Source organism: Microcoleus vaginatus PCC 9802, from assembly GCA_022701275.1.
GTDB classification, from domain to species: domain Bacteria; phylum Cyanobacteriota; class Cyanobacteriia; order Cyanobacteriales; family Microcoleaceae; genus Microcoleus; species Microcoleus vaginatus_A.
The window spans coordinates 3,537,613-3,595,283 of record CP031740.1; the positions used below are offsets into that span (position 1 = coordinate 3,537,613).

General features: G+C 46.3%; 37 protein-coding genes (2 of these 37 only partly in view). 18 read left to right on the plus strand and 19 right to left on the minus strand.

What is annotated here, in order from left to right; all coding sequences use genetic code 11:
• The 3 genes from D0A34_14390 to D0A34_14400 form a co-directional block, all read left to right on the plus strand.
• A protein-coding gene (locus D0A34_14390) for an SDR family oxidoreductase (GenBank protein ID UNU19906.1) crosses the window boundary here: on the plus strand, positions 1 to 738 show its 3' portion. 21 nt of this gene lie to the left of the window's left edge; 738 of the gene's 759 nt are visible here — the last part of the coding sequence; its start codon lies beyond the left edge, outside the window; the stop codon is at positions 736 to 738.
• A 137-nt stretch (positions 739 to 875) separates the two neighbouring features.
• Positions 876 to 1,973 (plus strand): DJ-1/PfpI/YhbO family deglycase/protease, encoded by a 1,098-nt coding sequence (locus D0A34_14395; GenBank protein UNU19907.1) that lies wholly within the window; start codon positions 876 to 878, stop codon positions 1,971 to 1,973.
• A gap of 467 nt (positions 1,974 to 2,440) precedes the next feature.
• Positions 2,441 to 3,145, plus strand: a complete 705-nt coding sequence (locus tag D0A34_14400) for a rhomboid family intramembrane serine protease (GenBank protein ID UNU19908.1) — start codon at positions 2,441 to 2,443, stop codon at positions 3,143 to 3,145.
• A gap of 251 nt (positions 3,146 to 3,396) precedes the next feature.
• On the opposite strand, the gene D0A34_14405 is transcribed toward D0A34_14400, so the two are convergent.
• The 3 genes from D0A34_14405 to D0A34_14415 all read right to left on the minus strand — a co-directional run bounded on the left by D0A34_14405 (position 3,397) and on the right by D0A34_14415 (position 12,550).
• Positions 3,397 to 6,603 carry a calcium-binding protein gene (locus D0A34_14405; protein UNU19909.1) on the minus strand — a complete coding sequence of 1,069 codons (3,207 nt, stop codon included), beginning with the start codon at positions 6,601 to 6,603 and terminating at the stop codon, positions 3,397 to 3,399.
• Positions 6,604 to 6,637: 34 nt separating this feature from the next.
• Positions 6,638 to 9,958, minus strand: a complete 3,321-nt coding sequence (locus D0A34_14410) for a calcium-binding protein (protein ID UNU19910.1) — start codon at positions 9,956 to 9,958, stop codon at positions 6,638 to 6,640.
• Between the two features lie 381 nt (positions 9,959 to 10,339).
• Positions 10,340 to 12,550: a recombinase family protein gene (locus tag D0A34_14415; GenBank protein UNU19911.1), complete on the minus strand. Its 2,211-nt coding sequence runs from the start codon at positions 12,548 to 12,550 to the stop codon at positions 10,340 to 10,342.
• A gap of 52 nt (positions 12,551 to 12,602) precedes the next feature.
• Between D0A34_14415 and pxcA the strand changes: the two genes are divergently transcribed.
• On the plus strand, positions 12,603 to 13,967 hold the full coding sequence (gene pxcA, locus D0A34_14420; protein UNU19912.1) for a proton extrusion protein PcxA: 1,365 nt from the start codon (positions 12,603 to 12,605) through the stop codon (positions 13,965 to 13,967).
• A gap of 465 nt (positions 13,968 to 14,432) precedes the next feature.
• Here pxcA and rodA read toward each other — a convergent pair whose 3' ends face one another.
• The 3 genes from rodA to D0A34_14435 form a co-directional block, all read right to left on the minus strand.
• Positions 14,433 to 15,692, minus strand: coding sequence for a rod shape-determining protein RodA (gene rodA, locus D0A34_14425; protein UNU19913.1), 1,260 nt, complete (start codon positions 15,690 to 15,692; stop codon positions 14,433 to 14,435).
• 315 nt (positions 15,693 to 16,007) lie between these two features.
• Entirely contained in the window at positions 16,008 to 16,355 is a 348-nt protein-coding gene (locus D0A34_14430; GenBank protein UNU19914.1) for a VOC family protein, read from the minus strand.
• Positions 16,356 to 16,416: 61 nt separating this feature from the next.
• Positions 16,417 to 18,828, minus strand: a complete 2,412-nt coding sequence (locus D0A34_14435) for a tetratricopeptide repeat protein (GenBank protein ID UNU19915.1) — start codon at positions 18,826 to 18,828, stop codon at positions 16,417 to 16,419.
• 214 nt (positions 18,829 to 19,042) lie between these two features.
• On the opposite strand from D0A34_14435, the gene D0A34_14440 reads away from it, so the two are divergent.
• The 3 genes from D0A34_14440 (at position 19,043) to D0A34_14450 (ending at position 19,729) form a co-directional block, all read left to right on the plus strand.
• Positions 19,043 to 19,249 (plus strand): hypothetical protein, encoded by a 207-nt coding sequence (locus D0A34_14440; GenBank protein UNU19916.1) that lies wholly within the window; start codon positions 19,043 to 19,045, stop codon positions 19,247 to 19,249.
• Between the two features lie 26 nt (positions 19,250 to 19,275).
• The gene (locus D0A34_14445; GenBank protein ID UNU19917.1) at positions 19,276 to 19,467 is read left to right on the plus strand and encodes a hypothetical protein; all 192 of its coding nucleotides are present in this window, start codon (positions 19,276 to 19,278) and stop codon (positions 19,465 to 19,467) included.
• Positions 19,468 to 19,546: 79 nt separating this feature from the next.
• Positions 19,547 to 19,729, plus strand: coding sequence for a hypothetical protein (locus D0A34_14450; protein ID UNU19918.1), 183 nt, complete (start codon positions 19,547 to 19,549; stop codon positions 19,727 to 19,729).
• Between the two features lie 323 nt (positions 19,730 to 20,052).
• Here the strand turns inward: D0A34_14450 and D0A34_14455 are convergent, their stop codons facing one another.
• The 11 genes from D0A34_14455 to D0A34_14505 all read right to left on the minus strand — a co-directional run bounded on the left by D0A34_14455 (position 20,053) and on the right by D0A34_14505 (position 32,937).
• On the minus strand, positions 20,053 to 22,902 hold the full coding sequence (locus D0A34_14455) for a hypothetical protein (protein UNU19919.1): 2,850 nt from the start codon (positions 22,900 to 22,902) through the stop codon (positions 20,053 to 20,055).
• Between the two features lie 174 nt (positions 22,903 to 23,076).
• Positions 23,077 to 23,433 carry a carboxymuconolactone decarboxylase family protein gene (locus D0A34_14460; protein ID UNU19920.1) on the minus strand — a complete coding sequence of 119 codons (357 nt, stop codon included), beginning with the start codon at positions 23,431 to 23,433 and terminating at the stop codon, positions 23,077 to 23,079.
• A gap of 104 nt (positions 23,434 to 23,537) precedes the next feature.
• Positions 23,538 to 23,996 carry an antibiotic biosynthesis monooxygenase gene (locus D0A34_14465; protein ID UNU22299.1) on the minus strand — a complete coding sequence of 153 codons (459 nt, stop codon included), beginning with the start codon at positions 23,994 to 23,996 and terminating at the stop codon, positions 23,538 to 23,540.
• Positions 23,997 to 24,137: 141 nt separating this feature from the next.
• Positions 24,138 to 24,476 carry an STAS domain-containing protein gene (locus tag D0A34_14470; GenBank protein ID UNU19921.1) on the minus strand — a complete coding sequence of 113 codons (339 nt, stop codon included), beginning with the start codon at positions 24,474 to 24,476 and terminating at the stop codon, positions 24,138 to 24,140.
• A gap of 53 nt (positions 24,477 to 24,529) precedes the next feature.
• The gene (glgX, locus tag D0A34_14475) at positions 24,530 to 26,644 is read right to left on the minus strand and encodes a glycogen debranching enzyme GlgX (protein ID UNU19922.1); all 2,115 of its coding nucleotides are present in this window, start codon (positions 26,642 to 26,644) and stop codon (positions 24,530 to 24,532) included.
• Between the two features lie 79 nt (positions 26,645 to 26,723).
• The gene (locus D0A34_14480; protein ID UNU19923.1) at positions 26,724 to 27,062 is read right to left on the minus strand and encodes an anti-sigma factor antagonist; all 339 of its coding nucleotides are present in this window, start codon (positions 27,060 to 27,062) and stop codon (positions 26,724 to 26,726) included.
• Positions 27,063 to 27,219: 157 nt separating this feature from the next.
• Entirely contained in the window at positions 27,220 to 29,043 is a 1,824-nt protein-coding gene (locus D0A34_14485) for an N-acyl-D-glucosamine 2-epimerase (GenBank protein UNU19924.1), read from the minus strand.
• A 53-nt stretch (positions 29,044 to 29,096) separates the two neighbouring features.
• Positions 29,097 to 29,705: a thiamine biosynthesis protein ThiJ gene (locus D0A34_14490; GenBank protein UNU19925.1), complete on the minus strand. Its 609-nt coding sequence runs from the start codon at positions 29,703 to 29,705 to the stop codon at positions 29,097 to 29,099.
• Positions 29,706 to 29,814: 109 nt separating this feature from the next.
• Positions 29,815 to 30,411, minus strand: a complete 597-nt coding sequence (locus tag D0A34_14495; GenBank protein ID UNU19926.1) for a hypothetical protein — start codon at positions 30,409 to 30,411, stop codon at positions 29,815 to 29,817.
• A gap of 40 nt (positions 30,412 to 30,451) precedes the next feature.
• Positions 30,452 to 32,419, minus strand: coding sequence for a HAMP domain-containing protein (locus D0A34_14500; GenBank protein ID UNU19927.1), 1,968 nt, complete (start codon positions 32,417 to 32,419; stop codon positions 30,452 to 30,454).
• Between the two features lie 95 nt (positions 32,420 to 32,514).
• Positions 32,515 to 32,937 carry an anti-sigma regulatory factor gene (locus tag D0A34_14505; protein ID UNU19928.1) on the minus strand — a complete coding sequence of 141 codons (423 nt, stop codon included), beginning with the start codon at positions 32,935 to 32,937 and terminating at the stop codon, positions 32,515 to 32,517.
• Between the two features lie 1,088 nt (positions 32,938 to 34,025).
• On the opposite strand from D0A34_14505, the gene D0A34_14510 reads away from it, so the two are divergent.
• Positions 34,026 to 35,225, plus strand: a complete 1,200-nt coding sequence (locus D0A34_14510) for a response regulator (GenBank protein UNU19929.1) — start codon at positions 34,026 to 34,028, stop codon at positions 35,223 to 35,225.
• A gap of 354 nt (positions 35,226 to 35,579) precedes the next feature.
• Here D0A34_14510 and D0A34_14515 read toward each other — a convergent pair whose 3' ends face one another.
• On the minus strand, positions 35,580 to 42,440 hold the full coding sequence (locus D0A34_14515) for a PAS domain S-box protein (protein UNU19930.1): 6,861 nt from the start codon (positions 42,438 to 42,440) through the stop codon (positions 35,580 to 35,582).
• 343 nt (positions 42,441 to 42,783) lie between these two features.
• Between D0A34_14515 and D0A34_14520 the strand changes: the two genes are divergently transcribed.
• Positions 42,784 to 43,491: a polysaccharide deacetylase gene (locus D0A34_14520; GenBank protein ID UNU19931.1), complete on the plus strand. Its 708-nt coding sequence runs from the start codon at positions 42,784 to 42,786 to the stop codon at positions 43,489 to 43,491.
• A gap of 131 nt (positions 43,492 to 43,622) precedes the next feature.
• On the opposite strand, the gene D0A34_14525 is transcribed toward D0A34_14520, so the two are convergent.
• On the minus strand, positions 43,623 to 44,831 hold the full coding sequence (locus tag D0A34_14525) for a hypothetical protein (protein ID UNU19932.1): 1,209 nt from the start codon (positions 44,829 to 44,831) through the stop codon (positions 43,623 to 43,625).
• Positions 44,832 to 44,927: 96 nt separating this feature from the next.
• Here D0A34_14525 and D0A34_14530 point away from each other — a divergent pair, with 96 nt between their 5' ends.
• From D0A34_14530 to D0A34_14570, 9 genes are all read left to right on the plus strand, one after another.
• A complete protein-coding gene (locus D0A34_14530) occupies positions 44,928 to 46,097 on the plus strand; it encodes a transposase (GenBank protein UNU19933.1) in 1,170 nt (389 codons plus the stop codon).
• A 162-nt stretch (positions 46,098 to 46,259) separates the two neighbouring features.
• A complete protein-coding gene (locus tag D0A34_14535; protein ID UNU19934.1) occupies positions 46,260 to 47,423 on the plus strand; it encodes a GuaB3 family IMP dehydrogenase-related protein in 1,164 nt (387 codons plus the stop codon).
• A 487-nt stretch (positions 47,424 to 47,910) separates the two neighbouring features.
• Positions 47,911 to 48,234 (plus strand): thioredoxin, encoded by a 324-nt coding sequence (gene trxA / locus D0A34_14540; protein ID UNU19935.1) that lies wholly within the window; start codon positions 47,911 to 47,913, stop codon positions 48,232 to 48,234.
• Between the two features lie 189 nt (positions 48,235 to 48,423).
• Positions 48,424 to 49,491 (plus strand): LOG family protein, encoded by a 1,068-nt coding sequence (locus D0A34_14545; protein UNU19936.1) that lies wholly within the window; start codon positions 48,424 to 48,426, stop codon positions 49,489 to 49,491.
• Positions 49,492 to 49,676: 185 nt separating this feature from the next.
• Positions 49,677 to 50,882, plus strand: coding sequence for a sulfite exporter TauE/SafE family protein (locus D0A34_14550; GenBank protein UNU22300.1), 1,206 nt, complete (start codon positions 49,677 to 49,679; stop codon positions 50,880 to 50,882).
• Positions 50,857 to 51,330: a hypothetical protein gene (locus tag D0A34_14555; GenBank protein UNU19937.1), complete on the plus strand. Its 474-nt coding sequence runs from the start codon at positions 50,857 to 50,859 to the stop codon at positions 51,328 to 51,330. Before D0A34_14550 ends, D0A34_14555 begins: the two co-directional genes overlap by 26 nt.
• Positions 51,331 to 51,576: 246 nt before the next feature.
• On the plus strand, positions 51,577 to 53,019 hold the full coding sequence (locus tag D0A34_14560) for a cytochrome ubiquinol oxidase subunit I (GenBank protein UNU19938.1): 1,443 nt from the start codon (positions 51,577 to 51,579) through the stop codon (positions 53,017 to 53,019).
• 8 nt (positions 53,020 to 53,027) lie between these two features.
• Positions 53,028 to 54,041, plus strand: coding sequence for a cytochrome d ubiquinol oxidase subunit II (gene cydB / locus D0A34_14565; GenBank protein UNU19939.1), 1,014 nt, complete (start codon positions 53,028 to 53,030; stop codon positions 54,039 to 54,041).
• 487 nt (positions 54,042 to 54,528) lie between these two features.
• Positions 54,529 to 57,671: the 5' portion of a GAF domain-containing protein gene (locus D0A34_14570; protein ID UNU19940.1), read on the plus strand. Its footprint extends 2,716 nt past the window's final position; the window shows 3,143 of its 5,859 coding nt (coding positions 1-3,143); the start codon lies at positions 54,529 to 54,531; its stop codon lies off the right edge, out of view.

Below are 57,671 nucleotides of genomic sequence, written 5' to 3' on the forward strand. Positions count from 1 at the left end.
GTAATTTTAGTAACTGGTGGCTCGAAAGGGATTGGTGCAGTGACGGTGCGGACTCTGGTTAATGCTGGGGCCGAGGTGATTTTGCATTACTTTCGCAGTCAGAAAGAAGCTGAAGCGATCGCAGCAAGTGTTGCGCGCGATCGCTGTTATTTATTGGCAGCAGATTTGATGGTGGAAAACGCGGCCTCGACTTTGTGGCGAGATTCTTTAAAATGGCGCGGTCATATTGATATTTTAGTTAATAATGCGGGGATTATGCAGTCAGCGGGTATAGAGGACAAATTCGATATTTGGTCTTCAGCTTGGCAGCAAACTCTACAAGTTAATTTAATTGCCGTTGCCGATTTGTGCCGGGAATCTCTTCTGCATTTTCAGACTCGCAGGGTCGGTACAATTATTAATATAGCAAGTCGCGCTGCTTTTCGCGGCGATGACCCGAATTATCTGCACTACGCTGCGTCAAAAGGTGCTATTGTTGCTTTAACTCGCAGCATTGCTAGAGGGTTTGCGGCTGATAATATTTTGGCATATACAGTTGCACCGGGATTTGTCAGTACAGAAATGTCTAATGAGTTTATTCAGGAGTTCGGTGAAGCTGATATTATTCGCGATATCCCGATCGGCAAAATCGCTCCTCCTCAAGATGTTGCTAATGTTATCGCGTTTTTAGCATCCGGTTTAGCTACGCACGCTACCGGGACTACGATCGATATTAACGGAGCCTCTTATGTGCATTGAGACAATTACTGTAAAATACCTCTCAAGGCTCACGCTGACACCTTTTAAAACTAACTAATTTATCACTTTAGCAAGACGCTAAAAACGCCATCCATAACCTAGCGTTAGATAAAAAGATAGTCTGAGGCAAGTTGATTATGACAACCGATAAGGGTAGCAACACAAAACGAGTTGCCATACTCATTGAAAATGGAGTTGAAGATTCGGAATTTTTAGTTCCTTACAACGCCTTAAAACAAGCAGGATTTGAAGTAGTTGTCCTCGGTTCGCGGACAAACGAAAAGTATGCAGGGAAACAAGGAAAAGTGGCCCAGCAGGCTGACGGAACTACCACTGAAGCAGTACCCGCAGAATTCGATGCAGTGATAATTCCCGGCGGTATGGCTCCTGATATGATGCGGACTAATCCCAATACAGTACGTTTTGTACGAGAAGCATTTGAGCAAGGAAAAATCGTCGCTGCTGTTTGCCACGGCCCGCAAGTTTTGATTGAAGCCGACTTGCTGAAAGGCAAAAATGCGACTGGTTTCTTGGCAATTAAAACAGACATGATTAATGCCGGAGCTAACTACATCAACGAAGCTTTAGTAGTTGACGGCAACTTGATTACTTCCCGCCAACCGGGAGATTTAGCAATATTTACCACCGCAATTATGGCTCGCCTCGGTTACGGCGGAAAAGAAGTCGGTTTGCCAGAAGAAACTGACACAAATGCAGAATGGTGGAAATTAGCTAATGGTTGGGGAGGTTCGACACAAGGCGACATTGTTAAAGGTTTGAATACCGCCCTCGCAGGGGAACGCTATGCTTGCGAAGCGTTTCAAAATTATGCGGAAAAAACCCAAGACAACGATTTGCAATCGCTCTTGAGAGAAATGATTCAAAACAAACAGAACCACATCCTCGCTCTCGAAAAACGCCTCAACGATTTCGGTGAAAAACCCTCAATTCCTGCCCAAATTGCTGACAAATACGCTAAATTAAAAACCTCGATGCAAGGAACCGATGAAACGTTCTTGCTGCGGAGCACTCTAGGTGAGTTGCAAACCGGTGTTGTCGATGTCAACAACCTGCGGGTGAAGTTCACAGATCCGGTATCAACTGCAATTTTGACAGAGATAGAATCGGATTTGTCTAAGTGTGAGCAAGTCGTTGCTAAACTCTTCCGCGCCCGTGCAGCTTCCCAGGAAATTAAGTCGCCTAAACCTTCGACTAGCCCCGCTGTAAAAATGTAATCAGTCAGGGGATAAATAAGTTTGTAGTTTTGTTGAGAGGTGAAAACCCGCACCAATATCGCAACTACAAACTTGCTCTGCAATCCTACAATATACGCCTTTGCGGTAAAATAAAACCCCACACTAAAAAGCAGATATTCAACTAACTGCAAGGGGGAGGGTTTTATTTTTGTTTCAGCGGGACACGGCGGGTTTGAAGGAAGCTTGTGGCATCCGGGGGCGGTACAAACCCCCGGATTCATCCGTGCATAAATAAAAAATATAGTATCCGATAACCAGCCCCCGGATACATCCGTAAAGTCGCTTTCTTCAATTATTCAATTATTCAATTATTCAATTCTTTAATCTAAAATCTAAAATCTAAAATCTAAAATCGATTGGCTTGTTCCCTCTTCCTTTAGACAGGAGACACCTGGGCAATAAATGCGCTACTGTGTTGCCAATATTTTGATGAGGAAAAAAAAGCTGTGGTTCCCTTACGCGATGACAATCCCATTACTATCACTCCCTACGTCACCTACGGGCTGATTGCGGCAAACATATTAGTATTTTTGTACGAACTCAGTTTGGGCGATCGACAATTAACCCAATTCTTCTACTCTTGGGCCGTAATTCCTTGCCAGTTAAGCAATATGTGTCGGGTTGCTCTGCCAGTTTCGCCATTTCCCGAATGGACGACACTAATTAGCTCCCAATTCCTGCACGCAGGCTTTCTCCACATTGCCGGAAATATGTTATTTTTGTGGATTTTTGGGAACAACGTAGAAGACCGTTTAGGACACGTCAAATTTATAATATTTTACCTTACTTCCGGCGTTTTAGCATCACTAACTCAGTGGTTTTTTTCCTCAGCATCTGCCATTCCGTCCCTGGGTGCTAGCGGCGCGATCGCAGGCGTGATGGGAGCTTACATTCTCAGATATCCCCAAGCCAGAGTTCTGACACTGCTTCCCCTGGGAATCTTTTTTACCACCGTCAGAGTCCCCGCTTTCTTCTTTCTAGGATTTTGGTTTGCACAGCAAGCATTGAGCGGCCTGGCTTCCTTGAATGCCCCCGCAAGTGTCGGCATGGAATCCGGGGGAGTTGCCTACTGGGCCCACGCCGGCGGCTTTGTGTTCGGCGCTATTCTCGGCCCTTTGCTGGGATTGTTTTCTGAGGAAAATCAGATTTAATTTTTCACCACAGATGAACGCAAATAAACCCAGATAAACTGCCAAGAAATGGGCGTTTATCTGGGTTTATTTGCAGTTTCAAACCTCTGCTTTTTCTCAAACTTCGGTGCTATACTTGGCTCTTTTTTGGGACTTTTACTCAAAAGAATGAGATTTAATTTTCCCTCCGGTAAACACAAAGTTAACGCAGATAAAGCCAACACAATCGGCGTTTATCTGCGTTAATCTGCGGTTTCACACCTCTTATCTTTTTAGATAAACGTGAAGTCAAATCCCGAAAGAGAAGAAACCCCAGTTACACCATTTAACTTCGCCAAAATGCGAGAATCAGCACCGGCGACGTTATTGCCATTGCCGTCATAAATGATGTAAGTATTGCCGCCGGAATCGTAAGCAAACAAGAAAGCAGTTCCTCCTAGAATATTTGCAGAAACAGTTGTCTGCACATTCAGCAGAACTTGACTGCCATTGCTGAGATTGGGGAATCCTGGGGCAAAATTAAACTGATCGGCGATCGGCACACCCAGGCCGTTAAAGTCGGTAATCACATCGTATCCGCCCGCTGCGATCGCAGCATCGATCGCCGCCGAAGAAGCCGCATCAAAGACTGGCCCACCTTGTGCAGGGCTGGTATAGCGGAATTGATTGCTGCCGCCGCCCCCCGTCATGGTATCTGCGCCGAGGCCGCCTACGAGCACGTCGTTATCCAAATCGCCGTTAATCGTATCGTTGCCGCCTTGACCATCAATAGTATCGCTGCCCGCCAAACCGTTCAAATTGTCCGGCAAAGAACCCCCAACCAAATTGTTAGGCCCGCTATCAGCCGGCAAGATTTGAACGGTGATAGTACCTGTTCCAGGAATTGTCCCTAATCCGTCGCTGACGCTGTAGGTGAAAGCAGTTGTACCCGCTACGTTACCGGGGATGAATTGCACTTGAGAGACAAGATTTACAGCTATCCCCAGTTGCGGTGTGCTGACATTGATAATGTTGAGCGGCCCTTGTTGCGGGCTGGAATCGTTGGCCAGCACGTCGATGAAAGTGGGCTGCGAATTATTCGTACTCGTAAATACGATGCCGTCATTGACCGCAATCGGCGGCAGGAGAGTTGGAACAGTTACGGAGGTATCGAAAGAATTGATGTTAATTGCCACTGACGCTGCTGCCGTGCCGCCTTGGTCGTCAGCTACGCTGTAGCTGAAAGAACCGGCTGGCCCGATCACGTTTGTTCCAGGTTGAAATTTCAGCCCAAGTAAATCCTGAACGGTTAACTTTTGGTTCACGGTGAGGGGGTTTGTACCCGTAATTACCTGACCAAAAGTAGGATTGGGAAGTCCGACTACCGCGATCGACAGTGGCTGGCCCTCCGGGTCGCTGGGCGCCGAAATGCTCAGAGACAGAGGCAAATTTTGCAAACCAGTCAGCGTCTTGCCAGTTTCCACGATCGGCGGCTGGTTAGGAGTCGGAGATGTAAAACTCGGCGGAGTCGGCCCGCCGCCTAAAGGCGGAGGAGTTGGAGGCGCCGCAGTTGGAGTGGGGACGATCGAAGGACTCGGACTCGGAGTTGTCGCGCCCGCAGTCGGACTCGGACTCGTACCCGGAACCTGTATCGGCAATGGCCCCGTGGTTGGAGTTGGATTCGGACTTGTCCCCGGTGATGCTGCCGGTGATGCTGCCGGACTTGTCCCCGGTGATGCTGCCGGTGATGCTGCCGGACTTGTCCCCGGTGATGCTGCCGGTGATGCTGCCGGACTTGTCCCCGGTGATGCTGCCGGTGATGCTGCCGGACTTGTCCCCGGTGATGCTGCCGGTGATGCTGCCGGACTTGTCCCCGGTGATGCTGCCGGTGATGCTGCCGGACTTGTCCCCGGTGATGCTGCCGGTGATGCTGCCGGACTTGTCCCCGGTGATGCTGCCGGTGATGCTGCCGGACTTGTCCCCGGTGATGCTGCCGGTGATGCTGCCGGACTTGTCCCCGGTGATGCTGCCGGTGATGCTGCCGGACTTGTCCCCGGTGATGCTGCCGGTGATGCTGCCGGACTTGTCCCCGGTGATGCTGCCGGACTTGTCCCCGGTGATGCTGCCGGACTTGTCCCCGGTGATGCTGCCGGACTTGTCCCCGGTGATGCTGCCGGACTCGTTGTTGTCCCCTCAATGGTGAAGGGATTGTCGTTTACGCGCGGTATTTGAGCTGTAGTGAACCTAGATTCATCTAGCGAGTTCGATCGAACATCAATCAACACCGCCAAAAATTCCCCAGTTCGCCTGTCCCTAATAATCGTGTTGCTAGAATTCGAGCCTTGACCTTGGAAAATTTCTAATTCGGTAAAGTTCAGACCTCCAGCCAAACCGATCGAATCTCCCGCATTAAAATCTCTAATTACATCAGCATCGCCGATTTCGCGGCCCCCAGTAGTGAGAAACCCGTTGCTATCAGGCGACGTGCCCACCCTACCGAGAACAAAGATATCCGATCCGTCGCCTCCTGTCAGAGTATCAGACCCGCGATCGCCCGAAAGAATATCATCCCCAGCATCTCCAGACAAAGAATCATTGCCGTCGCCCCCGAAGAGTAGGTCATCACCCTCGCCGCCCTCACCAGTATCGTTACCAACACCGCCGGTGATGACATCCCCGCCCTCCTGGCCCAACAAAATATCATTGCCCCCAGCGCCTAGGAGGCAGTCGTTACCCGTGTCGCCAAAAACACTGTCATTGCCCTTGTCGCCAAAAATCAGGTCGTCCTCGCCACCTCCGCGCAGACAGTCATTCCCTTTACCGCCATAGAGCGAGTCGTTGCCTTCAGAACCCAAGACAAGATCGTTGCCCTGGTCGCCAAAAGCTAGGTCATCGCCTTGGTCGCCAGAAACCAAGTCATCGCCTTTGCCCCCCCGCGCCGTGTCATTGCCACGCCCACCCTCAACGATATCTTTACCAGCGCCACCGTTGAGAGAATCGTTACCGTCTTCGCCCCTAAGTAGATCGTCTCCGTCCCGACTCAAAAGCGTGTCGTCGCCGCCACCCCCGGAAATCGTGTCATTGAACAAGCTGCCGATTAAATAATTACTGCCGTCATTTGCGACAACTAAGCCATCGACAAAAAGTGGCTCTGGGGGAGGCGTGGGAACTGTCACAGGTGGCCGCGGCACCGGGGTGATCGAAATGTCCGGGCCCGTCCCCGTCATCGTTGTCGAAGTCCCCGTCATCGTTGTCGAAGTCCCCGTCGTCATCGTTGTCGAGGTCCCCGTCATCGTTGTCGAAGTCCCCGTCGTCATCGTTGTCGAGGTCCCCGTCATCGTTGTCGAAGTCCCCGTCATCATCGTTGTCGAAGTCCCCGTCATCATCGGCTCCGTTCCCGACGAGGGCGTAGGCTGCGGCGCCGTGCCGCTATCCAAACTATCCCCGTTCTCATCGGGTAGCCGCCCTTCGAGAAAAGCTACTGGTACTGCACTTGGCATTGTTCCGACTCCTTGCGACGCTACTCAAAAACTACTAAATAAACTTAAAGTCAGATGCCGTAATGACGGTGCTGAGCGCTCCCGGCACTGTAGGAATAGAATTCAAAACTCCCAAATCAAAAGCTGGGAGACTGTCATCTGCCACATTCGGGTCAAAGCCGAGAACGTACTTGTTAAAAGTATTGTTCAGGTACACGAAGAAAGCTCCCGTTTTGCTAGAACCCTTTTGATTCTTCAACACTGCATTTACTGCTTGAGCGTTATCAAATTTAGATTCAAACAAAATGACTGATTGCTTGCTGATGTCGTCGCCGCTAGACCCGATATTCCTGACGATAAAACTGGTGAAATCGAGAGTAGTTCCTGAGTTGGTTAAACCTGCGAAATTTGACGACCTGAACAAAAATCTGTCGGTCTCGCTGCCGTTAGCGTTAAAGTCAGCAATCACGTCCACGCCTTCGCTGGGAGTTTCGTAGTAGAAGAAATCATTGCCAGCATCGCCCGTGAGCAAGTCAGAACCGACACCGCCACCCAAAATGTCATTGCCCGCACCGCCGGAAAGCGAGTCGTTGTCATCGCCGCCCAACACCAAGTCATTGCCGAAGGCGCCGCTGAGACAGTCGCTGCCGGCACCGCCGTCGAGAGTGTCGTCGCCCGCTTCGCCTAACAGGGAATCGGTGCCGGCCTCGCCCAACACGTAGTCATTGCCCGAACCTCCGAGTCCCGTGTCGGTGCCTTCTCCACCCAAAATCGTGTCATCGTTGTCGGCGCCGGATATGGAATCGTTATTGATACCGCCGTCGAGCAAGTTTCTGCCCAGTCCACCGTCGAGGATGTCGTCGCCGGCACCGCCGTCGAGGGAGTCGTCGCCAATGCCACCAAGTAAGGTGTCAATCCCAGTGCCACCAAGTATCGAGTCGTCGCCGGATTCTCCCAACATCGAGTCATTGCCTGTTCCGCCATCAATGCTGTCGTTGTTGTCACCGCCCAAGAGGTTGTCATTGTCATTGCCGCCGAACATCAGGTCGTTGCCCAGTCCGCCGATCAGCGAGTCTATGCCGTCTTCGCCGTCAACGGTGTCGTTGCCCAGTCCGCCGTCAACGGTGTCGTTGCCGATCGCACCCACCACCGAGTCGTTGCCTGCTTCACCGAATTCGACGTCGTTGCCGCCACTGCCATCCATGATGTCGTTGCCGTCGCCGCCAGATAGGGTATCGTCGCCGGCCCCGCCGAGGATGAAGTCGCTGAGGTTGCTGCCTGTAAAGCTGCTGGCCGGGAGTGCGCTGCGATCGACAATATTATCTACCACCGTGATGCTGAAGGATACCGGCCCAACAGTTGCAGACCCGTCGGAGGCGGTAAACGTGAAACTGTCACTGCCACCTGTCGCCAGCAAGTTGTATTTGACGATGTTGTTGTTGATATCGTCTTGGGTGAATTTGCCGCCGACGTTGAGAAAGGTGCTGCCCCTTTGGACAAAACCTCTGGTAGCGTCGGGGGCTTTGGTAATCGTGTAAACGATTTCCGACGGCGTGTTGTCGGGATCTGTCACTAACAAATCCGCAGCGGTGATTGTCTGGGTAGGATTACTTTTGGCAACCACCACACCGTCGTTAATTACTAGCTGCGGCGGGCTGCTGACGCGGATGGTTGCTACCGCCTGACTTGTGCCACCGTTACCGTCTGAGATCGAGTAGCTGAAGCTGTCAGTACCCGAGAAGCCCGAATTCGGGGTGTATTTGAATACGCCGCCGCCCACGGGAACCAGGTTCCCTTTGCTTGCTGGAGCAAAAGTCGTGACAGTCAGAGCGCTTTGTTCCGCGTCAGTGTCGTTCAGCAGAACGTTGAGAGTGAGTTCTTGACCCGCAACCGTGGTGAAGTTGTCGTTAACTGCTTTTGGAGGTTGGTTAAGGATGGGGGTGGGACTGCCTGTCGGCGTCGGACTGCCTGTCGGCGTCGGGAAATTCGGCGTCGGACTGGCTGTCGGTGTCGGGAACGTCGGCACCGGCTGGTCTGGCGTCGGACTGGTTGTCGGCGTCGGACTGGTTGTCGGCGTCGGACTGGTTGTCGGCGTCGGACTGGTTGTCGGTGTCGGACTGGTTGTCGGCGTCGGACTGGTTGTCGGCGTCGGACTGGTTGTCGGCGTCGGACTGTCTGGCGGCGTCGGTAGGGGAAGTGGAGTTGCGCTGCCGGGAACTGTGGGGGCAATTACAAATGAGCTTCGCCCTAGGGTTCTGCTGTCGACTCCGGGCAATACTGCTAAAAAGTCGCCACTGACGCCGTTGCGAATAATCGTGCTGCCGGCTTTGGTCTCGGTGCTTTGGAAGATTACCAAATCTTCAAACTTGAGGTCGCCACTTAACCCGATTAAATCTTCGCCTTGGCGAAAGTCTGTGAAAATGTCGGCATCGGCGATGTCGGGGCCGCCTGTGGTGAGAAAGGCCGCGTTAGTGCCGTCGCTGCTGCTGCCACTGGGGGAACTGAAGGCACCGATGACGAAGACATCTCTGCCTTCGCCTCCTGCCACTACGTCTTTGCCTGCTTCGCCCCAAAGAACGTCGTTGCCCGCGCCGCCGTCCACGATGTCATCACCGTCGCCGCCGAATACGATGTCGTCGCCGTCGCCGGAAAAAAATGTATCCCCGCCGGCGTTTCCGTAGAGCCAGTCGCCTCCTTCGTTGCCAAATACCAAGTCTTCACCATCGCCGCCGAAGAGCGAGTCGTTACCTTGGTCGCCCCACACGATGTCGTCGCCTCGATCGCCCAAAAAGCTATCGTCGCCAGAGCCTCCACGCAAGCTGTCGCTGCCTTTGCCGCCGTAAGCCGTGTCTCTGCCTTCGCCTCCGATTACCGTGTCGTTGCCGTCATTGCCGTAAAGCACGTCAGGGTTATTTCCGCCGTCGAGGGAGTCGTTGTCTTTGCCTCCGTACAGGGTATCGAGTCCTGAACCGCCATCGAGAACGTCGTTGCCTGGCGCGCCGAACAGCACGTCGTCATCGTCGGCCCCGAATATTAAATCGTCGCCGTCGGCTCCTTGCAGGTTGTCGTTGCCTTGCAGGCCGGAAATCACGTCGGGCCCGGGACTGGCAACTAAGGAGTCGTTGGTTGCTGTGCCGCGGAGCACGCCGCCGATGACTGCGGGCGACGTACCTGAGCCTCCGCCCAATGTGTCGTCTATGCCCCCAAATGTGTCGTCCCCGGAGGGAGTTGGAGTTGGAGTCGGAGTTGGAGTTGGAGTCGGTTCTGGTGTTGGCGTCGGTTCTGGTGTTGGCGTCGGTTCTGGTGTTGGCGTCGGTTCTGGTGTAGGTTCTGGTGTTGGTGTTGGTATACTTACTACTGGCACTGCACTTGGCATTATTTTGGCTCCTTTAAACGACGATCCCGATTAACTTTAAGAACTGATTAGTATCAGTTTGTTGCCACAAATCTGGCTTAAAATTGATTAATAATCCCGATCATTTCTAGCATACTAAATCAAAACTGCAACGGCTATGGATATTTTTTAAGCCGGGCATCTTTTGATCTCAAAATATTAATGATTGCACGTTTTGCTGCCTATGTTGGGTATACTTTAATATCGCCCCATTTCTATAGAACCTAGAAGTCTGGCTTCGAGTCAGCCCGGTGTATTTATCCAGAAGCCGAAAAAATAAAAATTTTCGCTGTCATAATTTTTTCTTTCCTCCTGCCGAATGCCGAATACATATGTGCCTCTTGCCTTCAAAAGCCCACGTTCTTATGCTGACTTCTGACAAGAAACAGAGCTGTTAATTAGGGGCAGAAGCGGCCCGGTTTGTTCTTGTCCACTGACGGATAGTTCGCTGTGGCAAAGGTAAAGCAGGGAACAGCGACTTAACAAATCTAGCAGAATTCGCCGCAGTCGCTGTTGGTCGGCAGTCGTTTCGTCTTCGGTTTCCCAGGGGCGCCCGAGTTGCGATCGCAAAAATAAGGGAGCACCAAACAATGTCGCCGCACCACCACTCAGCCACAGGGGCGAGCCGGCATCCAGCCAAAAGTGCCATTTGTGGGCGCGGCGGCTGCTGCGGTACTGAAAGATGTTGGCGAGGGTGACGGCTCTGGCTGCTGGGCCTTCTGGACGGACTGGAAAGGGGTTGGCGGTGACGGTTCCTTGGCGCAACAACTGGATGAACCGGGCGATCGTTTCTGAGTCGCCGCCGTTTGTTGGTTCTACGCGCTGCATTCGCCCGTTGATTTCCCAGTAGTGGCTGGCGGTTTCCATTAACTCGCGCAGGGCTGCTAGCCGATCGTAGGGGAGGTATCTGTCGTTCATGAGAAATTTCTGGATTGCTCGATCGAGCAGGGCAATTGGACTCGGCAACAGCCGCTCTTGCTGTTGCGACCGCTGTTGTTCGATCCACTCCACAATCTGATCGTAGGCCCCGGCTGCTCGGTGTCCCAGTCTGTCCCACCGGGGAAAGGCTGTAATTGGCAGCAATTGAGGTCGATCGATATCGGGACAAAAACAGTGATCGGCGATTAAACCTGCTCTCACTTGGTCGATCGATTGTTGATTTTGAATTTGAGATTTTAGATTGAACGTCGAGTTGGAATCTTCTGTTTCCAATGAACGGTGTTTCTGGCTGCCCAACACTACCAGCATTTCGGCGGCGCCGTCTCGATCGACTAAACGGCCGAGTCCCGGATAAACTAAGGCTAACAAAGTGAGTAAAGCTCGAATCTCTGGGGTAGTCGAGAGGGGACGCTGATCGTTGAGAGATACGGTGGCGATACCATCTCGCGCAAGAATTTCCGTTAAACTGTAACGGGCGATCGCATCCATCCCGGGGGCAATTACGGCGATTTCCTGCGGTTCCACGGCTTGTGACTGCACCGCATCCACGATGATTTCGGCGGTTTCTCGCAGCAGTTGAGCCCGGGAAGTGGTTTGGAGCGATCGAACTGATCCGGGCAAACTCAAGCCTAAAGGATAAAAACCCTCAGAATTAACTGCTAAACTTACCGCTAAATCTCCAATCTCTGGGGCTAAACCGGCTTTTGCGTCCAAATTTTCCACGCTTTGACAGCGGTCTTCGAGTCGGGCTAGGTATTCCGTGTCAGCCCCCAAGCCCAAACGTACTCCTCCATCCCGATTGTAGGAGAACGCCCCCGCTGCACCTTGGTCGAGCATTCGATCGAACAAATGGCGACTTATCGCCGGATAATCGTCAACATCGTCTGCGATCACAGCTTGGTATCTAGAGGCCAAATGCTGCTGGTAACTACTATCCGGCAACAAATAGCGCCAGTAGAGTTCGCAAACAATCCCGTAAGTCAGGAGCCCCCGCGTCAAGCACCATTCCCGCCACCTTTCCAGCAACTCTCCCATGCTAGTCCACAGGTTGGTCGAGCCGCCTGAGATAGCAAATCCCTGTTCCAGAATGCTGGGAATCTCTTCTCTGGGCGTACCGCTGACAGCAGCAAGTTGTAATAAGTCTAGTGTTCGACGCACCATTCGGTTTGGACTTACCCCTGTTTGTTGCAAAATGCCTTCGTCTAGTTCGCGACGCCAGAGTCTCGTGGCAAGTTCCAGTTCTGTTTCAGGTTGCAGTCGCAGGGGAAATTGAGCCCTCAAATCCAGCGACTGAACTAGCAGGGGCCAAAATAGCAATACCTCCTGCTCAAAAAAACCGAAGGGCGTTGTGGAGTGAAAGGTATATTTTCCTTCGGTAGCGACGGCGATGCGATCGGCCAATTCTAGCCGGTTGTCTCCGTTAGCTGCTAAGACTAAAATTGCTGGGGCAGTTTGTCCAGCCCGCCGCCGCCCGGAACTTGATCGCCCTGAAACTTTTGTGGGCAAGGGCTTGACAGTTTTGCTCCAAATGCAGAACTGCTCGACTAAACGAGTGGTTTTGCCACTTCGGGCAGATCCGACAATCCAAACTGAATCCTCGGTGGCAGTTCTCAATTTATGTAAATTTGTTACCATACCGTGAATACTTTAATCACTAATGTCTACAGCCAACTAACCAGCTTTAGCTATGAATACTTCTCCGTGGAACAGGATTGTAAAATATCTCTACAGCGTTCACCAATGGTATCGAGAAACCCCTGAGAGGGCGCTAGAACAGGCCTACGATGCTGCGTTAGCAATTAAGGCGATCGAAGACGAGCATTTTGGCGGTCAAAGAATTTCTGAGCGATCGGGAGATTACGGACACAGCACCCTGTCTTACTTTAAATCCGAACTGCAAAAATACCTCAAGGTCATCCAAACCAGAATGGTTGAGTTTAATGCTAGCCGTTCTTTTTTGGAACTGCCGGAGCGAGTGGGGGCAAAACCGAAAACGGGGCACAGCACGGATCATCACCCGCACGGATTACATCTCAACAATAAAGATAGAGCCTCCCTTATATTTGAGAAGCTAGAGTTTATTGATGGAGTCATCGACAAGTATATTAATAATAGTAGATCAACCGCAATTGTTCCGGTTGTCAGTTCAGTAAATGTGCAGGCAAAATCTACAACAAATAGCAGCTATCCACCTGACCAAAATAAAGGTTCAGCTAATTCTGTTAAAATTCACGATGGTGAGGTTGATACTAACTATGAAGAAGTAAATTTATTACCGCGCTCACTTTTGGGAACTTTGAATCGAATCACTAAAGATTTAGACCCGGGAGCTGAAAAAGAAGTAGTCAAGAATTTTCGCAATTCCAAAGTAAAAACTATTATTTCTCTCAGATTTATTTTGCTTTTGATTTTAGTTCCGCTGTTGACGAATCAAATCTCCAAAAACTTTCTAGTCGGACCGATAGTTGACCATTTTAGAGGCCAAGAAAATGCTCCACTTTTCATAAATGTTAACCTGGAAGAAGAAGCATTTCAAGAACTGGAGAGATTTGAGCAACACCTCAAATTTGAAAGGTTAATAGGCACTGCTCCGTCGCTTTCTTTAGAGGAAACGGAAAAGAAGATTGCCGAGAAAGCAGTTGAGCTAGCGGAGGAATACCGCGCTGAAAGTGGTGGAGCTATTAAAAATATTTTTTCTGATTTGATTTCCTGCATGGCCTTTGCCGCGATTATCGTCACTAACAAGAAAGAGATTGAGATTTTAAAGTCTTTCATGGATGATGTGATTTACGGGCTCAGCGACAGTGCTAAAGCTTTCGTAATTATTTTGTTTACGGATGTGTTTGTTGGATTCCACTCGCCTCATGGTTGGGAAGTAGTTCTCGAAGGTGTATCGAGGCATTTGGGACTGCCAGAAAATAGGCAGTTCATATTTTTGTTCATTGCAACGTTTCCAGTGATATTGGATACGGTATTTAAGTATTGGATATTCCGTTATTTAAACCGGAGTTCGCCTTCGGCTGTTGCTACTTACAAGAATATGAACGAATAATCAGAGGCGAAGGAAGAAGGAAGAAGGAAGAAGGAAGAAGGAAGAAGGAAGAAGAAGGAAGGAAGAAGGAAGAAGAAAGGAAGAAGGAAGAAGAAAGGAAGAAGGAAGAAGAAAGGAAGATGTAATAATAGCAAGGGTTTCAGGCATTAATAACGTCTTCAGTAGGGCGTATACTGCACACAGAGTGCCTTACTCATAGCCCATAAAACCATTTATTGTTTGCGTCAGGAGTGGTTTAATTAAGTTGATATACTTAAGCTGTTTGGCTTCTAAATTTTATTTTTGGGCGGGTTGTCGCGCGCACCCCACAAGAATTTTATCAAACTTGACAGTCATCAAGGCTCGGCTCAGGAAGCGTAAAATTTAGATGCGCCTAGGCCGCTCAAAAAAAAATGCGATCGCCCGCAGAATCTCTCGAAAGAAATCAAAAGCGCGATCGCATTCCCAGAAGCAATTACCAATGACCTAATTCCAACGCTTCTTGCGCTGTCGCTGGCTTGCCACCGCCTCCACCAGTCCCAGGCCGAGAAAATTACTCAGCAGCGACGCATTCCCGTAACTTAGGAAAGGCAGGGGAATGCCCGTAACTGGAGCCAAGCCAATGTTCATCCCAATATTTACGAACACCTGAAAAATCAACATTGACAGTACGCCGATCGCCAGCAAAGAACCAAAATTATCGTTAGCAGTTTGAGCGATCGTCACCAACCGGAAACAAATTATCCAGAACACCAACAACACGCCAATACAGCCAATAAAACCCAATTCTTCGCCAATAGCTGAAAAGATAAAGTCCGTATGCTGTTCGGGAATAAAGTTAAGCTGAGTTTGCGTTCCCTGAAACAAACCGCGGCCCTTCAATTCCCCAGCGCCAATAGCAATCCGAGATTGAATCAAGTGATATCCGCTACCTAAAGGGTCTTTCTCGGGGTTTAAAAACCCTGTCAGGCGCATTTTTTGATAATCCTTGAGCACATTCCAAAAAATATGTCCGAGGTGTCCAGAAACAACGTTCACCAACACAGTACCGAAAGTCCCCAACCAGGGCCAAGGCAGGGTTCGCCAAGCAATAATACCCGCAACAACTACCCAGGCTATCCAAATCGGTGTAGACAAGTTATTGAAGAGAACTGAGATGAGAGGAGAGAATAGCAATATTAGCCAGCCGGGATTGACATTTCCCCAGTAAAACATCCCCATTGTGATCGCGCCGAACACTAGGGAAGTACCTAAATTTGGTTCGGCAAAGATCAATCCCCAGGGTACAGCCATAATCGCCAGCATCCTCAACATATCCCGGACTGTGGGGACACTCTTCTCGTGCAGGAGAGCTGCTAAAGTGACAATCATGCCTACTTTGGCAAATTCTGAGGGTTGCAGGTAGAAGCCGCCGATGTTGATCCACCGCTGGGCACCGAGCCCTGTAGTACCGATAAAACGCACTGCGATCAGCGACAAATTGATTAATATGTAAATCGGCCATTTCCACTCAATCAGTATTTGGTAGCGACAGCGGGAAATGATGATGGCGAGGAACAAACCGACTCCCCCAGTTACCCAGTGCCGCCACCAGTTGATGAGTCCCTGGTTAATTTCGACGCTGTGGATCATGATTCCGCCGAAGATGGTGAGGCTGATGCAAGCGGCAAACAGCCAAGGGTCTGCTTCTTCCCAGGGTTTGAAGATGAATTTCCAGCGGTTTCTGAGTTGTATTCTCTGCAACATGAGGATTTTAGATTTTAGATTTTAGATTTTAGATTATCGAGCTGATTTTCGGAAGTTGTGGATATATTTCGGATGCAGAACCTGCACCGTACTGTAGAAGCTTGAGTGTGAGTACCTCACATTATTCGGGGAGTTGTAGCGAGGTTCCGGGCCGTCAGCAACGGGCTTGGATGCCCGCGCGCCAAAATCTCCATGTAGGGTGGGTCGGGCCACGCGCCTTACCACGATTTGGAACGACGCATCAAGGTTTGAGGTGACAGCGGGCGGTTCCCGATCACACAACAGCCTGATCGAAATCGGCAAGTCGGAGAATCGTCAGGCCGGTTCGTAAAGATACTCAAAACCGTTACCATCTGGATCTCGGCCGTAAAAAGATGCTGTACCGTCGCGGTGTTCGTGAACGTGGGTGACGGAAACACCATCGGCTTTGAGTTGTTCGTAGGCGGATTCCATTTCGGCGCGATCGTCAAATACAAACCCAAAATGCGGCCCTGCTTGGTCGTAACTCGGACTCAACAGCGCCAATCCGTCCTCTCCTGCTTTCAAATAAGCCCAGTCTGCATCTTTCCAGACTAACTCCATACCCAAGTTGCGGTAGAATTCAGCAGACTTCTCTATGTCTTGCACGCAGACGGCTACGTGTCCCAATCGTTTTAGTTTCATATCTACAAAGTTTATGGTTGTTCTTTCGTTTATTGTATCTATTTTCTGATTTTTTGCTCGATTAATTAGGTATTTTTTCTGTTTTTTTTGTTGCGGCTAACTGTACTTTTTCTACTTGTTTGCTAGCGTCCATTTCGCTGAACAGTTGAATGGCGCGCTCAAAATTTTCTTGACTTTTCTCGATGTTACCAAGTTTTTGTTCTGTTAGTGCTAGTTGATAGCAAGCTTCGGCTCGGTCTAATTTAGCGCTGGCTTGATCGAGTATTGCTATTGCTTCTGCATGGTGCTGTAGGGCTTGGTCAACTTTTCCCTGTTCTCGGTACAGCGCTGCTATACCGCTGAGAGCTTTGGCTTTGATGGTGCTGTACTGGTTTTGGTCGGCTTGGGCGATCGCTTGGCGGTACAAGCTCAAAGCTTTTTCTGTCTCTCCCAGGTTTTGATAGGTGGCGGCGAGAAAAACTAACTTGTATCCCGTACCCACCAAATGACTGTTTTCCCGATCGGCATAAAGTTTTTCGGCGAGCTCTTCCGCCTCTTTTTTTGCTCCGACACAGGAGTTGAGGAAAGCTAACCCGACATTGATCGAATAGCTATTAATCCCGATTTCGTCCCGCGAATTTTTCAGCTTGACAAATATCTCCATAGCTGATTCTAATTCGCCCATTTCTATTTGACAAAAACCTATATTAATTGCAGCGTTAACCTTCCAAAATTCCAGATTTGCTTGTTTGCCGTTTTCAGGTTCGCTGCTTTTCGCTATAATTTGCAAAGATTTAGTGGCTTTTATTTCTGATATTTGATGGCATTCTATAGCTTGATTTATTTCACCTAATATTCGGTAACAAATGCCTAAAAGACTGTATAAACCGCTCAAATAATAATCAGAAGTCACATTGTTGACGATACGAGTAGTGGCTGAAATTATTGGCTGCAAGAAACCTAATTTGTAGAGTGCTCTACCCAGCTTGTAATCTTTGGCAAACTGGATATTGATTTTTTTGAGGATGACGCTCGCGGCCTGCTCGAAACAGCTAATTGCCACATAATGATAGTAAGCTTCAAAAGCTTTCAGCGCATCTTCTACAGTCTCTATATTTTCAACACTCTCGCTCCAGAACTCGGCTGCTTTGCGGTTTGCAGTCTCCCAGTCTCCGGGCGAGAGCCGATCGACCGCTTCTTCGCGAATTGCTGGATGCAGCCAGTATTCCCCCTTCTGAGACTCCACTAGCGATCGGTGCAACAGCGATTTAATGATTTGTCGCCGTCCGGCTTCCGGCACGTCCCAGAGCAAACACAAAAGTCCGTCAGTAGGGACTGTCGGCACGTCTTGATACCGATAACAGCCCAAGCGACAGAGGAGTTGATAGGCTTCGGCATCGAGTTCGAGGAGGCGGTTGAATTGACTGGTAACTAAATTTTTTAAGTCTGTTTCAACGAGCGGATGTTCGCTGTTTTCCAGCCAGTAAGCCGCCATATCTCCGTCAAAATCTTCTCGGATCGTGCCGCAAATAATGCCCATTGCTTTGGCATTGCCGCCGTAAACTTTGTGCATTTCCTTGAGGGCGACATCATCTATATTGATGTTGCGGCAGCTAAAAAATTGCTGCCAAACTTCCACCTCTAATCCCGGAAGCAAGTAGTGTTCAACGGTTACGTCTGAATCGCAAAGCCGATCGCGACTGGTAATCAGCGTTACCGACTGCACCGCCGCGTCAGCCAAAACTCGCAACAGTTCCACGTAAAGCCGGTGCGGTTCAATAAACTTACCTTGTCCGTCGAGTGCGGCTTCCAAATTGTCAATCAATACGCCGACTTTGTGAGTCTGAAGCTGCCGCTTCAGCCGCCCCAGGGTGACGCCAAAGTCTGGCCCTGGTTCTTCCTGAAAGTCTTGCTTGAGCCATTCTTCGATCGCGCTTTCCAAGGCTGTGATGTTCTCTGTCTCTTTTGCCATCAACAGTTCAATGGTTCGATCGAACCCTTGAGATTTGAGATACTGTCGGGCCAAAGTTGTTTTGCCGATACCGCCGGCACTTTGGATGACAATCACTTTTGCACCTTGGGCGACAAGAGTATTGAGATCTTCGATCGCCCCGAAGCGGCCCAAAAAGTTCGGGTTTTCGATTTCCAACTCCGCATCAAGTCCGAGAGATACTTGGGCCGGAACAGTTTGTCCCGACTGCGGTTCAAGTTTCGAGTAGCTGCGCCAAAAGCGCTCTACAACCGCCTGAAGGTTGTCTCTTTTGACTTTTTCTCCATCTCCAAACAGCGCTGAAAGTCGCTTCCACAAATTAGAGGCAGCATCCTTAACAGTCCCTACTCCATACCCTTCACTATCTGCAACCTGTTGGTACGTCCTGCCTTGCACGCCTTGCCAAGCTTCGCGAAAGATCGCGCTGTCAAGGTTGTCGAGAGTTTTCAGGTTTCGAGCCACAAGTAACGAGTTGGTAAAATCCAGTGCACGATTGGCTTCCATTTAGTCACCAGGTTTAGCGTTACCCATCTGACACAACTTTAACAGACTTTTTCCGACTCGCTTACACCCTCAAACAGTGGACTTGTATAGACTTTTACCGACTGACACGGCCGAGGTTGGCCGGGGATACTGTTGAGTGTGGAGGGGAAGTTGACAGACAAGCTTCTAACTTACACACCCATCGAGTCGAGTTTATATTCAGGAGCAAGCCGCTATGTCTATTAACGATGTTGAAACAGCGATCGTAGATGAACAAATTCGCCCTCAAGAATGCGGCCGCGTTCGTTTCCAAAACAGTTGGTGGCCGGCGAAGTGCGATCGAGACATGACTTTTGAACCCGGTGAAGTGGTTCGCGTCGTGGGAATTGAAAATATTACTTTGATCGTTGCAGCGTCGTTTGAGATCAATTCTGAAAGTTAAGGCAAATCTACAATCGGGAGTAAGCAATGATAAACTTTGACAATTCCGAAAAAGCGATCGTGGATGAAGAAATTCGACCTAATGAGTCCGGTCGCGTTCGTTTCCACAACAGTTGGTGGCCTGCGAAGTGGGATATAGAGATGACTTTTGAGCCTGGTGACGTGGTGGGCGTAGTCGGAATTGACAATATTACTTTGATAGTGGAAGCCGCGTTATAAATCAATGGGTTAGGGAGTCGAGCTATAGGTTTATAGCATCCCAACGTTCAGGCCAACCTACAATCAGGAGAAAGTAATCATGACTGTCAGCCATTTGGAAAGAGCGATCGTTGAAGAAGAAATTAAACCAAATCAGTCCGGCAGTGTGCGATTTCAAAGCAGTTGGTGGCCTGCCAAATGCGATCGAGAAATAACTTTGCAACCCGGTGAAGTTGTTCGCGTCGTGAGACTTGACAACATTACTCTGATAGTTGAAGCGTAATTGGGAAACAATCTGTAGGTGGGGAGTTATCGGAGGGCAAAAGGCACTTATGCTGAATATAGAAGGCAGAATTTAAACCTCATAGAGCGATTATTGGGATGACCAACCTCACACTTTTATCTGAAAGCAGAAGCGCGAGGGTGGGCTATATAAAAATTAAGTAAAACCCATCTTTAGCAGAAATTTATCATGTCTAAGCTGTTCGGCATTTAAAAGACGATCGTAGGGTGCGGAGCGTACAGAGGTGTTTTCCTTGTCCAGTAAGTGTTCGCGTTTGACGCACCCTACAAGCCTCGTTAGTGGTTTAAATGCGTAACAGCTTATTATACCGCAAAAGGTGGCTCGGCAAAATTAAATTTCATACTGATTGTGATGTCGTTAAAGTCACCTTTAGCAACAGCACTGGGGGAATCTTCCAGGCCAAAACGATTAGTTCCTAGGGAAATAATATGGCTTGAGCGATCGAGATTAGCTTCCTTATAAGCAAAGTAAGTCGCTGACGAGTGCTGTTGCGAATCGAAAGTTGTCATATACGGCGCGTACAACTTGCCGCTATCCAACAGATAGGTTCCAGAATTACTCAGTTGACCTTGATTTAAAGCACTCGTCTCAAGCTCAATTTTCTTTGACGTAGACAGAACAACATTCGCGTAATTAGGGTTTTCTGCCGTCACAATTTCACCCGTTAACGGATCTTTAACATCACCTTTCTTGTTGAGGACTTCGTAAAGTCCAATCCGATGTGTAAAACCTGTAGGCTGGGGGCTTTTAGTTATGTCGATGTCTGCTTTTATTTTACGATCGACAATTGTGGAAGTATCCAGAACATTGCGCCCCTTAGTCTGGCGATTGCCAATCTGATCGTCAAAGCTCTCTACAGGCCCGTTTAAGGCCATCGTCCCTCCCGAACCGTCAGAAAACTGAAAAGACAGAGCATCGCCACTGGGCTGTGCAGAAAACTGAGGGTTTTGGAATGAGAACTCGATCGCAGGATTAGCATCAAAAATTGACCCGCCACCAATTTGATAGATAGCTAATTTGTCCGTGGTTTCAACAGGAATGTTTCGGGATGTATTACCAGCACTGGCAGAATTATTAGCAGTAGTATTGAATAAAACGATCGCTCGTTGCCGCACTGCTTCTAAGTATCCGCTATCGGTTGGCAGAAGACCATTCACCCGATTATTACTATCATCGATAGCAAAGACCCCATATTCAACAGGTTGATTGCTCGGTTTTCCAGCCGCGAACAAAAGATTAATCCCTACACCGGGCGTATTGGATTTGTTATTGACAGCTACAATCCCATTACTGGCATTTAAAGAGACAGATAGCTCAGGTGTATCTTTAAACAGACCAGTGAGAGTATCTACACCGTTTTTCTGACCCTGGTATACAAGCGTTAGCGGATCGCTTGGCGACGAGGTACGCACCGAATCAATCCTCACCTGAGAAACGGTTGTATCTGAGAGTCCATTCCCTTCCAAAAGCGGCGAAAACTTCGCAAAAAAATCTTTAGTGTACTGTGCCTCTAAGTGCTCAGTTAATGCTTTTCCATCAACATACTTCTCATAGAAAAAGTATTGGTTGGGTTGCAAAGGATCTTCATAGAGCTCAAAAGCTAGATTGTTGGATGTTTCGGCTTGTTTAGTTTGTTTTGTCAGGTCGTCTACCAGAGATATTATTTGATCGCGAGTCCCTGCCTGGGCTTTAAATTTGCCAATTAAAATTTTCTCACTGTTGATTTGACTGTCCGTTTCGACTATATCGATTGTAGGAGTATTAACTTCAGCTCCTATTGACTTTAGTCCCTCTTCAAATTGCTTGTAACTATCTGATTTTTGATACTGATCCAAGTCTGAATACTTGTTCCATTTTTCAATCAAGAGCAAATTTTGAGGATTGTTCGGATCTCGGTAAAAATCGGTCGAGTAATTACCCTGCTGTTGTTCAGTATTTTTATCGTAATTACTGACTAAACTTAGCAATTGCTGAGAATTAGCGGCTCCAGTATTAATACTCCATCGCTTGATGGGTGCTGGATCGAGAGGAATATTAAAGTTAACTGACTTACTGGGAGCATTGGGGGCAGGTGGCGAAAAAGGTGGATTTGGGGGCGGAGCAGGGATGGGCTGAGTATCTTCAGGAATGGCTGGGTTCCAACTGCCTCCCTGAGCTAAGTAATCTCCAGGGTTCCTGCTGAGCGCAACATGGTAGTCCGGGAATTGGGTGAAATAATTGGTGAATCTTTGCTGGTTCTCAATAAACTCTGGTGTACCAGGATTTTTATTATACAGTGAACCAATCCCAGCAGCTTCATTGGCACTATCAGCAAAGATGCCAATACCTTGTTTGGCAAAAAATTCTTCAATACCTCCCGGTGTCGCATTTTGATCCGTTCTCGACCAAATCGTTAGAAAAGTCAGAGGTTCTTTAGTAGGGCTTGCATTTCTGTAGTTGTGGGTGTATCCGGCAGGCAAAAAGCCAATTTGCCCAGGAGTCAGGTGTACATAGTAGTAGTCTTCAATTTTAGGAATACCATTTTGCCCAGGAATTTCGCCGATTTTATAAGGAGTTTTATTAGCAACGGGTAACCAAGCATCCATTTCCCCTTGCAATAAAATGAACCATTCTTCTTCAGCCCAGTGAGTGTGAGGAATCGGACCAGCATTGTAGGGGGTGACAGTCAGACCCATAGTGTAAGGTCGAGCCTGAGTTGAAGTTGAAATAGCAGTTAAATCAACGGGCAGACCCTGTTTAGTTTCGGGATTTAATGCTTGTACAGCAGCGTTGCTGATGCTGGTAGTTAAAAATTGCTGCGCTTCACCAGCAGGAAAAGAATCCCACTGATTTGAACCAGGGCTAGTTTCCTGTTGCAATCCTGTATAAAATGATAATTTTGCCCCGTTAGGATCGCCACTAGGTTCTGTTAAAACATTCGTAGCAGAGAAGTTTTTGGGAATTGGCAATCCAATATTTTTAGGCCATTGGAATTGAGGAGCTTGATTGTAGGGTGCGTTGGGGTTATACCTGTCGTCTTTCGAGAAACTAGGCCAGCTAAATCCTGGGGGTAATTTGTCAGTAGTGGTGCTGGTATTCTGAGTATTGTCCTCAGTGTGGTCGTGACCAGCGTGGCTAGCTGTCCGAGTGTCATCTTGTTCGATTTCTAACATGATTGCTTAATTTCCAAAAAATTTTGCGTCTGTTCCAATATCGCGGTATGATGCGTCGCTTTTGTGGTAACTGCAATTCGCCAAAATTATCGCAGCGACGCACCCTACTTTATTGGGTGGAAATCCCTGTCATAAAAACAGCACTGTCAACTGTTAACTGTCAACTGTTCGCTACTAATCCGATCGCATTTGAGCGACTATCTCATTCAACACCCCAAAACAACCAGCTACTTTATTGAAGCCAGCATAGACACACATAAACAGCAGTAATTCTTCAATCTCCTCATAAGTAGCTCCCTGCTTGAGAGCCATAGAGACGTGAGCTCCAAAGGGGTTCCCAGGGCCAACTTGATCCTGATTCACTACATCTACAGCAATAGTAATCAGAGCCTTTGTTTTTTGATCGATGTGTGGCAATCCCCAGGCTTCTCCAGCCACTCTGGTCACAAAATCACCAAATTTAGGGTTAATGTTCTTCAGTCCTTCTTGCAGCGCTAAATCATCCAAAACGGCATTTTTGTAATTTTCCATGAGGCTTTACCTTGCTAACTAAACTTTACTACGCAGTCATCTCTAAGTAATCTATCCAATGCCCTAAGACTAGGGTTGAATATTCTGCAAAAGTTCCCTCCTATTTATTTAGGCAACTCATGAGCAACACTGTTAGTGGTATAAACTCTAACAAGCAGAGAACCCTTAAGAATTTCTGAAAATTTGGCCAGCAGGGGCTGAACGTAAGGCTGCTTTAAATGCTCCCTTAAAGCTGTGCGGTCTTTCCACTCTTCGTAGTAGATGAAAGAATTTTTTGCTGTTGGTTGCTCATAAAATCCGTAGCTGATACAGCCGGGTTCAGCTCGCGTAGGAGCGAGAGCAGCAGTTGCTAATTTAAGAAATTGCTCGCGCTGTTCGGGTTTGATTTCAAATCGATTGGCTACAACTAATGGCAGAGTGACATTACTATCCTGTTGCCTGTTTGATGGAACCTGGCTCAAGCCAGAAGTGCTGAATATTGTTGTGCAAACAAAAGCGGCAAAAAAGAGCAAAAGAACCTTACTGATGCCTCGGAAGCTTTTAAAAAAATATGCTTTTAGCATTTCTTGCATCTGTATTTCAGGGTGGCGGAGCTAATAACTTGAGTAGTGAGCTGGTACAACCCACCTGAGATGCCTCTGACAGAGGCTTTAGATTTTAGCAAAGCTGCTTGCTAAAATCTAAAATCTTTTCTACTAAGACGATTAAACGTTTTCGACTTCGATAGAATCGTAATCATCAACGGCAATTACACCTTGAATAAATCCGGTTTTTTCCAAGGTTTCAAGTATCATTTCCTGAGCGCCCACGACGTAAATATCGACATCAACTCCCATTTTTTGTTTGGCGAAGATCAGGACTCGCAGACCCGCACTCGCCATATAGTCTAACTCTTGGAGCATCAGCACTAAATGTTTTGGCTTGGTGACAGCCGCTTTCTCAATCTCTTCCTTGAATATCTGTGCAGAACTTGCGTCTAATTCGCCAGTCAGTGTAATTTTTGCAGCATGGCCTGATGATTCTAGAGTTGCAGTGAAAGCCATAATTTTTTGTCCTTTTGAAGATGTTTGTGAGTGGGATTAAGTTGATGATGAGATTACTTGCCGACTAAGATGACGATCGAGCGATCGCCCAGCAGAATACCGTGCTGGTTTTCTAATTTGGGTTCCGTTCCCGGTTCCCAAATATCCTCTGGAGAGGCGCAGCCAGTGTTAGTAGAAATGTGCCACCGCAACTGTTCCGGTAAGCCGGGAATTTCAAACCATTGCGCCTCCCAGTGCATATTGATTGCTACGTAAATGTAGTTATCTTCAACACTTCCGGCTTTAGCGTGTTGGCCGCAAAGCATGAAGGCTATAGTGCGACAACTAGGCGACCAATCTGCATTCCAAGCTTGGGTGCCGTGCCAAGTGATATCTGCATAGCCGCTGCCCACATAGTCCCGGTTCTGGAAGTGATATTTATTTCTCAGTACGGGGTGAGCGTTGCGGAAGGCAATGCTGTTTTTGACGAAGCGAAATAGACTGGCGTTGGTTTTTAATAAATCCCAATCCAGCCAATTGAGTTCATTGTCGTGGCAGTAGGTATTGTTGTTGCCATTTTGACTGCGGCCGACTTCATCACCCATGAGGATCATCGGCACGCCTTGGCTGACCATCAGCATCGCGATCGCATTTCGCATTTGGCGCGATCGCAAAGCATTAATCCCCGAATCGTCCGTCCATCCTTCTGCGCCGCAATTCCAACTGTCATTATCATTGCAGCCGTCGTTATTATTTTCCCCGTTAGCTTCATTATGTTTGTCGTTATAAGACACCATATCAGCTAAGGTAAAACCGTCGTGGGCCGTAATGAAATTAATTGAAGTAGCGGGGCCGCGGCCTTGATGAGCGTAGAGATTGGGTGAACCTTGCAAGCATTGTGCCGCATCTCCGACCGTGCCATCTCCTTTCAAAAACTTGCGAATATTGTCGCGGTATTTGCCATTCCACTCCGCCCAACGTCCGTAAGCAGGGAAGGAACCAACCTGATACAAACCACCCGCATCCCAAGCTTCAGCAATGAGTTTGCACTTCGCTAAAATTGGGTCAAATGCCAGTGTTTCCAGCAATGGCGGATTAGATAGCGGATAGCCCCAAGCATCGCGACCTAAAATAGCTGCTAAGTCAAATCTGAAGCCGTCAATGTGATATTCACTCGCCCAGTAGCGCAAGCAATCCAACACAATATTGCGGACGATCGGGTTATTACAATTGAGCGTATTGCCGCAACCGCTGAAGTTAAAGTAATAACCTTCCGGGGTTAACATATAGTATGTTTTATTGTCCAGCCCCCGGAATGAGATTGTCGGGCCGCGTTGGTCTCCTTCTGCTGTGTGGTTAAAGACGACATCTAAAATGACTTCAAGACCATTTTTGTGCAGTTCTTTGACGAGTGCTTTGACCTCATCCACCTGCATTCCTAGTTTGCCAGTTGCCGCATAGCCAGCCTTGGGCGCAAAGAAACCAACGGTACTGTATCCCCAATAATTTACCAGCAATTCCCCCGTGATCGGGCTGGGGCGAGAATGTTCAAATTCGTCAAACTCATAAATTGGCATGAGTTCGATCGCATTGACTCCCAACTCTTTAAAGTAGGAAATTTTTTCGCGGATAGCTGCAAAAGTTCCCGGATGTTTCACGCCGGAGGAAGGATGGCGGGTAAAACTGCGGACGTGCATTTCATAGATAACTTGATCCTCCGGCGGAATTTCCAGAGGTCGGTCATTTTCCCAATCAAAGTCGTCAAAACTAATGCGCGATCGATGTTGATAAATATCATTCCAATCCGGCGTTACGCCCCAAACATCTCGACCGCCAATAATTTTGGCATAGGGATCTAGGAGAATTTTGTTTTTGTCAAAGTAATGACCTTCTTGGGGATTGAAAGGCCCGTCCATTCGGTAGCCGTATTCGATATTTTCGTAATCGATCTCGAATACAGTCATGGTAAAGACATTGCCAATTCGGAACTCATCGGGAAATGGAATTTCCGCGATCGGTTCTTTAGCGTGTCTTTTAAATAGCACTAGCGTGCAGGATGTGGCATAGCTGGAAAATACCGAGAAATTAACTCCTCCGGGCACTAGACTTGCTCCGAAAGGCATCGGGCGACCTACACGCAGTTTAAAATCGCCGTGTTTGTGAGTGGGGTGAATGTCTATTCGTTCCATTACCTGTCCTACTAATTGAAAATCCTGAACAGCGATCGAACTTTACAAAAACCAAAGATTGACTTAATTTGATGAAGTTTTAGGCTGACTTCAGCGCCACTATTCCTGAATCTAACGTGTCGCAAGTTGTAAAAAAGCTGAGAAATCCCGTTACGTCCATTGTATCTTTAATTTCCTCAGCAACCCCCACCAATACAAGTTTGCCTTCTTTAGCCGATACCTGCCGATAAAGTGACAGCAGCATCCGTAAGCCAGCACTAGACATATAGGGGACTAGAGTCATATCTAAGAGAATTTTACTCCCCGGTTCTGCCAGCGTCAGCACCTTTTCTTGAACTCCTAGTGCGGTACTAGCATCGACATCTCCCTCCAACTTTACCACTGTTATTTCTGCTGTTTTACTAATGGCAATGTCCACGCTCAACCTCTTTGTAAATAAATTAGAATTGGGAGCTTCTTCCCAGGGATTAAGAAAACGATTATCCTGAGAGAAAGAGGAAGCAGCCTATACTTGTTAAGTATAAAACTAGCAATTCAGGCTGCATTCATTCTCACTTTAGGTAACAAACTGCTGACTATACCGGGACAATCTGCACTTTGACTTTCACCCGCTCTTTGGTATCCGGCAACTGAACGGTTAAGTTATCTGCGTCGAAGTTGGTGTAGGGTTGTCCGTCGATTTCACAAGCACCGATTTTGATACTACCGGGGGGCAAAATATCAGGTGAAACTCGCAGGATATTGTCTTTGAATCCTCCCGGCATTGGCTTGAAGTAGAAATCCATCGGCTGCTTAGTAATCAGCAGGTTGGTGTAAACCGCAGAGAGATAGCACAGTTCGGTGGAGTGATAGCCAGACATGGAGTGAGAGCCTTTGAATCGCTCATTTCCCAGCAAGTACGGCAGTCCGTTGGCTAAAGTATTGAAGTAAACAGCACCGTCGTCATGATCCAGGAAGAAAGCACTGTAGAAGGCCGCGGCTTCGCGAGCATGGCGCAAGTATTCTGGGTTTTGAGTGAGGCCGTTGAGGATTAAGTAAGCTAAAATTGCTTGTTCTTGCTGCCACCAAGCTTTGCGATCGTGCCAGACAAAGCTGTGCTGTTCTTCACCGGGTTGGCGCATCCGTTCAACTACATCGTACCAGCCGCCGCGTTGGCGATCGCTTCCCACATCGGGCATGAGATACGCAATCTTTTCAGCCAATTCTTTGTAATTATCTTTGGCTTTAAGCGATTGCATCCGCATCAAATTCCACGCAATCTTCAGGTTGTGACCGACAACAGCCCGGTCTTGCTGCCAGCCCCAGATTTTGTCATGAGTCCAATCTTCATTGAACTTTTCCTGAACAAACGGGCTGGTTTCGTACTCAGGGAAATACTTGGCGATCGTGTCAAAAGTGTCCTCTAAAAAGTCGGCGTATTTCTGGTCGCCTGTTGCCAGATACAGGTTAATTAAATATGCAGGTGCGTGGTCGCCGACTGAGTTCCAATTTTTGCGAGCGCGGTTGTGACCTAGGGACTCGGCGCGGGCATCGAGGGTAAGGGCATCTATGTGGGAGAAATAACCGCCTTGTTCTTTATCTATGAAGAACTTGTCAAACAAATCGACGGTCATTTCGGCATCTTTAAGGATGCGCGGGTCGCCAGTAATTCGGTAAGTTTGAATCGGGCCGGCAAGAGCGTAAATTTGTTCGTAAGCGGGGATGCAATCGTAGTCGTCGCTAAACTCAGAAGTGAGCAGTTTTTGTTCCCGCTGTCCTTTGACCCGTACCCCGTGATACCAGTAAATCAGGTTTTCATCGGGGTCGTAAAATCTCATGTGATCGCGCAGGTATTCAGTACCTTTTTCAGCGGCTTCTAAAAAGCGGTCTTCGCCTGTCATTAAAAAAGCTGAAGCAAACCCATAAACCAAGCGGGAAACGGTGTCAGTTTCTTGCAAGTAGTCATCTTGCTTTTTGCTCCCGGACAGATTCAGCATCGTCCGATATTCCTTATAGTCAATTGGCTGGTTGGGGTAGCCAAATTGCCATTTCAGGTAGCAGTCAGCGATCGATCGGACTTGCTTAATCCACCAGTCCGGTTCTTCGTGGCGATAGTTTTCGGGTGCTTCGCCGGCAAAAACTAAAGATTTGGCTTCAAATTTGTGTCCTTCGCCTTGAGGGTAGAAGACGCCGTAAGCGAAGACGTGCTGGCCTGGGTGCAGCAGTTCTGCAAACCGTTCGGTGGCGCTTAGGTAAGGTTCTTCTAAGTTTTGGGTAATGCGGCCGTAAGTAGTTGGTGTCAGGTACGCAGTATATTCGCGACCGTCTGATGTCTTGATGCCGAAGCTTTTGTCGCTGCGGTTGAAGTTGGTAACATATCCTCCGATCATGTCGGAGAATGAAAAATTCATCCGTTCCATTCTCTTTCCTCTGCTAATTGATTAGAATTTTTCGGTCTACTCGTCTGTGTTTTTTACTTGTTCTCGATTTCTTTGACAAAAACTTCCATGAATTGGTTGACTACTCCTGGATGCTTCCCGGTAATCAAGTTGCCATCTACTACTAAGTCAACGGTGACTTCATTTTCTTCGTCGTAGACAACTTCTGCGCCGGCATTTTCTACATCACAGATGATGTTGTGAGCGCAGGTCACTTTCCGCCCTTTCAGTAAGTCTGAGTCGGCGCAGAACAGCCACAAACTGTGACAGATTGTGCCGAGCTTTAGGCTTTCTGAGTGCATGGATTTTCTGAGAAATTCTACCGCCGGCGCTTGGTTTTTTTGACCTTTCTTGACTTTCGCCTGATATCTCAGGCGATCGGTAGCATAAGCCCCAATTGCAATGATGCCTTTGTAGGCAGACGGATTGATCTCATTGACTTCTGTGGTGACAGTCACATGATATTCAACTTTATCATTCTCTGGGTTTGATCCAAAAGTTAATTGTTGATTTCCCCACAAGTGAGAAATGTACTCGACTTCGTAACCGTGTTTCGGAAAAAACTCATTGAATTCCCGATATTCAGTAGGATCAAAATGTTCTTCAATCAGAACACCAATTTTGCCTTTACTTTCAGTTGCCATACCCTACAAAATCCTTGCGATTGTAAACTGTTTTAGGTTGATGATTGCCTTCTGAGATAGATGCCCCTGACGGAATTCCTACCTCTCGCCACCAGACAATAGGAGGTATTTAGGCCTTGATTAGCTTTAAAAGTGAATCAGGGGCAAAAACATCTCGGTAGAAAGTCAATTGTTCGGTTTTGAGGTAGCAGGCTCCTCGGTGGCCGCGCCGCACCCAAGTGACATTGCCTTTGGCGAGGGTTTCGTTAGTTTCGTCGTCCACACACTTCCATTCAAAGTAAGTGTGTTCGCCAAAAAACATCACAATCGGCCAGCACATTGTCACCCCTGGCTGTGCAATTAAAGCCCACCAGTGTTTCTCGCGTTCTTTTTGTTTGTCTAAACCGCGATAGGGGCCGTCTTGGCATAAGTAAACCAAATCTTCGCGATATTCACCTGTTAAGATGTCACCCCGGCATTGTCTTAATGCCTCGCAGTGAGTCGGCCACCATTCCTGATTTTCTTTTTCGATTTGTTCGAGAGTATAATCCGACCCCATTTCGGGCAACTTTTCTTCCTTCATTGCCACAATTTTCTCGGCTAACTCAATCATTGTTTGCTTAAGTTCGTCCGAAACCAATCCAGGTTTTGAATAGTCGGCTGTCAAGCCTTTATAGTAGTTGATTCGAGTCATTAGTAACTCCTTAGTGGTGAATAAAGAACTCATACTTTCAGTAGAACTGAAAACCCAGTTTCCTAAAATTGAATTAGGATGTGCCGGGGATTTTCCGTCGCACTGCTAGCAAGGTAATGTCATCAAACTGCGCTGCACAGTCTATATGGGTAAACACATCGGTTTTCATACGTTCTAGTAATTCGGATGCTGAGGAATAAGGCTGATTTAGGAGTGAAAGCACTCGCTTTTCTGTGAAAAATTCCTTGTTGGGGCTGCGGGCATCAGTAAGACCATCCGTGTAACCAAATAGAATATCTCCCGGTTCGAGCTGAACCTGCTGAATTTTAAACTTCATATTTGGCATCATTCCTACGGCGGGGCCTGTAGATTTGAGGGCAGTCTTGATCCCAGAAGCATTGATAATTAAAGGTGATTCATGCCCGCCGTTAATATAGGTTAATAAACCTGTTTCTGGATTGAGTACCCCGAAGAACATTGTGGCAAACATACCGGTTTCACCATGTTCTTCACTAATGTAGTTGTTGGTAATCTCAATTGCCTGGAGAGCTTGCCTTTGATATAAGTCAAATTCTAATTCCATTCCGGCTGTGCGATCCGTTGCTTCTCGATCGCAGAACTGAAAATTTGTTCCTCCAGAGAACAGCCGAATAAAGCTACGAAATAGCCCCATAAACATCGCTGCCCCAACGCCTTTGTCGCAAACATCTGCAATCACTAATCCTATACTGCCATTAGGAAGTGGAAAAACATCATAAAAGTCGCCCGCAACTTTTTTAGCTGGTTCAAAAGCCGCACATATTTCCCAATTAGGTACGGTTAAAATGGGATTGGGTAAAAAGTTTCTCTGAAGCTTTTGCCCTTTTTCAATATCTGTTTCTAATTCGTTTTTAGCCTTGTTCAGTTGATCGGTTCGTACTTCTACGAGAGATTCCAGGTTGTTAGTGTATCGACTTACCTCTGCAACCATAGCATTGAAAGCCTCAGCCAGTTGTTGAAACTCATCGTTGCTTGTGACTTCTACAGCTACATCAAAATTATGGTGGCGAATCTTTTCTGATGCCTGGTACAGCTTCCGAATCGGCTTCACTAACCAGTTGCTGAGCAGAGATGCTGCTAGCAAGGAAATGAATAAGCTACTGCCAATAATTTTCAAGCTAGTCCATTTCAGGCTATCAACTTCTATGGCTAGGCTACTAACATCGACATCTAAGTTGAGGACAGCAACAACTTTACCTGTATCATCTTTCAGGGGAACGGCGGTTGAAATGTAGGCATCTTTTTTATTATTATACTCATAATAAAACTCAGTGTCTACTTTGGGCTGACCGTCGAAAGCTGCGCGGATAGACGGAGAATTTGGGAAATAATAGTACCCAACAAAATCATTACTAATTTTTGTCGAACTACCTTCATAGCGATACCCTTTATCGCTAGCCAGCAGTCTCACAAATTTGCGGTCAGGAAACTCAGGGACTGTGCTGATTAGATAGGATGCCGTGATGTAGATGTCAGATGAATCGTCTCTCCGACTTTGATTCGTAATCTCTCCTAACTTGCGAGCCAGATTTTGATACCTTTTTGAAGCTGTAATCTTGTCATGCACCTCTTTGGATAACCCAGGAAACTCAGTATTTTCTGTTCCAGAATTTATTTGCTGCTGGGATAGCTTTAGACTCTGTGAATTAATTTGAGCTGCTAGGTTCTTAATTTCTGCTATATCTTTGCTAGAAAAAGATGATGATCCCTTGATGCCAATTTGTTTTAACTCCTTAGCCTGGTTTTTTAGCAAATTTCGCTGGATGCTTGATTGGAGCCAAAAAATACTTGTGGTAGCAACCCCAACAGACAGGACGGAAAGCGCTAAGCCTAACTTCAAACTGAAGGGAAACTTCAAAGATATTCCCAATTTTAAGGGTAACTTTGGGTTCTTGAGATGAATGTCAGCGTTGCCTACTTGGCTGGTTAAGTCTAAATTAGCTGACGGCAAAAGAGAACTCTCTAAATTGTCTGGATTAGTCTGTTTAACGTAAGAACCCACAGTTGTACTCCTGTTTTTATACGTCGCTCAATCAAAAAGCAGTATGGCTTCTCTAGTTTGAAATTAGGGAGATTTAATCCCCTGGATGCCCTCTCCTATCTATTACCTTTCCGCTCGACCGTAAATATATTGCGATTGCGATTTTCTACCCGCTCGTAAGAAAATTTATCAACGCCTTGAATAGCCAGATAAACTCCTAGCCCTCCAATACTTTTTTCGTGCAAGTTTTTATCCAAATCACTAGGTAGCGCTTGCTCGATGGGATCGTAAGTGACTGCTGTATCCTCAATAACAATTGTCAAATTTCGATCGCTGAGTTCGGTGCATAACTCCAAATTCCCCTCACTGCCCGATTCTTCATAACCGTGAATGATGATATTGGTGGCAATTTCATCGACTGCTAGGCGCAGCCCGTAAGATGCTTTTTTTTCCAGCTCAGCCTCCGCTGCTGCCGCGAGGACATACTGAGCTATCTGACTTAAAGAATCTAGTTTTCCAGGCACGATTAACGGGTTCATAAATGAAACAATTTATCCTTCTAAAGGCTATGAATTTCCACAGAAATTGAGCTGCAATTTGGGGAGTTTGTATGCTCTGCAGCGAGGAACTCAGCTTGGAAAATTAGATTTAGGTGAGCTCATTGAGCAAACCCATCGATTGGCTGGTTAAGAAAGTTCTCTCCAAGAACTGCTTACTAAGTAAGATCACTGCTAGCTGCTGCCTGTAGAGCAGATAGATAACCTGACTGGTGTTAGCCTCTACCTTTAGATAGAGCAGCTAAACTGCTCGATCGCTACTTTTATCTGTCTTTTGGTGGATGCTATTCAATAGTATGTGTCCATCATTCGGATAAAGCAAGTCGGAAAAGTCGGATCATAAAGTCGGAAAAGTCGGATCATAAAGTCGGAAAAGCCGTCGCCCTGGTTTTACTATCTATCTATAGAGCAGATCAACAGCATGACTGGTACTGTTCTATGTCTTTTGGTAGATGCTATTCAATAGTATGTTTGGGCTATCGGCATAAAGCAAGTCGGAAAAGTCGGATCATAAAGTCGGAAAAGTCGGATATTTGCCTAATTGGCATATTTCTGAGTGAGCTATACCATATCACGCGCTAAAAGGCATCGGTAATAATACTTAAAATTAATCGAATTGTCTGCGCTAATCGGCATACTTTTTTATTTGAAAATATAAAAAGTAATCAAGCCTTGTCTTTTGGATAAAGACAAGGCTTGATACTGATTTATAGGGTTGCCCCCTAGGTAGCGAACTCAGATTTATGAAAAATGAACCAGTTTTTCGGATTTTTTAAGAGCTTTATATATGTCAAAGAGTCGAGGTTGTAGGCGTTCAGGGGGTGACAAGCAACTGAAAAGCTTTGCAATTAAAGGGTTTAAGCCGATCGCCCTCAAAAAGAATTAGGCGGCCGCGATCGCCTTTTTCGGGTTTCGACAAGGTGGAATCAGGATCGGGGGCGATCGCTACCATCCCAATTGTCAATAACCTGTCATGATAGTTCTTAGAGATTTCTCCACCGACTTACTACGGTGCATAACTCAAAATTAGGGTGCAAAACTGGCAAAACCTTAGCCGATGGGATGTGTATATGACTTTTGAAGAAGCCCTAGAATTTATCGAATCAGCCTTAGAGTCCAAAACCAGTAAACCGTTAAATTTTCTTGAGCAGGAAATCTTAAAAGCAGCTTGGGAAAACGCAACTTATAGTGCTGTTGCTGACAGCTTGTACCTCAGCGTAGGACATATCAAAGATTCATCTTCCCTCTTGTGGCAGCGCATTTCAGACTTAATGGGGGAAAAAGTTACTAAAAATAACTTCCGCTCTCTCCTAGAGAAGCAAAGCACCACAAGTGCGATCGCCGAGGCCAAAGGCGAAGGCGAACTTATGACGATGGCTTCGGTAGGAGAAAGTGACATCAATGAATTAGGAACTTGCAAAGGCAACATTTTAATTGTTGATGACCTCCCAGAAAATCTGCGTTTTCTAACAGAAATTCTCGCTAAGGAGGGGTACAAAGTTCGCGGCGTCACCAATGGTTTGATGGCCTTGAGGACGGTTCGCCATTATCCCCCCGATGCTATATTGCTGGATATTAAAATGCCCGACATGGACGGCTATCAAGTCTGCGAAGCCCTTAAATCGGATGAAAAAACCTCAGAAATTCCGATTATTTTCTTAAGCGCACTTGACCAAGTTTTTGATAAAGTCAAAGCTTTTAAGGTAGGGGGAGTTGACTACATCTCTAAACCTTTTCAGCCGGAAGAAGTGCTAGTTCGCCTGGAAACTCAGGTCACTATCCAACACCAAAAACGCCAGCTTAAAGAAGCAATCGAGCGACACCAGCAAACCGCAGAAATTGCCTACCAATCTCGCAGCCTGCTGGCAAATTTGCTCAACTCATCTCTGGATGGAATAGCCGCAGTACAGGCGGTGAGGGGAGATATCGCTGGAGAAATTGAAGATTTTCGCTGCTTGGTAGTTAACCCTGTCTTTGCCAGACTCTTAGGGAAAAAACGAACAGATCTCGCGGGCGAACCCGTGCTGAAAAAACTGCTTAATCACTTGAGTCCCGGATTGTTTGATTTATTAGTAGAGGTTGTTGAGACTGGAGAATCGCTTAAAGGAGAGGTTCATCTAGAAAGTGATTACCTTGGCAAATGCTATTATTTCACTGCTGTTAAATTGGGAGACGGTTGCTCAATTACCATCCGCGACCTTACAGACTTAAAACAGTCGGCATTAAAGTCAATGATTGAACAGAACCAACCGCGTACTAGCATCAAATAGCATAAACGGGACTTACGCAATCCGATCCAGAAACCGGGTTTATGAAGTGCATTAGGGACACGGCACCATGCCCACTCGTGTCAACTTAACATACAACCAATAGTCCGGCAGGGAATGAATTCCCTGCCTCAAAGTGAAAGTCCTCTGAAGAGGACTGAGAAGAAAAATTTTAAACTCATTAGTCCTCTTCAGAGGACTTTAGCTATTAGACAGGGAATTCATTCCCTGGCGGACTGGCGGGCCCACTAGCGGACTTGGCGGACTGACAGCTTAAGTTGTCACCAATGCCCTGGGCCGTTTCCCTACGGGGAGCGATCCTAGGTGTACTTCATAAACCTGCAATCTGCTGTATCATCATTCACCAATCAAGGGTTCAGTTAAATCGAGAATCTTCTCAAACTGAAACTTATTCACCCAATTTCTGAGAGTTTGAAGCTCGAAAGCGTGAGATTCAGGAATCTCCTCTAGGAGTTGAAAAACTAATTCCGAATCCGCGTCAATAGCTGCTTCATATAATTTTACTCTCCATTTTTTTGACATCGCTGCTAATAAATCAGTGAAATTTAACGGTTCTCCAGTCACATTAGAAGGGGAAGACGGTAGCTCTTGCTCCTGATAAATATAACCGACTCCCAAATGTTTAGCCATGATGTCAAAGATGGCTTCTGTGTGGAACGGTTTTCGCACAAAATCATCACAACCAGCCGATAAAATAACTGCCTTTTCTTCTTCCCACACGCTAGCAGTAATAGCAATAACAGCAGTAGCTTGACCTTTAAGGGTGCCTTTAATGCGTTTCGTGGCTTCATACCCATCCATAACGGGCATTCTCATGTCCATCCAGATGAGATGGGGTGAGTAGGAATCCCAAATTTCAAGCGCTTCAATACCGTTACTCGCTTCTTCCACTTCAAAACCAACAGGTTTGAGGAGTTTAACTAACAGTTGCCGATTGTAATCTCGATCGTCCACTACTAGGATGCGATATTGGGGTTGGTTAGGCGCTAGGGCAACGACGCGACGACTGTGGGGTTGATTTTGAATGGCGCTGGCATCAGCGATGCCCACAGGAATGTCAAATTTAAATGTTGTGCCCGTTGTGTCTTCTAAAAATTCCTTGAGAGGCATTCCAGGGGTGAAAGCTTTACCGTGACTAATGACTGTTATTTCACCTCCCATCAAGCGGACAAATTGACGGCTAATGGTCAGTCCTAATCCGGTTCCTTGCTGCACTTTTTGACCGGATGCTGTTTGCACGAAGGGTTTGAATAGATTCTCCAGTTCCTCTGCCGCAATGCCAACTCCCGTATCTTTTACTTCAAAGGTAATGGTTGTTGATTGTGGGTTGTTGGTTGTTTTTGTTCCCGCTTCACTTTGGGCTTTTACCTGTTTATTTTTTACCTCTAAAGACACACTTCCCGAAGAGGTAAACTTAACAGCATTACTGATAAAATTAATCAGCACTTGCCGCAACTTAACTTCATCAGCGCAGATATATTTAGGAACATCGGCAGCACATTCAAAGCGTAAGTGTAAGCTTTGATCGTTGGCTTTCAACGCAAAGATATCCTCGATTTCAGCTAAAAAGTGATGAAGGTTCAAATTATTTTCAGATAGCGTCATGCCTCCAGCTTCAACTTTGGAAAGGTCAAGCACCTGATTAATTAGAGATAATAAATGCTCTCCACTGCGCTGAATGATGTTGAGGTTCTCTTTTTGTTCAGTTAACAGATTTGTATCCTGATTCATCAGTTGAGAAAAACCGAGAATGGCATTCAGGGGAGTTCGCAATTCGTGGCTCATGTTGGCAAGGAAAGTGCTTTTGGCGAGGTTGGCGGCAACGGCTGCTTCTTTAGCTCGTTCGAGTTCTGCTTCAACTTTTTTGCGCGCGCTGATATCTCGTCCTACGGCCTGTAATTCAACAATGCAACCGGAATCATCAAATATCCCTCGGTTAACCCACTGCGTCCAACGCACTTGGGAACTAACAATCACCCGATTTTCAATTGTGACAACGGGATTTTCTTTGCTAATGGAATTGACGAGTCTGGTTACATATTCGCGGTCTTCCTCAAACACGACAGGTTCGTAGTGATGCCCGATGAGTTGTTCCCTTGTCAGTCCAAAAAATCGACAGAAGCCTTCATTGACAAAGGTAACGGTACCATCTGGCAGATACCGGGCAATCAGTTCTGTCTGGTCTTCCAGAATACCAAGGTAGCGTGCCTCGCTCTGCTGCAGAGCCTCTTCTGTTTTTTGGCGCTCGCGAATTTCCTGTTCTAAGCGGACATTTTCGATGAGCGTAATCTGTGCCTGCTTGCGTTCGCTAATATCTTGAAAAGCTGCGATCGCATATTCTACATTACCCGTGTCATCAAAAATTGGCGTGCTGGTTACTTCTAAGGGAACGATTCGCTCACTGTAGTGCAGTTCCAAATCATCCGCCCATGTTTTTTCACCGCCAAGCGATCGCACCAAGGGTAGCTGTTCCACTGGATACATCTCCCCTGTGCCTGCCCGATAAATGTGATAGGTTTTTGAGAGTTGCTCGATTTCGGCTTTGGGTAAATCTTGAATATTCAGTAACTGCTGTGAAACTGGATTGGCGTAAACCAGTTGTCCTTTGGCGTCGTGAACGGATATGCCAAAAGGAATGGCATTAAGGAATTTATTCAGGCGATTTTGCGTCGATTGTACTTGGGTGTAGAGTCTGGCGTTGGTAAGGGCGATCGCCGCTTGTGTTGAGAGCAATTGAATCAGTTCCAGGCGATCGGGTGTAAAAACCCCATCTGCTAAATTATTTTCCAAGTAAACAATGCCAATTAATTGCCCTTGATTGAGTAGAGGGGCGCAAAGGATAGACTTGGGCTGCTGTGTTTTGATATAAGCATCTTGGGTAAATCGGCCTTCACGGGCAACATTGGTTTCAATCAGTCCTTGTTTAGTCCTCTCAACATAGTGAATAATCGACAAAGGAAGACAGGTTTCTATAGGAGTAGATTGCAATACCATCACTTGATTTGAGTTAGCCTCACCTGACGCTTCGACTCTTAGTTGTCCTTGAGACTCTAAAATTAGATAGCCAGTTTGTGCACCACAGCTTTCCAGCAGAATTCTCATCAAAGTCGTGAGGAGTTTATCCAACTCAATTTCACTGGCAATTGCCCCAGATGCTTTCATCAAGGCTGCCAAATCCAGGAGTTCGCCTGAAGTGCTGTTAGATGTATCAGACAGGTTGCGGCGCGATTGAGCCGAGAAATCGGCTGTGGTAAAACGCTTTAAAAGTTCTGGGTACTGCCGTTTCAAATCAGTCAATTTAGCTGTTGCACCCCAACGTAAATAGCAGTAGTAAGCATTTGTCATATAGGCTTGAGCCACTTGCTCTTTTTCCCAAGTGATGTAGAATTTGGCAGCCAGTTCATTAGCCAAAGCCTCTTCGTTGATGTAGTCATGTTCTTTGGCTAAGGCAATGGCGCGATCGTAATAGTCGATCGCCCTAGCCTTTTCACCCAAAACTCGATATCGCTCTGCCTCCACTAGATAGAATTTATGGAGGTGAGTCATCGGAGCAAACTGCGCCCATTTTTTGATCTTTTTCTGGTTGGCTTTCACCTTCTGGAGGATGAATTTTTTTTCGGATTTGGGTGCGTCAGAATAGATAGCCAGATAAAGTAAAGAATTGTAGAAATGGTAGAGAGGAATAGTACCTACAGCGCTATCGCTATATTTTTCGGCTGATTTAGCATTTTCTATAGCTTGCTGATAGTCTTGAAAAATATAGCAGAGAACTAACTTAAAAAAATAGAGGGAACGACAAAGATTTTGAGCATTCGCCTCTATATGCAGAGGCAACATTTTTGTTTCGTCATAGCTTTCACCGATTAAACGGCATTTATCTTCAGCCCGGCCCATCAAGTTCAATACAACCTGTCGAGTCAGTTGGTTGTAGTAATAGGATGTTTCTTGCTTCAGTTGGCTGAGGGTATTACTGTACATTGCCATCTCTGCCTCTACTGTTGCCAATTCCTTCCCCAATACATAGGAATGGTAGGAGTATACGCAAACTGCATAAGCTGCATATTCTAAGTCTCCAGTTTCTAGAGCGATCGAGTAAGCATTTTGCAAAGGGTTTAAAGTTTCCCTAAGATGCTCTTTCCAATGGTTGACAAAGTAATTAACAATAAATATGGTTCGGGCTTGGAGTTCTTTAGTATTAAACTTATCGAGTAACAAGATAGCAAGTTTCCCAAATTGATAACCCGTATCAATGTCTCCTACGGTTTCCCCAGACAGAATTAGTCCGTAAGTAGCATAGGCACAAGAAGACACAGAAGTATTCCCATATTTGATTGATAAGTAGACCTGTTTAAACGCAATTAACGGTAGCAATTCAGGTCGGGCAAAATGGGCAGCAGAAAGTACACTTGATAGGATACGCATTGCTGCCAGTTTATCAGGATTAGTCATCGCTGGTAAGTCGATTAAGTCCTCAACTCGCTTCCCTACTAAACTTAACTTTGTCTTCACCAGTTCAAGGAAAATATTTAAGTGAGTGGGTTTTTTGGGAAAGCGAATCCCCAACAGCTTTAATACTGAAAGTGCCGTATCTATAGCTTCTAGAGGTTTGTTTTGTGCTGTATAGGCTTGAATTTTGACTTCATAGACTTTCACTTTGTCCAGCAATGAAGTAGCTTGTTGAAGCACAAGCTCAGCCAATTTTTCCATTTCCTCAACGTTGCCACTCAAGATAGCAGCTTCTACTGTTTCCACATAAAGTGCCAAAGTTAGGTCGTACTGACGAAGCCAACTATCTGCACTCAGGCAATTTATACCAATGCTTAAGTAATTCCAGGCCGGTTTCCAAGCCGCTGATGCCTTCGCTTTTTTGCCAGCAATCAGATTTAATTGAGCAAGTTTATCTTTTTCTAACTGAACGTCAATTGCTTCAATACCGAAGTTGAGCTGATTGACAATATCAAAAATCTTTTGTTGGAGTACCTGTGGTGGTGTATTTTGTAACAACAGTTGCCCGACTTTCCAGTGAGCCGCTTGCTTGTCGTCTGGGGGAATTAGGGAATAGGCGGCTTGCTGGATGCGGTCATGAGCAAATTTATAAGTAATTTTGAAGTCCTTCGAGTCTCGGTCTGTTTGAATAAATTTGTACTCATCCCCGACCGGTAATATCAATCCCGCTTGAATGGCATCCCATAATTCATTGGCCGTTTCTTTTGGAGAAGTTTCATTGAGGGTTGAAAGCGTTGTCAAATCAAATTTGTTGCCCATACAAGCGGCTAACCGTAAAACTTTTTGTGTGGGTTCTGATAAAAGTTGAATTTTCGCGGACATGAATTCAACAACATTATCCGTAATGTTCCTAGTTATAATTTGTTCTAAATTCCAAGACCAAGCCCCAGCATTAGTATCAAATTTCAGGAATTGCTCTGTATAAAGTGACTTGAGAAACTCCTTGACAAAAAAGGGATTTCCCTGTGTTTTGTCCCAAACCAACTCGGCTAATCTTTGGGTATGGATGCACTCAGTCTTCAGCGTATCTGCAATGAATTCATTAACCTGGTTTAAATTTAGGGGTGAAAGGGAGAGATGGTTAACCACTACCCCCTGCTTGCTTATCTCAGATAAAGTCAGCATGGCAGGATGACTTGCACTCACTTCGTTATCTCGATAAGCTCCAATTAAAAACAGATATTGAGTATTAGCATGGGTCATTATCAACTGGAGTAATTGCAGGGTAGCGCTGTCTGTCCACTGAAGGTCGTCTAGAAATAGGACGAGGGGATGTTCTTTTTGGCAAAAAACCTGAATAAATTTTTGAAAAGCTAAATTAAACCGATTTCGTGCTTCTGTTGCAGGTAATTCGGGGACGGGATTCTGTTTGCCAATAATCAGTTCAACTTCGGGAATGACATCAATAATAATTTGTCCGTTGATTCCTAATGCCCGTCGAATCTTCTCTTGCCACTGTTGTAATTGCGCTTGAGTTTCGGTGAGTAATTGTCGTACCAATTCTTGGAAGGCAGCGACTAAAGCTTGATAGGGAATATCGCGTTGCAACTGGTCAAATTTACCTGCAATAAAGTAGCCGTTTTTTTGAGTGATGAGCTTATACAATTCCTGAACTAAAGCTGATTTCCCAATACCAGAGTATCCAGAAATTAGCATTAGTTCAGTTTGTCTTTGTAGCGACCATTTTTGTGAATCAGTTGTAGTTTCGTTTCTCGCAACTACTTGTTTCTCTTTTCCCGAAGCTACGCGCTCAAATGCAGCCACTAAGGACTCAATTTCTGATTTTCTCCCGTACAGTTTTTGAGGGAGTTGCAATTGAGGAGAAATATCTTGGTATCCCAAGGAAAAAGCTTTAATTTTTTTGCCATTTCTAGATTGAGCGAAACATTGTTTTAAATCAGCGTTGATTCCCCAAGCACTTTGATATCTATTTTCCGCCGTTTTTGCCATTAATTTTCTGACAATTTCTGAGACTATCAAGGGAATTTCTGGATTGATTTCATGAGGTAGAGTCGGTTGTTTGGCAATATGGCAATGGACTAACTCAAGTGCATCGACGGATTCAAAAGGCAACTGGTTGGTTAGCAGTTCATAGAAAGTAACGCCAAGAGAATAAAAGTCAGTGCGGTAGTCTATCGCTCGATTCATCCTGCCTGTTTGTTCGGGGGAAATATAAGCCAATGTCCCTTCTAGAAGATGAGGACTTTTGAGGGTGGTATTCTCTTGGGATAGGATGGTAGATAAGCCAAAGTCAATAATTTTTAATTGTCCGGTTTGAGGATTCAAGACAATATTAGAGGGATTGATATCTTTGTGAATGACCTTTTTTTGATGAACTTTGCCTAACGCCTCTGTGATTTGGATGGCTAGGTGGAGAAACTCTGGTAAAGCCAAGGGACGGCCATCCAGCAGGATTTTTAAGGACTCTCCTCCAAAATCCTCTAACAACATGACTTGTGTGTTCTGGTATTTTCGCAGTTCGTAGGCTTTAATCGTTTCCTCTAGGTTGAGACGGCGAGTGATTTCGTATTCCTGCTGATAGCGGTAAAGTTCGGCTGGTGTGGGGTAATCCTCTTTGAGGAGTTTCAAAATCAAAGGTTGCTGATTTGATTTGAGGATGCCTCGGTATACGAGGGAATTCGCACTTTCGTAGATTTGGTTGACTATTGTGATATCTGGCAGTGAAATCATGTTAGGAATTATTGCTGCCTAAAAAAGTTGAGTATACAAATAAATATAACATGGCGAGGAGCGGGTGAGAGCAGCAGTAAAATCGCGGCGAATATAAATCCTTGCGTGACCCCCCCTACAACTCCCGATCTTTTATTATTGCTTTTTTGCTCTGGACTTACTTACGCTATATTTAGCGTACAAGTGTACTGGCACTTGAAGCCTCTAGCTACTGTGCGATCGCCCAAACTGAAAAATCTCGGAACGGACAATAATTAATGATAAAATAGCTTAAGGATTCAGATCCCCAGTTGTGGTAATCTGACAACAATCCACTTTCATTCTCGATCGAGTGCGTGCAGCTATGCGAATCGGTAAAAATCTACAAAAGTTTCTGCTTTTCACAATAGCCTTCTTTTTCGCAGTATCGCTGTTGATTAAAATTACTAAATTTCACAATTATTTTGGAATCAACCGTGCCGATACCGAAGTAAAAGTTGTTGCCCTCACCTACGATGACGGGCCCTATCCTCCCTATACAAATCAGCTTTTAGATATCTTAGACCGCTATAAAGTTAAAGCAACTTTTTTTGAAATCGGCCGCAATATTGAGAAACATCCAGAAATCGTGAAAATGATTGTCGCGAGGGGAGATGAGTTGGCAAACCATTCCTACTCTCACAAAGATATGATGTTTAAACCCCGGGAAGTTTTGCTGTCTGAGATTGAAAAAACAGACAAACTTTTGCAGGAAGTTGGGGTTAAGCAAGACAGTATTAGTTTTCGGCCGCCTTGGGGTAGGCGATTTGTGGTTTTGTCTTATTTGCTATCCCAAATGCACAAACAACTGATTATGTGGGATGTGGATTCCCAAGATTATGAAAAAACACTCACGGCGGAAGATATCGCAACTCGGGTGATTAAAAATGTGCGATCGGGTTCGATTGTGGTGATGCACGACGGCGGGGGCGATCGCTCGAAAACCGTAGCAGCAACTGAGATGATTGTTAAGGATTTGCAGTCGAAAGGTTACGAGTTTAAAACTGTTTCTGAGTTGTTGAAATCGCAGTAGGGTGGGTCAGCCCCACTTATTTTCGTGACAAATCAAAAATCTCCTACTGACGCACCAGGGAATAAATGGTGGGTCAGAATTAGACTTTCGGTGCAGATTGAAAATTTCAAACGTGACGTACCCTACCACAATCAATAACCAAGATAGTTTGCCACGTAATTAGCAATTTTTATGCTGCCGCCCGATCGCCCCATTCTCTCTAAACCATTTTGAATGCAACTGGCTAAATATTTATCATCTTGCAAAGTGCGATCGACTGCCAAAGCAGCTTCCTTGATAATATCAGAATTCGCTGGTTGTGTGCCAATAACCTGCACCGAATCACCTAAAAGCCGATTTTGAGCCTCCGCGAATCTATAGGTAAAGGCAGGGCCGTTTCCCGGTACTGCAATTACAGGTTTTCCCAAGCCCACAGCTTGTTCGACAGCAGTTCCAGTCATCCCAATTACTAAACTAGACTGCTGCAAAATATCGGCGAAAGCATCGGCTGAGCACCTCACTTCGACTAATTTTTCTTCACAAAAAGACCGTTTGATTGCTGGAAAAATGAGCTTGCCCGATCGGTGTTGCCATCCAGAGCGCGCCGCAATATCATCTAATTGAGGCATTAAAGCCGGAACTAAAGCTGCCCGAAACTGCACCGGTAAAGTAGAGTTACTAGCAATTTCTTTAACCAGTTCCAGGAGCAAAACGAGGTTGTTAGTGGCTTCTGGGAGGCGAGAACCGGGGAGAAGGGCGATCGTCCGAACTCCGGGTATTAACTGCAAATCTTTGCCCGTAGAATTGAGGTTGTCCATGACAGGATTGCCGACAAACTGAGCTTTATTTAAACCCTGTCGGTTTAAGTCAGCCGCAGTCAAAGCATCTCTAGTAAAAACCGCCAGACATTTCTCGGAAGAAAGCAACTGCCACAAGATTAAACCCAAATCGACTCGCCCTTCGTAATAACTAGAATGAGCCGACAGAAAAATTATATAGGGGCGGTTGCTGGCATGGGCGATCGCCGCCGCGACAATATCCCCAGTCGCCACCACCAAATCGCACTGGCGCGAATGCCTCCAAACAGCCTGCAATTGCTGCCAAGTCAAAGCAATCAGCCCCGCCCCAATATCTTTGAGGAAAAACAGGGGGTTCATGTAAAAAACTCCCCCAGACGGCATTTGACTGGTGGGCCCAATAATTGGCACGGTCGATCGGCGGTAAGCAGCCCCGTCACCTACAATCGGCATTGCCGAAACATCAACATCCGCGCCAGATACTGTTAAAGCTTTGAGAATTTGACAGTTAATCGAGTCTTCCCCGTGGCCGTTGCTGAGGAAAAGTATCCCCTTCGATTTCATCAAAAAAATGCGTAGAAACCCCGTCCTTTTAGGACGGCTTTACAAAGGACTAATACAAAATCCACCCTATCACAGAAGATGTGCTAGAGTGTGAGGATGGAAAAAGCCTATCGCTACCGTTTCTATCCCACCGCCGAGCAAGAAAATCTCTTGCGACGGACAATGGGTTGTGCGCGGCTAGTATACAACAAGGCTTTAGCTGCCCGCACCGAAGCTTGGTACGAGCATCAAGAGAGGGTTGGTTACAGCCAAACTTCCTCCATGCTGACAAATTGGAAAAAAGAAGAGGAACTTGATTTCCTGAATGAAGTTAGCTGTGTGCCACTTCAACAAGGACTTAGACACCTTCAAACAGCGTTTACCAATTTCTTCGCAGGACGTGCTAAATATCCTAATTTCAAGAGAAAGCATAATGGCGGTAGTGCTGAATTTACCAAGTCAGCTTTCCGTTGGAAAGATCGACAGGTATTCTTAGCTAAATGCACTACTCCATTGCCAATTCGCTGGAGTAAACAAATTCCCTCTGAATGCAGCCCTTCTACTATTACGGTGAAATTAACACCCGCTGGGCGTTGGTTTGTTTCCCTACTTGTAGAGGACTACACGATTAAACCACTTCCTGAGATTGATAAAAGTATCGGTCTGGATGTGGGAATCACCAGTCTGATTGCTACTAGCGATGGTGAGAAAATTGCCAACCCTAAGCATTTTAAAAAGCTTCGCAAGAAGTTGAAAAAGAAACAGAAAACGTTAGCTGGCAAGCAGAAGGGAAGCAATAACCGTGAAAAAGCACGGGTGCAAGTAGCAAAAGTCTACGCACAGATAACCGATGCACGTCTAGATTTTTTACATAAGTTGACGACTCAAATCATTCGTGAAAACCAAACGATTGTAGTTGAGGACTTGGCTATCAAGAATATGGTGAAGAACCATAAATTAGCTCTCGTTATTAGTGACGCTAGTTGGGGCGAACTAATTCGCCAACTAAGTTACAAATGCGAGTGGTACGGACGAGAGCTGATAAAAATAGACCGCTGGTTTCCTAGTTCTAAGCGCTGTGGAAACTGCGGTCACATTGTTGAGAAATTGCCATTGAATATTCGCGAATGGGAATGTTTAAAATGTGGAACAAACCACGATCGCGATATTAACGCGGCAAAAAATATTTTGGCGGCTGGGCTAGCCGTGTCAGTCTGTGGAGCGACCGCAAGACCTAAAGAGAGTAAATCTCGGAAGGCTGGTGCTACGAAGCAGAAACCTAATTAGTGATGATGGGGAATCCCCGCTCCTTCAGGACGGGGTGGATGTCAACAGAATACAATCAGAATCAGTGCCGAGCTTTTTTTAAAGACAGGCGTGCGATCGCTAAACTCGGGCGGGCTAACTTTTTGTTAGTCTAATTTAAATACATTGTGGAAGTGAAACAGCGTGAATATTGAAATTGGGCGGGGCAAAAGCGCTCGCAGAGCTTACGGCATAGATGAAATTGCGCTTGTACCCGGACAGCGCACCCTCGATCCGAGTTTGGCAGATACTCGCTGGCAGATTGGCGGGATCGATCGAGAAATCCCGATCATCGCCAGCGCCATGGATGGAGTAGTCGATGTCCGCATGGCCATTTTGCTGTCGGAATTAGGAGCAATGGGCGTGCTCAACCTAGAAGGAATTCAAACCCGCTATGCCGACCCCCAGCCAATATTAGAGCGCATCGCGAGTGTGGGGAACCACGAATTTGTTTCCCTGATGCAGCAACTCTATGCCGAACCCATCAAGCCAGAATTAATCGACCTCAGAATTAAAGAAATTAAAGCAGGAGGAGGGATTGCCGCCGTTAGCGGTACACCGGCCGGTGCAAGCAAATACGGTCGGGCGGTTGCTGAATCGGGAGCCGATATATTTTTTGTGCAAGCAACTGTAGTCTCGACAGCTTTTCTTTCCCCTGAGTCGATCGCATCTTTAGACTTAACTCAATTTTGTCAAGAGATGCCGATACCAGTAATTTTGGGCAACTGCGTCACCTACGAAGTCGCCCTAAATTTAATGAAAACCGGCGCTGCAGGCATTCTCGTGGGCATTGGGCCGGGGGCTGCTTGCACGTCTCGGGGCGTATTGGGTGTCGGCGTTCCTCAAGCCACAGCGGTAGCAGACTGCGCCGCCGCGCGAGACGACTACTATCGCGAAACTGGTAAATACGTGTCGGTGATTGCTGACGGCGGTTTAATTACCGGCGGCGATATCTGCAAGTGCATTGCCTGTGGCGCGGATGCAGTGATGATTGGTTCCCCCTTTGCCAGGGCCGCCGAAGCTCCCGGCAGGGGCTTTCACTGGGGGATGGCGACTCCCAGCCCGGTTTTGCCACGTGGCACTCGCATTCGCGTGGGGACTACGGGTACTTTGGAGCAAATTTTGCGGGGGCCTGCGGTGCTAGATGACGGTACGCACAACTTGCTCGGAGCTCTGAAAACTAGCATGGGTACCTTGGGCGCTAAGGATCTTAAGGAGATGCAGCAAGTGGAAGTGGTAATTGCTCCTTCTCTGCTGACTGAGGGTAAAGTCTATCAAAAAGCTCAACAGTTGGGCATGGGTAAGTAGATTTACTGATCGAATACCAGCATACCTTGACAAAATTTGTTCAAGAGTCTCGAAATTTACAGAATATTGTGGAATTATCGAGAAGTAGGTGTCACAATATAAGAAGCGGAGACGCATGTTTCCGTTCACTCCTCACACCACACTCCGCCCGGACTACTGTTCGGGCGGTTCCTTTTTTGGCGGACATCTTGGCTCTTGCTTACTAGATACAGAACAGAGGCTTGTAGCTCCGGAGAGGCCCAGAGTGGGAGAGTGGGAGAGTCTAGGAGTGGGAGAATTTTTCTTCTACATAAGTGCATTCTGCTTTCGGAAACATAAGTGCGTTCGGAAACATAAGTGCCTTGTTCCTTCAGAAACCTTGTGCCTTCTTCCTTCTACCGTCTTCCTTCTTCCTTCAGAAGCCTTCTGTTAAAATCGTTGACGCAAGTGGTTACACTTTTTGCTAGACTTGTTATCCGAGAAATAGTATTTACAAGGATGGCTAGGGATGTCAGCAGCCGCGCAAGTAACCGACTCTACCTTTAAGCAGGAAGTGCTCGATAGCGAAGTTCCAGTTCTAGTGGATTTTTGGGCTCCCTGGTGCGGGCCCTGTCGGATGGTGGCGCCCGTCGTAGACGAAATTGCCCAGCAATATGAAGGGCAGGTCAAGGTAGTAAAAGTTAATACCGACGAGAATCCTAACGTTGCCAGCCAATACGGTATCCGCAGCATTCCGACGCTGATGATATTTAAGGGCGGTCAACGTGTGGATATGGTGGTTGGGGCAGTTCCGAAAACTACTCTGGCAAACACTCTGGAAAAGTACATTTAACTGAACTGCGAGCGGTTTCGCGCTGTTCTTTGTGGGCCGCGAAAGCTAACTCGCTTCAGAACCGGGGCAAAGCTACTGGAAAAGTTATTAGTTGCCAGCAGGGCAATTTGCTGGTGGCTATTAGCTTCTAAATTTAGCTTGCCCCTTAATTTTTAGTAGCGACAAATAGTTACCGTTTCGGAAAAATTCATGATTCGTTCTGAGTCTGGTCAAGGTTTTGAGTCCCTCCAAGCTGAATTGATCGATTTGATCGATCGCTTCCCAATGTTAAAGCACTCTGAGTGGATCGAACGATCGCTCTCTACTATAGTGCAAATGGCAGGAGAGGAGCTCGATCGCCTAGACTGGAAAATTATGGCTGCGTCGCTCCGAGATATGGAGAGCGCTTTTGAGATGTTTTATCCTTACCGCCACGTTCGCAAAATTGTGATTTTTGGTTCGGCGAGGGTGTCACCGCAATCGGCGGAATATTTGATGGCCAGAGACTTTGCGCGGGCGATGGCCCAGCAGGGGTTTATGGTGATTACTGGCGGCGGCGGGGGAATTATGCAGGCGGGGAACGAGGGGGCGACTGCTGAACGTTCTTTTGGGCTGAACATTCAGTTACCTTTCGAGCAGAGTTCTAATCCTTTCATTGCCGGCGATCCCAAATTGCTCAATTTTAAATATTTTTTCACTCGTAAGTTATTTTTTCTCCGGGAGAGCGATGCTTTAGCTCTGTTTCCGGGCGGTTTTGGCACTCTGGACGAGGCTTTTGAGTGTCTGACTTTGACTCAAACTGGCAAGTTCGGGCCGGCTCCTGTGGTATTGATCGATCGACCGGGAGGAGATTATTGGCACGATTGGAATTATTTTGTGCAAAAACAATTGCGGGGTCGGGGTTTGATTTCACCCGACGATCGCAGCCTGTATACGATTACTGACGATATAAATGTCGCTTGCGAGGCGATCGGTAGTTTTTATCTGGTTTATCACTCCTGCCGCTACGTGCGCGAAAAATTGGTAATTCGCTTGAAAACAGAGCTTTCTGAGGAGAATGTCGATCGGCTAAATACTGATTTTAGCGATATTGTTGTCACCGGAAAAATTGAAAAAAGTCAAGCTTTGGAACCGGAAATAGGAGATGAAACTTTCGATCTGCCGCGCCTGACTTTGCATTTCAACCAGCGGGATTTTGGGCGGCTTTATCAGCTAATTGCTGCTATAAATCAAATGGGTGCAGCTTCGCCGGCGGCGGCCCATCCAGAACAAAAGTAGTTATTAGTTATCAGTCATTAGTCTTTTTAAATATGGGTGAGATTAGATAGAAGTTGGACAACTTGTATTTTGACAAAAACGCTCTGCTGAGATAAGTTTTTGTAAAAAGTAAAGAAAAAAGCGTCCAAGAGCCAAAGAAAATCTTGTCAATACCTTGATGGCGTTGTTTGGGAAAAAACAGCAAAATGCTAGACCTGCTGCTAATTGCAATTTTGGGATTTCTCGGCAGTTTCGGTCACTGCGCTGGGATGTGCGGCCCGCTGACAATGGCGTTTTCTCTTTCTAATTCCCGCAACGATAAATTAGCTGCTTTCCGCTTTCATTTGCTGCTAAATATGGGGAGAATTACTGCATACGCTTTGGTTGGTGCAGCAATTGGCGGACTGGGTTCGGTGTTAATTGCTGGCGGGCTTTTGGCAGGTACGGGTAGCGAATTGCGGCGGGCGATCGCACTTCTGACGGGTACGATGCTGATTTGGTTCGGAGTAGGGCAAATTAAACCGAACTTGCTGCCGGGATTGCCGCTGCTGCACCCGCTGTCGCACGATCGAGTCGGACAAGCAATGAGCAAGCTTTCGGCAGAAAAAAAGTGGTGGGTGCCGATTGCTTTGGGTTTGCTTTGGGGTTTGATTCCCTGCGGCTTCCTCTACGCAGCGCAGATTAAGGCGGCGGAAACCGGAAATTCGGTTTTGGGTGCGGCGACGATGCTGGCTTTTGGACTCGGCACGCTGCCAACTATGCTGGGAGTGAGTTTTCTTGCTGGCAGATTGAGCGCGGATAAGCGCAGTCAACTGTTTCGGATGGGTGGCTGGGTGACGGTGGCGATCGGGATTCTTACCTTGTTGCGAACCGATGAAATGGTCGATTTTACCGGTCACGCAGCGCTGCTGTGCTTGATACTAGCACTGTTGGCGCGTCCGGTGAGCAAGTTTTTGCCGCAACTGCTGCGCTACCGCCGCGCTTTGGGTGTGGGCGCGTTTGTCTTAGCAGTCGCCCACACGTTTCATATGCTGGATCATACGCTGAAATGGAATTTTGACGCGCTATCTTTTATGTTGCCGCAGCATCAGTTGGGAATGGCGGCTGGGATGCTGTCGCTGCTGTTGATGTTGCCGGCGGCGGTTACAAGTTGCGATCGTATTCAAATTTATTTAGGCCAACTGTGGCGAATGCTTCACCTGTTAAGCGTTCCAGCTTTTTTGCTGTGCGCCATTCATGCTGCACTCATCGGTTCCCACTATCTCGGCGGTTTTGAATGGAAGTTGCACAATCAACTGCTTACAGCCGTGTTAGCGGTGGTTACGGTGTTAGTTATGTTTGTGCGATCGCGCTTATTTTGGTCAGTTTTATCACTAGAAAGTTTCTATGTTTCCCCTGTCAAACAAAAGTAAGACTTTAGGATTGTTAGTTTTTTTGGGATTGCTAGTAGAAGCAGCAATATTTCCCATACCACAGTTAAAATCAATTTCAGTTTTAGCCCACGAAGTCGAAGTATCGGGAGATGTCGCCGCTACCTTTCACCTCGAACCCAACCATAATCCCCGCGCCGGACAGCCTGCGAGAGTGTGGTTTGCGCTGACTCGCAGGGGCGGTCAAATTATCCCGCTAGAGCAGTGTAATTGCAAATTGGCTGTTTATCCTAAAAATCGTAAAGATGGGGATAAGCCGCTGATGCAGCCGCCTTTAACCGCCATATCTGCCGAGAAATATCAACGGATTCCGGGAGCTGATATCGTGTTTCCCAAGGCTGGGATGTACGAACTTGAATTGAGCGGAACAGCCCAAAATAAAGCTAACTTTAAACCATTTAAATTGAGTTATACTGTCACCGTTAGGTAGTATGATTTTAGATTTTAGATTTTAAAATTTAATGAGTGATGATCGAGAGATTTTTTGTTAATTAACCGCAGAGAGCGCCGAGGGCAGAAAAGAAGAGGAAGATTGAGAACAAGTTTTCAAATCTTAATTTTTAATAAAGATAAGTCGGTTGATTCTGCACTAAGTAAATTTCTGCGTTACCTTGTCAGTGTTCATTATGGAACTTATGCAAGCTAACCTCTCTTGAGCTGACCCAAGGATATAACGATGGATATCTTATCTAACACCGTGGCCCTATCGCGGATGCAATTTGCGCTAACCGCCATATTCCATATGCTGTGGCCAGTTCTGACAACTGGAATGGGGATTTATCTGGTAATTGTTGAAGGAATGTGGCTGAAAACTCGCAATTCCGACTACTACCATCACGCTCGTTTTTGGTCTAAACTCTACCTCCTAAACTTCGGTATAGGAGTAGCTTCAGGAATTCCGATGGAATTTCAATTTGGCACGAACTGGGCACCATTCTCTGAAGCTGTTGGTGACTTTTTTGGCAGCATTTTAGGCTTTGAAGCTTCAATGGCATTTATGCTAGAAGCCGGCTTTTTAGGAATTATGCTGTTTGGTTGGGAGCGCGTTAACCCGATCGTCCATTATTTCGCTACAATCATGGTAGCCTTCGGCGCTAACCTATCAACCGTCTGGATTTTAGTCGCTAACTCTTGGCTGCAAACTCCTGCGGGCGGAGAAATGGTCAATGGCAAGTTTATTGTCAGCGATTACTTTCAAGCAATTATGAACCCGTTCGCATTAAACAGCATTCTTCATATGTTTTTTGCGACGTTAGAAACTTCGCTGTTTGTCATTGGCGGAATTAGCGCTTGGTATATTCTCAATAAGCGCAACCAAGCCTTTTTTTCCAAGTCATTAAAAATTGCCATAGCGACAGCAATCGCCGTTGCACCTTTGCAGATATACATCGGACATTTGAGCGCCGAACAAGTTTATCACTATCAACCCGCTAAATTAGCAGCAATCGAAGCTAAGTGGGAAACCTCACCAGCGGGAGAGTCAGCAGATTGGACTTTGCTAGCTTTGCCTAATGAAAAAGCCCAAAAAAATGACTGGGAAATTCGTGTTCCTAATGGCTTAGGATACGTTCTGGAATTTAAACAAAAACTCTCCGAACCCGTACTCGGATTGAAGGAATGGAAGCCAGAAAATAGACCCCGGATGGTGGGTTTAATCTACTATTGTTTCCGCATCATGTCGGGAATTGGATTCTTCTTTGTAGGATTAATGCTGTTCAGTATAATTCAGTGGATGCGAGGCAAACTTGCTGCTGAAAATATTGCCGCTCAACCTTGGCTGATGCGCGCTTGGGTATTAGCTGCTCCCCTAGGATATATTGCTGTAGAATCGGGTTGGATTGTCCGCTGTGTCGGCAAACAACCGTGGGCTTTATACGGGCAAATTCGCACTGCTGACGCGGTGTCAAACATCCCCGCCAGCAATGTTTTAACTTCTCTCAGTTTCTTTGCCGTTGTTTACAGCTTTTTGTTTGTTTGTGCCTTGTATTTTGGCAGCAGAATTATCCGCCAAGGCCCTAATTTAAGCCTGCCTGTGCCAGGTTTAGACAATCAACCCGAAATCGAAAGTCAACCAGCAGGAGACATTCCCGATAAACGTCCCGTAGAAGCACAACAATAGGAGATTGTATGCAAGCTTTGGAGCATTTTCTCCCGCAAGTTTGGTTTGTCATTTTGGCTTTGTTTCTCTTGCTCTACGTCATGCTAGACGGTTTTGACTTAGGAGTAGGAATCTTGTCTCTGACTTCTGACGACGAGGAACGCAGGGACATTTTAATGACGAGTTTGGGCAACGTTTGGGACGCCAACGAAACGTGGCTGGTGTTGATGGCAGGCGCTTTATTTGGTGCATTTCCACTTGCTTACGGCACGATTTTAACGGCATTGTACATACCGATTTGCCTGATGCTTTTTGGTTTGATATTTCGGGCTGTAGCCTTTGAGTTTCGCGAGCATTCTAATCGCAAATTACTCTGGAATTATGCCTTTGGTGCTGGCAGTTTTTTAGCAGCTTTAGCTCAAGGATTTGCCTTGGGTGCCGTGCTCGAGGGCATTGCGGTTGATGAAGCCGGTCACTTTGTAGGTTCTACTTGGGATTGGCTGGATTGGCGATCGATCTTGGTTGCTTTGACGCTGATTCAAGGCTATGTTTTGATCGGTTCAACCTATCTAATTATGAAAACGGAGGGCGAACTGCAAACAAATCACTATCGCACGGCTAAAATTGCGGCGGTGACGACTTTAATCGGAGCGATTTTAATTACGATTGCCACTCCGATTTTTTACGAAAGTGCTAGAGCCAGGTTGTTCGAGAAACCGCTAGTTTATGTCTTTGCCGCGATTCCTTTGCTGGGAGTGATGTTGGTAGGACTGCTGCTGAAAAGTCTCGCAAACAAAGAAGAACGCACGCCGTTTGTCTGGACGATTCTGATTTTTTTGCTCAGTTTTATCGGCTTGGGGTTGATTGTTTTTCCCTATATTATTCCCTCCAAAATCACGATTTACCAAGCTGCAGCTTCGCCCAGCGCCCTGGTATTTATGATTGTGTTCATGGGCATTCTGCTCCCGATTATGATTTTTTACAACATCTACAATTATGTTGTGTTTCGGGGTAAGGTTGTCGGCGGCCACTACGGGAAATAAAGCATAATAAAACCGCAGATGCAGGCAAATATACGCAGATAAGCTCAAATCTAGATTTGAGCTTATCTGCGTATATTTGCGGTTAAAAATTACAAATTATTGTTTTTCGATACCATCACAACTTACGCAACCATACTATACATAACATAGCGCCAATAGTGCAGAATAGGGAAAGGAACTCGTTTAGGATTAGCGATCGCACCTCAGGCGATTTGAAGTTTGAGATTTGAGATTGCTCCCACGGATGAGTCCGGGGGCTTGCGATCGGGATGCGGAGCTTTTTTCAAAGGTACACAGATAAATCCGGATGCTTGTGACTAACTTGCTTTTGGTCAAATAATAGTTGATAAACATTGGGAAAAAATTACAGTTAATTCTGTCCCTAGCGAGGGTGCAGAGTGGGCGATCGCTATATTTGTCACATAATAAAATACAATGGAATAGAAGGTTTTAATTTAACTCTTTTATAATAAAGGGTCAATAAGTTATGGATACGATCGCCGATTTGTCAGGTTATGAGATTACAGAGCAACTTTATGCAGGTACACGTACCCTAGTCTATCGAGGCATCCGTACCCGTGACCAATACCCAGTCGTCATCAAACTGCTGCGGAACCAATACCCCCCCTTCAACGAGCTCGTCCAGTTTCGCAACCAATATACCATTGCCAAAAATCTAGATTTCCCTCACATCGTCAAACCGCTGACGCTGGAAGTATACCAGAATAGCTATGCCCTAGTAATGGAGGACTTTGGCGGAGTCTCCCTACCTACTTATCTCCAAACAGCAACAAATCAAACCCAATCATTTCAAGCTTTACCTTTAGCAGAATTTCTTCAAGTCGCCATACAACTAACAGATATTATTCACTACCTTTACCAAAACCGAGTCATTCATAAAGATATTAAACCCGCTAATATTCTCATTAATCCAGACACCAAAGAAATTAAACTAATTGACTTTAGTATTGCATCCCTCTTACCACGAGAAACCCAAGAAATTCAGAATCCCAATATTTTAGAAGGCACATTAGCCTATCTCTCTCCCGAACAAACAGGACGGATGAATCGAGGCATTGACTATCGTAGTGACTTTTATTCCCTGGGTGTGACTTTTTATGAATTGTTGACAGGAAAGTTGCCATTTATCTCGGATGACCCGATGAAATTGGTGCATTGTCACCTCGCTAAACCCTCGATACCGATCCATCAAATTACTCCTGAAATTCCCTTAATTTTATCGCAAGTTGTCAGTAAGCTGATGGCAAAAAATGCCGAAAAACGCTATCAAACTGCATTAGGACTCAAGCACGACTTAGAGATTTGTTTAGTTCAGTTACAAAAAACAGCCAAAATTGAAGATTTTGAACTCGGAAAGCGAGATATTAGCGATCGCTTTACTATCCCCGAAAAGCTCTACGGTAGAGAAAAAGAAGTTGATCACCTATTAGCTGCCTTTGAGCGAGTCAGCACAGGTAGCACCGAAATGATGCTAGTAGCAGGTTTTTCGGGAATGGGGAAAACCGCCGTTGTCAATGAAGTTCATAAACCCATTGTCCGTCAGCGCGGTTATTTTATCAAAGGCAAATACGATCAATTTCAACGCAACATTCCCTTCAGTGCCTTTGTGCAAGCCTTCCGGGACTTAATGGGTCAATTGCTATCAGAATCGGATACCCAACTGCAAACATGGAAAACCCAGATTTTAGCAGCAGTGGGAGACAACGGACAAGTCTTGATTGATGTGATTCCTGAGTTAGAAGGCATAATTGGCGCTCAACCTCCTGCAACAGAATTGTCAGGAAGTGCCGCCCAAAATCGCTTTAATCTGCTCATGCAGAAATTTGTGCAAGTTTTCACCAGCAAAGAACATCCTTTAGTGATGTTTTTGGATGACTTGCAATGGGCGGATTCAGCATCCCTGAATTTGCTACAATTATTGATGATCGATACAGGATATTTATTAGTATTGGGTGCCTATCGAGATAATGAAGTTTGGCCCGTGCATCCATTTATCTTAAGAGTGAATGAGATAGTTAAAACGGGGGCAACAGTAAATACAATTACTTTGGAACCGTTAAGCGAACTAGATATGAATTTGTTGGTGGCGGATACGCTGAATTGCGAATCATCACTTGCCCAACCTTTGACAAAATTAGTCTCTAAAAAAACTCAGGGGAATCCTTTCTTTGCAACTCAGTTTCTCAAGACATTACATGACGAGCAGCTAATTAGCTTTAACTGGGAGATTCGGCATTGGCAGTGTGATATTGCCCAAGTGAAAGCCTTAGCTATCACTGATGATGTCGTTGAATTCATGGCGTTGCAATTGCAGAAGCTGCCCAAAGGAACTCAGTATCTTCTCACCTTAGCTGCTTGTATAGGATCACAGTTTGATTTGAATACGTTAGTAATTGTCGGTGAGAAATCTGCTGCAATGACGGCTATGGCTTTATGGAAAGCATTACAGGAAGGTTTGGTGATTCCCACGACCAAAATCTATAAGTTCTTTACGGAATCGGATAGTGATGAAGTTTTCAAGGCTTCAGCTAATCCAACTTATCGATTTTTACACGATCGCGTCCAGCAAGCTGCATATTCGCTAATTCCTGATTCGCAGAAAAAAGCAACTCATCTCAAAATAGGACAGTTACTCCAGCAAAATTGCGCCGAGATAGAGCAAGAAGAAAAACTGTTTGATATTGTCGGGCATTTGAATCGAGGAATCGAGTTAATCACCCAAAGTAGCGAACGAGAAGCCTTAGCTAAACTAAACTTGGCAGCCGGTTGTAAAGCCAGAAATTCTACCGCCTACACCGCAGCCAGAGTTTATCTGCAAATAGGCATTGATCTACTAACCGCCAACTGCTGGCAAAGCCAGTATGAATTAACCCTGAACCTATATGTTGCTGCTGCCGAAGCCGCCTATTTGAATGCTGACTTTGATGGCATGGAACAGATGGCAGCACAAGTGTTAGAGAATGCACAGACAATCTTAGACAAAATCAAAATTTACGAAATTCAAATAGTCGCACAGACAGCACAAAGCAAGACGTTAGAAGCGATTGCAGTAGCAAGAGATGCACTGTGGCAATTGGGGGTTGAACTCCCCACCGAAGCTGACGAAGCCTTGATTGGTAAAGCGCTACAGAGCCTTGCGGAGCAACTAAGTGGCAGAAAAATTGAGGAACTAATCGATCTGCCTGTGATGAGTGATCCTCAGACTCAGGCAGCTATGCCAATATTGGCCATGTTATTTGCACCCATTCTCCAGGGAATTCCAGGCTTAGTGCCCCTACTGAGCTCCACGATGGTAAGTTTATCGCTCTCCTTTGGGAATGCACCCGCATCAACAGTGGGCTATGCGATTCACGGGCTTGTATTAAGTGCCTTTTTGGGAGAGGCAAAAACCGGCTATAGCTTTGGTAAATTGGCACTCTCATTGCTCGATCGGGTCAATGCACGAGAATTTAAGTGCATTACTCATAATATGTTTGGGGCATTTATTCAGCATCACCAAAATGCTATGAGGGCAGGGATACCAACCCTGAAAGAGGGCTTTATAGCTGGCATGGAAACTGGCGATTTTCTTAACGCTGGCTACAACATAGCTACTTACAGCTACATCAA

Excerpts from the sequence above, each read along its gene's own strand:
- D0A34_14460 (UNU19920.1), bottom strand. The coding sequence starts at position 23,433 with ATGGAAAATTACAAAAATGCCGTTTTGGATGATTTAGCGCTGCAAGAA.
- D0A34_14415 (UNU19911.1), bottom strand. The coding sequence starts at position 12,550 with ATGGTAACAAATTTACATAAATTGAGAACTGCCACCGAGGATTCAGTT.
- D0A34_14560 (UNU19938.1), top strand. The coding sequence starts at position 51,577 with ATGGATATCTTATCTAACACCGTGGCCCTATCGCGGATGCAATTTGCG.
- rodA (UNU19913.1), bottom strand. The coding sequence starts at position 15,692 with ATGTTGCAGAGAATACAACTCAGAAACCGCTGGAAATTCATCTTCAAA.
- D0A34_14450 (UNU19918.1), top strand. The coding sequence starts at position 19,547 with ATGACTGTCAGCCATTTGGAAAGAGCGATCGTTGAAGAAGAAATTAAA.
- D0A34_14525 (UNU19932.1), bottom strand. The coding sequence starts at position 44,831 with ATGAAATCGAAGGGGATACTTTTCCTCAGCAACGGCCACGGGGAAGAC.
- trxA (UNU19935.1), top strand. The coding sequence starts at position 47,911 with ATGTCAGCAGCCGCGCAAGTAACCGACTCTACCTTTAAGCAGGAAGTG.
- D0A34_14470 (UNU19921.1), bottom strand. The coding sequence starts at position 24,476 with ATGGCTTTCACTGCAACTCTAGAATCATCAGGCCATGCTGCAAAAATT.
- D0A34_14430 (UNU19914.1), bottom strand. The coding sequence starts at position 16,355 with ATGAAACTAAAACGATTGGGACACGTAGCCGTCTGCGTGCAAGACATA.
- D0A34_14455 (UNU19919.1), bottom strand. The coding sequence starts at position 22,902 with ATGTTAGAAATCGAACAAGATGACACTCGGACAGCTAGCCACGCTGGT.
- D0A34_14490 (UNU19925.1), bottom strand. The coding sequence starts at position 29,705 with ATGGCAACTGAAAGTAAAGGCAAAATTGGTGTTCTGATTGAAGAACAT.
- D0A34_14555 (UNU19937.1), top strand. The coding sequence starts at position 50,857 with ATGTTTCCCCTGTCAAACAAAAGTAAGACTTTAGGATTGTTAGTTTTT.
- D0A34_14495 (UNU19926.1), bottom strand. The coding sequence starts at position 30,411 with ATGAGTTCTTTATTCACCACTAAGGAGTTACTAATGACTCGAATCAAC.
- glgX (UNU19922.1), bottom strand. The coding sequence starts at position 26,644 with ATGGAACGAATAGACATTCACCCCACTCACAAACACGGCGATTTTAAA.
- D0A34_14465 (UNU22299.1), bottom strand. The coding sequence starts at position 23,996 with ATGCTAAAAGCATATTTTTTTAAAAGCTTCCGAGGCATCAGTAAGGTT.
- D0A34_14405 (UNU19909.1), bottom strand. The coding sequence starts at position 6,603 with ATGCCAAGTGCAGTACCAGTAGCTTTTCTCGAAGGGCGGCTACCCGAT.
- D0A34_14545 (UNU19936.1), top strand. The coding sequence starts at position 48,424 with ATGATTCGTTCTGAGTCTGGTCAAGGTTTTGAGTCCCTCCAAGCTGAA.
- D0A34_14505 (UNU19928.1), bottom strand. The coding sequence starts at position 32,937 with ATGAACCCGTTAATCGTGCCTGGAAAACTAGATTCTTTAAGTCAGATA.
- D0A34_14485 (UNU19924.1), bottom strand. The coding sequence starts at position 29,043 with ATGGAACGGATGAATTTTTCATTCTCCGACATGATCGGAGGATATGTT.
- cydB (UNU19939.1), top strand. The coding sequence starts at position 53,028 with ATGCAAGCTTTGGAGCATTTTCTCCCGCAAGTTTGGTTTGTCATTTTG.
- D0A34_14530 (UNU19933.1), top strand. The coding sequence starts at position 44,928 with ATGGAAAAAGCCTATCGCTACCGTTTCTATCCCACCGCCGAGCAAGAA.
- D0A34_14550 (UNU22300.1), top strand. The coding sequence starts at position 49,677 with ATGCTAGACCTGCTGCTAATTGCAATTTTGGGATTTCTCGGCAGTTTC.
- D0A34_14395 (UNU19907.1), top strand. The coding sequence starts at position 876 with ATGACAACCGATAAGGGTAGCAACACAAAACGAGTTGCCATACTCATT.
- D0A34_14510 (UNU19929.1), top strand. The coding sequence starts at position 34,026 with ATGACTTTTGAAGAAGCCCTAGAATTTATCGAATCAGCCTTAGAGTCC.
- D0A34_14520 (UNU19931.1), top strand. The coding sequence starts at position 42,784 with ATGCGAATCGGTAAAAATCTACAAAAGTTTCTGCTTTTCACAATAGCC.
- D0A34_14410 (UNU19910.1), bottom strand. The coding sequence starts at position 9,958 with ATGCCAAGTGCAGTGCCAGTAGTAAGTATACCAACACCAACACCAGAA.
- D0A34_14435 (UNU19915.1), bottom strand. The coding sequence starts at position 18,828 with ATGGAAGCCAATCGTGCACTGGATTTTACCAACTCGTTACTTGTGGCT.
- pxcA (UNU19912.1), top strand. The coding sequence starts at position 12,603 with ATGAATACTTCTCCGTGGAACAGGATTGTAAAATATCTCTACAGCGTT.
- D0A34_14515 (UNU19930.1), bottom strand. The coding sequence starts at position 42,440 with ATGATTTCACTGCCAGATATCACAATAGTCAACCAAATCTACGAAAGT.
- D0A34_14445 (UNU19917.1), top strand. The coding sequence starts at position 19,276 with ATGATAAACTTTGACAATTCCGAAAAAGCGATCGTGGATGAAGAAATT.
- D0A34_14440 (UNU19916.1), top strand. The coding sequence starts at position 19,043 with ATGTCTATTAACGATGTTGAAACAGCGATCGTAGATGAACAAATTCGC.